50 protein-coding genes and 1 pseudogene (1 of these 51 cut by a window edge) are annotated in these 56,635 nt (G+C 64.4%); 27 read left to right on the top strand and 24 right to left on the bottom strand.

Going from position 1 to position 56,635, the window contains the following annotated elements; genetic code table 11:
- Positions 1-213, bottom strand: the 5' portion of a protein-coding gene (locus tag F2P45_RS22700; RefSeq protein ID WP_166880178.1) for a VOC family protein. The gene continues 207 nt to the left of window position 1, outside the view; only the first 213 of its 420 coding nucleotides appear in the window; its start codon is at positions 211-213; its stop codon lies off the left edge, out of view.
- Between the two features lie 210 nt (positions 214-423).
- Here F2P45_RS22700 and F2P45_RS22695 point away from each other — a divergent pair, with 210 nt between their 5' ends.
- Both F2P45_RS22695 and F2P45_RS22690 read left to right on the top strand, forming a co-directional pair.
- On the top strand, positions 424-1,074 hold the full coding sequence (locus F2P45_RS22695) for a potassium channel family protein (protein WP_166880176.1): 651 nt from the start codon (positions 424-426) through the stop codon (positions 1,072-1,074).
- Positions 1,071-2,429: a TrkH family potassium uptake protein gene (locus F2P45_RS22690; RefSeq protein ID WP_188130206.1), complete on the top strand. Its 1,359-nt coding sequence runs from the start codon at positions 1,071-1,073 to the stop codon at positions 2,427-2,429. Before F2P45_RS22695 ends, F2P45_RS22690 begins: the two co-directional genes overlap by 4 nt.
- Before the next feature lie 19 nt (positions 2,430-2,448).
- On the opposite strand, the gene F2P45_RS36805 is transcribed toward F2P45_RS22690, so the two are convergent.
- The 5 genes from F2P45_RS36805 to F2P45_RS22670 form a co-directional block, all read right to left on the bottom strand.
- A complete protein-coding gene (locus tag F2P45_RS36805; protein WP_267877369.1) occupies positions 2,449-2,580 on the bottom strand; it encodes a hypothetical protein in 132 nt (43 codons plus the stop codon).
- Positions 2,581-5,145, bottom strand: a complete 2,565-nt coding sequence (locus F2P45_RS22685; protein ID WP_229505237.1) for a TonB-dependent receptor plug domain-containing protein — start codon at positions 5,143-5,145, stop codon at positions 2,581-2,583.
- Between the two features lie 182 nt (positions 5,146-5,327).
- Positions 5,328-5,756, bottom strand: coding sequence for an OsmC family protein (locus F2P45_RS22680; RefSeq protein ID WP_187364189.1), 429 nt, complete (start codon positions 5,754-5,756; stop codon positions 5,328-5,330).
- A gap of 108 nt (positions 5,757-5,864) precedes the next feature.
- Positions 5,865-7,178: a PQQ-dependent sugar dehydrogenase gene (locus F2P45_RS22675; protein ID WP_166880174.1), complete on the bottom strand. Its 1,314-nt coding sequence runs from the start codon at positions 7,176-7,178 to the stop codon at positions 5,865-5,867.
- Positions 7,175-7,495 carry a hypothetical protein gene (locus tag F2P45_RS22670; RefSeq protein ID WP_187367211.1) on the bottom strand — a complete coding sequence of 107 codons (321 nt, stop codon included), beginning with the start codon at positions 7,493-7,495 and terminating at the stop codon, positions 7,175-7,177. Before F2P45_RS22670 ends, F2P45_RS22675 begins: the two co-directional genes overlap by 4 nt.
- A 321-nt stretch (positions 7,496-7,816) precedes the next feature.
- Between F2P45_RS22670 and F2P45_RS22665 the strand changes: the two genes are divergently transcribed.
- From F2P45_RS22665 to hemH, 3 genes are all read left to right on the top strand, one after another.
- Positions 7,817-8,719 carry an NAD kinase gene (locus F2P45_RS22665; protein WP_166880173.1) on the top strand — a complete coding sequence of 301 codons (903 nt, stop codon included), beginning with the start codon at positions 7,817-7,819 and terminating at the stop codon, positions 8,717-8,719.
- Between the two features lie 52 nt (positions 8,720-8,771).
- The gene (gene recN, locus F2P45_RS22660) at positions 8,772-10,436 is read left to right on the top strand and encodes a DNA repair protein RecN (protein WP_166880171.1); all 1,665 of its coding nucleotides are present in this window, start codon (positions 8,772-8,774) and stop codon (positions 10,434-10,436) included.
- A 135-nt stretch (positions 10,437-10,571) separates the two neighbouring features.
- On the top strand, positions 10,572-11,678 hold the full coding sequence (hemH, locus tag F2P45_RS22655) for a ferrochelatase (RefSeq protein ID WP_166880169.1): 1,107 nt from the start codon (positions 10,572-10,574) through the stop codon (positions 11,676-11,678).
- A gap of 88 nt (positions 11,679-11,766) precedes the next feature.
- Here hemH and F2P45_RS22650 read toward each other — a convergent pair whose 3' ends face one another.
- A complete protein-coding gene (locus F2P45_RS22650) occupies positions 11,767-11,931 on the bottom strand; it encodes a hypothetical protein (protein ID WP_166880118.1) in 165 nt (54 codons plus the stop codon).
- A 179-nt stretch (positions 11,932-12,110) separates the two neighbouring features.
- Between F2P45_RS22650 and grpE the strand changes: the two genes are divergently transcribed.
- The 4 genes from grpE to can all read left to right on the top strand — a co-directional run bounded on the left by grpE (position 12,111) and on the right by can (position 16,717).
- Positions 12,111-12,647, top strand: coding sequence for a nucleotide exchange factor GrpE (gene grpE, locus F2P45_RS22645; RefSeq protein ID WP_166880168.1), 537 nt, complete (start codon positions 12,111-12,113; stop codon positions 12,645-12,647).
- 92 nt (positions 12,648-12,739) lie between these two features.
- Positions 12,740-14,680 carry a molecular chaperone DnaK gene (dnaK, locus tag F2P45_RS22640; protein WP_166880167.1) on the top strand — a complete coding sequence of 647 codons (1,941 nt, stop codon included), beginning with the start codon at positions 12,740-12,742 and terminating at the stop codon, positions 14,678-14,680.
- Positions 14,681-14,834: 154 nt separating this feature from the next.
- Positions 14,835-15,971, top strand: a complete 1,137-nt coding sequence (dnaJ, locus tag F2P45_RS22635; RefSeq protein ID WP_166880166.1) for a molecular chaperone DnaJ — start codon at positions 14,835-14,837, stop codon at positions 15,969-15,971.
- Positions 15,972-16,057: 86 nt separating this feature from the next.
- Positions 16,058-16,717 carry a carbonate dehydratase gene (gene can, locus F2P45_RS22630; RefSeq protein ID WP_166880165.1) on the top strand — a complete coding sequence of 220 codons (660 nt, stop codon included), beginning with the start codon at positions 16,058-16,060 and terminating at the stop codon, positions 16,715-16,717.
- Positions 16,718-16,806: 89 nt separating this feature from the next.
- On the opposite strand, the gene F2P45_RS22625 is transcribed toward can, so the two are convergent.
- Positions 16,807-17,649: a carbonic anhydrase gene (locus tag F2P45_RS22625; protein ID WP_229505236.1), complete on the bottom strand. Its 843-nt coding sequence runs from the start codon at positions 17,647-17,649 to the stop codon at positions 16,807-16,809.
- A gap of 225 nt (positions 17,650-17,874) precedes the next feature.
- Here F2P45_RS22625 and F2P45_RS22620 point away from each other — a divergent pair, with 225 nt between their 5' ends.
- Positions 17,875-18,243, top strand: coding sequence for a nucleotide pyrophosphohydrolase (locus tag F2P45_RS22620; protein WP_229505235.1), 369 nt, complete (start codon positions 17,875-17,877; stop codon positions 18,241-18,243).
- Between the two features lie 24 nt (positions 18,244-18,267).
- Here F2P45_RS22620 and gabD read toward each other — a convergent pair whose 3' ends face one another.
- A complete protein-coding gene (gabD, locus tag F2P45_RS22615; protein ID WP_166880163.1) occupies positions 18,268-19,722 on the bottom strand; it encodes an NADP-dependent succinate-semialdehyde dehydrogenase in 1,455 nt (484 codons plus the stop codon).
- A 213-nt stretch (positions 19,723-19,935) separates the two neighbouring features.
- On the opposite strand from gabD, the gene F2P45_RS22610 reads away from it, so the two are divergent.
- The 11 genes and pseudogenes from F2P45_RS22610 to F2P45_RS36360 form a co-directional block, all read left to right on the top strand.
- Positions 19,936-20,784: a hypothetical protein gene (locus F2P45_RS22610; RefSeq protein WP_370663297.1), complete on the top strand. Its 849-nt coding sequence runs from the start codon at positions 19,936-19,938 to the stop codon at positions 20,782-20,784.
- Positions 20,785-21,003: 219 nt separating this feature from the next.
- A complete protein-coding gene (locus F2P45_RS22605) occupies positions 21,004-21,759 on the top strand; it encodes a gamma-glutamyl-gamma-aminobutyrate hydrolase family protein (protein WP_166880161.1) in 756 nt (251 codons plus the stop codon).
- Positions 21,760-21,904: 145 nt separating this feature from the next.
- A complete protein-coding gene (locus F2P45_RS22600) occupies positions 21,905-23,275 on the top strand; it encodes a glutamine synthetase family protein (RefSeq protein ID WP_166880160.1) in 1,371 nt (456 codons plus the stop codon).
- Between the two features lie 72 nt (positions 23,276-23,347).
- Positions 23,348-24,781: an aspartate aminotransferase family protein gene (locus F2P45_RS22595; protein ID WP_370663296.1), complete on the top strand. Its 1,434-nt coding sequence runs from the start codon at positions 23,348-23,350 to the stop codon at positions 24,779-24,781.
- Positions 24,782-24,804: 23 nt separating this feature from the next.
- The gene (locus F2P45_RS22590; protein ID WP_166880157.1) at positions 24,805-25,914 is read left to right on the top strand and encodes a polyamine ABC transporter substrate-binding protein; all 1,110 of its coding nucleotides are present in this window, start codon (positions 24,805-24,807) and stop codon (positions 25,912-25,914) included.
- Between the two features lie 79 nt (positions 25,915-25,993).
- A complete protein-coding gene (locus F2P45_RS22585; RefSeq protein WP_166880156.1) occupies positions 25,994-27,127 on the top strand; it encodes an ABC transporter ATP-binding protein in 1,134 nt (377 codons plus the stop codon).
- A gap of 7 nt (positions 27,128-27,134) precedes the next feature.
- Positions 27,135-28,040 (top strand): ABC transporter permease, encoded by a 906-nt coding sequence (locus F2P45_RS22580; RefSeq protein WP_166880154.1) that lies wholly within the window; start codon positions 27,135-27,137, stop codon positions 28,038-28,040.
- Positions 28,037-28,900, top strand: coding sequence for an ABC transporter permease subunit (locus F2P45_RS22575; protein ID WP_229505234.1), 864 nt, complete (start codon positions 28,037-28,039; stop codon positions 28,898-28,900). The genes F2P45_RS22580 and F2P45_RS22575 overlap by 4 nt, the downstream gene beginning before the upstream one ends.
- Positions 28,901-28,976: 76 nt before the next feature.
- Entirely contained in the window at positions 28,977-30,365 is a 1,389-nt protein-coding gene (locus F2P45_RS22570; RefSeq protein WP_166880152.1) for a DUF3138 family protein, read from the top strand.
- 10 nt (positions 30,366-30,375) lie between these two features.
- Positions 30,376-31,863 carry an aldehyde dehydrogenase gene (locus tag F2P45_RS22565; protein WP_166880151.1) on the top strand — a complete coding sequence of 496 codons (1,488 nt, stop codon included), beginning with the start codon at positions 30,376-30,378 and terminating at the stop codon, positions 31,861-31,863.
- Positions 31,856-32,404, top strand: a pseudogene (locus tag F2P45_RS36360) (HAD hydrolase-like protein); the annotation flags it as partial. The gene F2P45_RS22565 and the pseudogene F2P45_RS36360, both read left to right, overlap by 8 nt.
- 118 nt (positions 32,405-32,522) lie before the next feature.
- On the opposite strand, the gene F2P45_RS36355 reads toward F2P45_RS36360, so the two are convergent.
- Together F2P45_RS36355 and F2P45_RS22555 are read right to left on the bottom strand one after the other, a co-directional pair.
- The gene (locus F2P45_RS36355) at positions 32,523-33,377 is read right to left on the bottom strand and encodes a fatty acid desaturase (RefSeq protein ID WP_229505233.1); all 855 of its coding nucleotides are present in this window, start codon (positions 33,375-33,377) and stop codon (positions 32,523-32,525) included.
- Between the two features lie 8 nt (positions 33,378-33,385).
- Entirely contained in the window at positions 33,386-33,964 is a 579-nt protein-coding gene (locus F2P45_RS22555) for a hypothetical protein (RefSeq protein ID WP_166880149.1), read from the bottom strand.
- 194 nt (positions 33,965-34,158) lie between these two features.
- Here F2P45_RS22555 and F2P45_RS22550 point away from each other — a divergent pair, with 194 nt between their 5' ends.
- Entirely contained in the window at positions 34,159-36,018 is a 1,860-nt protein-coding gene (locus tag F2P45_RS22550; RefSeq protein WP_166880147.1) for a sensor histidine kinase, read from the top strand.
- Positions 36,015-37,358 carry a sigma-54-dependent transcriptional regulator gene (locus F2P45_RS22545; RefSeq protein WP_166880145.1) on the top strand — a complete coding sequence of 448 codons (1,344 nt, stop codon included), beginning with the start codon at positions 36,015-36,017 and terminating at the stop codon, positions 37,356-37,358. Before F2P45_RS22550 ends, F2P45_RS22545 begins: the two co-directional genes overlap by 4 nt.
- Positions 37,359-37,368: 10 nt before the next feature.
- On the opposite strand, the gene panB is transcribed toward F2P45_RS22545, so the two are convergent.
- Entirely contained in the window at positions 37,369-38,229 is an 861-nt protein-coding gene (panB, locus tag F2P45_RS22540; protein WP_166880144.1) for a 3-methyl-2-oxobutanoate hydroxymethyltransferase, read from the bottom strand.
- Positions 38,230-38,377: 148 nt separating this feature from the next.
- Here panB and F2P45_RS22535 point away from each other — a divergent pair, with 148 nt between their 5' ends.
- Positions 38,378-38,968 carry a hypothetical protein gene (locus F2P45_RS22535; RefSeq protein ID WP_166880142.1) on the top strand — a complete coding sequence of 197 codons (591 nt, stop codon included), beginning with the start codon at positions 38,378-38,380 and terminating at the stop codon, positions 38,966-38,968.
- Positions 38,969-39,144: 176 nt separating this feature from the next.
- Positions 39,145-39,363, top strand: a complete 219-nt coding sequence (locus tag F2P45_RS22530) for a phosphate ABC transporter substrate-binding protein (RefSeq protein WP_166880141.1) — start codon at positions 39,145-39,147, stop codon at positions 39,361-39,363.
- A 98-nt stretch (positions 39,364-39,461) separates the two neighbouring features.
- Here the strand turns inward: F2P45_RS22530 and F2P45_RS22525 are convergent, their stop codons facing one another.
- The 5 genes from F2P45_RS22525 to hda are packed head-to-tail and all read right to left on the bottom strand — an operon-like array spanning position 39,462 to position 43,037.
- Positions 39,462-39,809, bottom strand: coding sequence for a DMT family protein (locus tag F2P45_RS22525; protein WP_126077647.1), 348 nt, complete (start codon positions 39,807-39,809; stop codon positions 39,462-39,464).
- A gap of 1 nt (position 39,810) precedes the next feature.
- Positions 39,811-40,284: a 2-amino-4-hydroxy-6-hydroxymethyldihydropteridine diphosphokinase gene (gene folK, locus F2P45_RS22520; protein ID WP_166880139.1), complete on the bottom strand. Its 474-nt coding sequence runs from the start codon at positions 40,282-40,284 to the stop codon at positions 39,811-39,813.
- On the bottom strand, positions 40,281-41,690 hold the full coding sequence (pcnB, locus tag F2P45_RS22515) for a polynucleotide adenylyltransferase PcnB (RefSeq protein ID WP_166880137.1): 1,410 nt from the start codon (positions 41,688-41,690) through the stop codon (positions 40,281-40,283). Before pcnB ends, folK begins: the two co-directional genes overlap by 4 nt.
- Positions 41,683-42,357: a histidinol-phosphatase gene (locus F2P45_RS22510; RefSeq protein WP_166880135.1), complete on the bottom strand. Its 675-nt coding sequence runs from the start codon at positions 42,355-42,357 to the stop codon at positions 41,683-41,685. The genes pcnB and F2P45_RS22510 overlap by 8 nt, the downstream gene beginning before the upstream one ends.
- A complete protein-coding gene (gene hda, locus F2P45_RS22505) occupies positions 42,354-43,037 on the bottom strand; it encodes a DnaA regulatory inactivator Hda (protein WP_166880134.1) in 684 nt (227 codons plus the stop codon). The genes F2P45_RS22510 and hda overlap by 4 nt, the downstream gene beginning before the upstream one ends.
- Positions 43,038-43,300: 263 nt before the next feature.
- Here hda and purM point away from each other — a divergent pair, with 263 nt between their 5' ends.
- The gene (gene purM, locus F2P45_RS22500; protein WP_166880132.1) at positions 43,301-44,344 is read left to right on the top strand and encodes a phosphoribosylformylglycinamidine cyclo-ligase; all 1,044 of its coding nucleotides are present in this window, start codon (positions 43,301-43,303) and stop codon (positions 44,342-44,344) included.
- Between the two features lie 123 nt (positions 44,345-44,467).
- Here purM and F2P45_RS22495 read toward each other — a convergent pair whose 3' ends face one another.
- A complete protein-coding gene (locus F2P45_RS22495; RefSeq protein WP_166880131.1) occupies positions 44,468-44,725 on the bottom strand; it encodes a hypothetical protein in 258 nt (85 codons plus the stop codon).
- A gap of 107 nt (positions 44,726-44,832) precedes the next feature.
- Entirely contained in the window at positions 44,833-47,262 is a 2,430-nt protein-coding gene (locus F2P45_RS22490) for an acylase (protein WP_166880129.1), read from the bottom strand.
- A gap of 380 nt (positions 47,263-47,642) precedes the next feature.
- On the opposite strand from F2P45_RS22490, the gene F2P45_RS22485 reads away from it, so the two are divergent.
- Positions 47,643-48,071, top strand: a complete 429-nt coding sequence (locus F2P45_RS22485; protein ID WP_166880127.1) for a type VI secretion system amidase immunity protein Tai4 — start codon at positions 47,643-47,645, stop codon at positions 48,069-48,071.
- A gap of 75 nt (positions 48,072-48,146) precedes the next feature.
- On the opposite strand, the gene F2P45_RS22480 is transcribed toward F2P45_RS22485, so the two are convergent.
- The 5 genes from F2P45_RS22480 to F2P45_RS22460 form a co-directional block, all read right to left on the bottom strand.
- Complete coding sequence (locus F2P45_RS22480; protein ID WP_166880125.1) at positions 48,147-49,364, bottom strand: 6-phosphofructokinase; 1,218 nt, start codon at positions 49,362-49,364, stop codon at positions 48,147-48,149.
- A 92-nt stretch (positions 49,365-49,456) separates the two neighbouring features.
- Complete coding sequence (locus tag F2P45_RS22475) at positions 49,457-51,889, bottom strand: acylase (RefSeq protein ID WP_166880124.1); 2,433 nt, start codon at positions 51,887-51,889, stop codon at positions 49,457-49,459.
- Between the two features lie 166 nt (positions 51,890-52,055).
- Positions 52,056-52,421: an MmcQ/YjbR family DNA-binding protein gene (locus F2P45_RS22470; protein ID WP_166880122.1), complete on the bottom strand. Its 366-nt coding sequence runs from the start codon at positions 52,419-52,421 to the stop codon at positions 52,056-52,058.
- A 15-nt stretch (positions 52,422-52,436) separates the two neighbouring features.
- Positions 52,437-54,506 carry an alpha/beta hydrolase family protein gene (locus tag F2P45_RS22465; RefSeq protein WP_166880120.1) on the bottom strand — a complete coding sequence of 690 codons (2,070 nt, stop codon included), beginning with the start codon at positions 54,504-54,506 and terminating at the stop codon, positions 52,437-52,439.
- 83 nt (positions 54,507-54,589) lie between these two features.
- On the bottom strand, positions 54,590-56,461 hold the full coding sequence (locus F2P45_RS22460; RefSeq protein ID WP_370663295.1) for an alpha/beta hydrolase family protein: 1,872 nt from the start codon (positions 56,459-56,461) through the stop codon (positions 54,590-54,592).
- Positions 56,462-56,635: the final 174 nt, after the last annotated feature.

The raw sequence follows: 56,635 nt of genomic DNA, 5'->3' as shown, positions 1-56,635 counted from the left end.
GAAATTGCGTCCGCCGGTATACGTTTCCGCATCCCAGTTGTAGGTCAGTTCCAGCTGTGCGTCCGGGTCGCCGGGCGCGCTCAGGTAGACCAGGGTGAAGCGGCCCTTCTCGTATTCGCTGGTGCGCACCACCTCGAGCCCCAGGGCATCGCGGTAGAACGCCAGCGAGGCGTCGAGATCGGTGACCCGGACCATGGTATGTAAGTATTTCATCAGGTATTCCTTCAAGCAGGTGGTTGGTGCTGGCGCGGGATGCAAGGCGCCGGCGCCGGCGGTGCCCGATTTTACTGTAACCGGGCCATGCGGATCGAATGGGCCAGGATTCACGGGAAAGCATGATAGATTGTCGGACTTTTCCGCCTCGGCAGAGCGGCGTCCGTCACGCCCGGCGTCTGTTGTCGCATCCACCTTGTGCCATATATCATGAAAACTAATGCAACCGTCATCGGGCTGGGCGCTTTCGGCTCCACCATCGCCCTCGAACTGAGCCGTCTCGGGCACGACGTGCTCGGCATCGACGCCAACGCCGAGCGCACCAATGCCATTGCCGACCAGCTGGCGCGCGCCGTGACCGCCGACGCGCGCGACGAACGCGTGCTGCGCGAACTGAGCGTGCATGAATCGGATATCGTCGTCGTCGCCATCGGCGAAGATATCGAGGCGAATATCCTCACCACCTTGCTGGTCAAGTCCATGCCCAAGCCCAAGGTCTGGGCCAAGGCGCTGAACCACAATCACCACCGCATCCTCGAAAAGCTGGGCGCCGACCATATCGTCCATCCGGAACACGAAATGGGCTTGCGCGTGGCGCGCACCCTGATTTATCCCGAAGTGCTCGATTACATCAGCCTGGGCGACGATACCTTCCTGGTCGAAGTGCGCGCATCCGAGCGCCTCAGCGGCAAGACGATCGAGGCGCTGCACCTGGCCGAGAACCGGATCGAGTGCATGCTCGTCAAGCACCGGGCCCTGACCCTCAACCCGGCCCCGCCCGCCTACCGCTTCGAGCTGGGCGACCAGATCGTGCTATTGGGACTGCTCACCAACCTGCGCAAGATTTCCAGGTACTTATGAGGCAGGCGCCCACCCACAGGATCGTCCAGCAGCTCGAAAAAAGACTGTTCAGCCTGCGCCCGCCGCAGGCGCTGCTGCTGTCGTTCATCGGCTTGTCGCTGGCCGGTGCGCTGCTGCTCAAGTCGCCGTGGGCCAGCCACACGGGCACCAGCTGGAGCCAGGCCTTGTTTACCGCCGTGTCGGCGGCCACCGTCACCGGCCTGGCCGTGGTCGATACCGGCACCCATTTCACGCTGTTCGGTCAATGGGTGCTGCTGTTCCTGATGCAATTCGGCGGCCTCGGCCTGATGACCTTCGGCGTCTTTATCATCTACCTGGCGCAGGACCGCCTGTCGATGCAGCACCGCGCCACCCTGAGCGAGGCGCTCAACGAACCGGGCCATGGCAACCTGCACAGCGTGCTGCGCGCCATGTTCGGCTTTACCATCGTCATGGAGGCGGCCGGCACCGTGCTGCTGTCGTTCCAGTGGGTGCCCGAACTGGGCTGGAGCAAGGGAATCTATTACAGCTTTTTCCATGCCGTCTCGGCATTCAACAATGCCGGTTTCAGCCTGCGTGCCGACAGCCTGGTCGCGTATGCCGGCAGCCCGCTGGTCAACAGCGTGATATCGCTGTTGTTCATCAGCGGCGGGATTGGTTTTGGCGTCATTGCCGACGTGACCGGCAAGCGCCGTTTTCGCGATTACGCCCTGCACACCAAGGCCATGCTGGTCGGCACGCTGTGCCTGAATCTGGTGGCCATGCTGGTCGTGCTGGCGCTCGAATACGGCAACCCCGCCACCTTGGGCGCGCTGCCGGAACCCGGCGCGCGCCTGTGGGCGGCCTGGTTCCAGGGCGTGGCGCCGCGCACCGCCGGCTTTAACTCGGTCGACATGGCGGCCATGCTGCCGGCCACCGCCTTTTTTATCATGGGCCTCATGTTCATCGGCGGCGGCAGCGGCTCGACCGCCAGCGGGATCAAGCTGAGCACCTTCATCGTCATGCTGGTGGCCACGCGCGCCTTCTTGCGCTCGGAGGAACGCCCGGTGCTGTTCGGGCGCAGCGTCGACCCGGGGCTGATCCTCAAAGCCATGTCGATCGGGATGATTTCGCTGTTTTGCGTCGTCACCGGCACCTTTTTGCTGACGATTACGGAAAAGGCGCCCTTCATCGATATCGCCTTCGAAGCCGTGTCCGCCTTCGGCACCGTCGGGCTCTCGCGCGGCCTCACGGCCTCGCTGACCTTGCCGGGCCAGGCGGTCATCATGGTGTTGATGCTGATCGGCAGGGTCGGCCCGCTGACCCTGGCGTTCACCTTGGCCAACCGCGACCGCGCGCGCATCCAGTATCCGGTCGGGAAGCTGACCATCGGCTAGCCCGGCGCGCGGCCCGCTGTCAGGAACCGAAGTGGTAGTTGAGCTCCAGCCAGATCTGGCGTCCCACCGGGCTGTAGTTGCCGGTCGGGTAGTTCGGCCAGCCGCCGGTGGTGTCGCGCTTGATGCGGTTGTTGACGTTGTTGATCGCCACCTAGACCGTCGCGCGCGGCGTCACCTTGACCACGCTCGACAGGTTCACCAGGGTGGTCGGCGACAGGAACGCGGTCTGTCCGGCATTCGGCCCCTTGCCGTAGCGCTGCGCGAACACGGTGGTCGACCAGTTGCCCACGTTCCAGTTCAAGCTGGCGTTGAGCTTGTCGCGCCAGTCCTGGTTGGTATATTCCGCCAGCTCATCGACCAGCACGTCGCCGCCGAACTGGCGCGAATTCTTGCTCAAGGACTTGGAGTAATTGCCCTTGAGAGTGAATTTGCCCCAGCTTTGCGTGCGCAAGGCGTAGCGTGCGCTCAGGTCGATTCCGTCGGCATCCTGGTAGGCGGCGTTGATGGGATTGACCCGGATTTCGCGGATTTCATTGGGCTTGTTGAGCGCCGTTTTCGGATTGCGCGTGATGCGGCTGATGGCGTCGAAGCAGGTCGGCGAGCTCAGGTCGCCCGCGATGCGGCATTCGGCTTCCTTGCGCAGCAAGTTGTCGGCGCTCAGGTTGGTGACCAGGTCGTCGATCTTGATATTCCAGTAGTCGACCGTCAGGTCGACGTCCGCGCTGGGCGACCAGACTGCGCCCAGGCCGTACGATTTACCCTTTTCGGAGCGCAAGTCCTTGCTGCCGTTCTGGACGTAATCGCTGCCCGGCGACACGTCGGCGAACTCGCAGTTGTCGATGCTTTTCCCGGCCAGGGCGCAGCGGTAGTGATCGGTGGTCTGCGCGTAATAGCCGGTGCCGCGCGCCTTGAAGATGTAGTTCATGTCGGGGGCGCGGAAGCTGGTGGCATAGTTGCCGCGCACCAGCAGCGGCTTGGCCGCACGCCATTCCGCTCCGGCGTTGTAGGTCAGCTTGCCTTCGTTGCGGCCGGCGTAGTTGTAGCGGTCGTAGCGGCCGGCCAGGGTCGAATTGAGGTCCTTGAGCAGCGGCACGCTCGCTTCCACGCCCAGCGCGTAGCGACGGCGCGAGCCTTCGGTGAGATCGCTCTTGGGCAGGTTGAACAGGCCCTGGTTGATGCGCGGGTCGGGCTTGTTGGCGAAGCGCTGGTGGCCCGCCTCGGCAATGGTGGCCAGCTTGACCGGGCCGGCCGGCAATTCGAACAGCTCGCCGTTGGCGGCCAGGCTCAGGGTCTGGCTGCGTGAGCTGTCGTTGCTGTCGGTCTGGCCGGTGATGCTGTTGAATTCCTCGGGCGTGAGGCGGCGGGTCAGGCGCGCCTGGTCGGGCGCATAGATGGCGATGCCCTCGGCGTCGATCCCGAGTTTCGGTCCCAGGAAGAAACTGTCGATGTTCGCCAGCGGGCGCTGCACATGGTTTTCGCTCTTGTAGAACGAGGCGCTGTAGCCGGCTTCGTAGCGCCAATTGGTACCGGGAATGTCGCCCTTGGCGCCCAGGCTGACCGAGCTGGCCTGGTCGTCCCAGGTGCGGTTGTAGCGCTTCACGCCGCCCATTTCCTCGGGCGAGATGTACTTGGTCCAGGCTTCGTACACGCCGCTGTTCTTGCTGAAGATGTAGCTGTTGTCGAGCGAGGACGCGGTCCAGGTCGGGCCGCGCGTGTTGTTGGCGGTCTTGTTCTGGCCGAGCAGGAATTCGGCGAACAGTTCGGTCGTCGGCGAGAGCGCATAGTTGGCGCCGCCGAACAGATTGGTGCTGAGGTTCTTGGTCTGGGTGGTCCAGAAGGTCGGGCTGACCTTGTTGCTGGCGCAGTAAGTCCCTTTCTTGACGCTGTGCTTGAACTGGCTGCCGCCGAACAGGTCGCCGAGCGCGCTGCAGGCATCGCCCAGATCGTAAAAATTGCCGGTGTTGACGTTCTTGCGCGACAGGGTATTGGTCGGCGTGCCCTGGCGCACGGCCATGAAGTCGCGCTGGTTGCTCCACAGCGGATCGCGGTCGAGCACTTCCAGGCTGAACACGGTGTTGAGCTGGTCGAAGCTGCGCCCGCCGGTCACTTGCAGGCGCCGGTCGCCGCCGCCGCCGCGCGAGGTGGTGCCGGCTTTGAGGTTGACGTCGATGCCGTCGGCCTGCTTCTTGAGGATGATGTTGACCACGCCGGCAATCGCGTCCGAGCCGTACACGGCGGACGCGCCGCCGCTCAGGATTTCCACCCGTTCCACAATGCTCGACGGAATATTCGCCAGGTTGGTGAAGTTGACCGCGCCTTCATACGCGGTCGGGAAGTCGGCCAGGCGGCGGCCGTTGAGCAGGATCAAGGTGTGGTTCGGACCGAGCCCGCGCAGGCTGATGGTGTTGGCGGACGGCGTGTGGGTGTTGCCGAAATCGGCGCCGGTGGTAAAGCCGCTGTTCTGCGCCTGGTTGTTGAGGGCGTCGAACAGGTTCTTGTAACCCTGCTTGGTGATTTCTTCGCCGGTGATGACGACCACGGCCGACGGGCCTTCGAGGCTGGCGCGCGGAATGCGCGAGCCGGTGACGACCACCGACGGTGGCGTGCCTTGTGCGCCGGCGCCGGCGGTTTGCGCCTGCGCCTGCTGTACCGGACCGCAGAGCAAGGTGATCGCCGCTGCCGCCAAGGATGTCAATGTCAAATTCGTGATTTTCATTGAGGTGCTTTATGGTAGTCAAAAATCAATGATACCAAGGGGAAATCACGCTGCGAACGATTGTTTTTGCGTTTGTATATACGAAATGCACAACGATGGTGCATGAGGTGAAGCGGGCTGCCCGATGCAGCACCGCCATTCCCGCCGGGATTCGCCCTGGCGCGGGAATGACGGGGAACAACTTACTCTTCCAGACGCGCGTCCAGTGTAATCGTCGCATTCAGCAGCTTCGATACCGGGCAATTGTTTTTCGCGCGCAGCACAGCCGCCTCGAACGCTTCCTGGTTGGCGCCCGCAATGGTTGCCACCAGATTCAGGTGCACGGCCGAAATGGTGAAGCCGTCGTCGGTCTTGTCGAGTGTGACGGTCGCGGTGGTCGCCAGCTTCTGCGCCGTCATGCCTGCTTCGCCCAGCTGGCCCGACAAGGCCATCGTGAAGCAGCCCGCATGCGCGGCGCCGATCAGCTCTTCCGGATTGGTGCCGGGACCATTCTCGAAACGGGTATTGAAGCCGTACTGAGTATTGTCGAGCGCGCCGCTCTGGGTCGAGATGTTGCCTTTGCCATCTTTGATGCCGCCACTCCAGACAGCGCTTCCTGAACGTTTGATCATGGTGTTTCTCCTTGGAACTTCTGTGATTCAATAAAACCATCATGCGCCGCGAACCCCGGACCATCTGTTCGCCAGCGCACCATGGAGTGCTGAAATGCTGCGCCGCAGCTATTTGCCGGTCGGGGTGATGCGCCAGACAGTGTTGCCGACATCGTCGGCGACCAGGATGCCGCCGCCCTGGTCCACCGCCACGCCCACCGGGCGCCCGAAAGCGCGGCCGTCGGCACTCAAGAAGCCGGTCAGCACATCCTGTGGCGGGCCGTTCGGCTTGCCGTCGGTGAACGGCACGTAAATCAGCTTGTAGCCCGAAAACGGCTTGCGGTTCCACGAGCCGTGCTGGCCGATCAGCGCACCGTTCTTGAATGCCGGCATCAGGTCGGCGTTGTAGAAGGCCAGCCCGAGCGAGGCCGTGTGCGCGCCCAGCGCGTAGTCGGGCGTGAGCGCCCTGGCCACCATGTCGGGACGCGCCGGTTCGACCCGCGCATCCACATGCTGGCCAAAGTAACTGTATGGCCAGCCGTAGAAGGCGCCATCTTTCACCGAGGTCATGTAGTCCGGCACGAGGTCGTTGCCGAGTTCGTCGCGTTCGTTGACGCTGGTCCACAGCGCCCCGCTTTGCGGCTGGAAACCCATGCCGACCGGATTGCGCAGGCCGCTCGCGAACACGCGCGACTTGCCGTCGGCCGGGTTGAATTCCCAGATCGCGGCGCGGCCTTCTTCCTTGTCGAGCCCGTTTTCGCCGACATTGCTGTTCGAACCGACCGCGATATACAGGCGCGTGCCGTCGGGACTGGCCACGACATTCTTGGTCCAGTGATGATTGATCCCTGCCGGCAAGTCCATCACCTTCACGCCCTTGACGCCGATTTTTGTTTGCCCTTCCTGGTACGGAAAGCGCAGCAGCGCGTCGGCGTTGGCCACGTACAGCTCGTTGCCCACCAGCGCCATGCCGAACGGCGAGAACAGGCCGTCGAGGAACACCGAGCGGCTGGCCGCCTCGCCGTTGGGGCCGGCGCCGCGCAGCAGGGTGATGCGGTTGGCGGACGGCACCGCCGCACCGGCTTTTTTCATCTCGTGCTTCATCACCATGCCGCGCAGGCTGAAGCCTTCGTCGGGCTTGGGTGGTTGATTGGTTTCGGCCACCAGCACGTCGCCGTTGGGCAGCACGTACAGCCAGCGCGGATGTTCGAGGCCGCTGGCGTAGGCCGCCACCGCCAGTCCCTGCGCCACGGCTGGTTTGGCGCCCTTGGGCAAGGGGTCGGCCGGGGCGATGTTCATGGTCGGCAGCATCGAGCGCGAGGGCGCCGGCAGGGCCGGATTCGGGCCGAAGCCGGCCGGCATGGCCTGGGCCTGGGCGCCTGCTGCGGCGCCCGCCGCGGCAGCGGCCAGGCTCACGGCCAGGATCAGGCGCGCACGCCTCATGCCGGTTCCTTACCCTCGTCCTTGCCCTTGGTCTGGTCGGACGGCTCGTGATGGCGCATGCCGCTGCCGGCATCGGCCTTGGGCCGGGCCTGGCCGGAGCCGCTGGTGGGGACCGCTTCCTCGATGCCGCGCATGCCGTGCATGTCGGTATCGACCAGGCCCTGCGCCAGGTCGTCGGCGGCCTGCTTCATGACGCCGCGCGGTTCCTTGTCGTGGCCGTCGGGCGATTCGTCGCGCTCGTGCGGCAGGCGCTTGACGCCGTCATCGTGGATCTTGGCGTCGGTGTTGATTTTGCGGTCGTGTGTTTCGGCTACCATGGTGCGGCTCCCTGTGGGTGAACTCATTGTGCAAATGGTATCGCTTCGCAGGGGAAGCGGCCGTTCAATTGACATTGTTGGAACCGCAAGCTTCCCCGTCTCTCCGGCGCAGGCGGGAGCCCATGGCACCTGTGCTCATAGGTGCCATAGGCCCCCGCTTGCGCGGGGGAGACGTCGGAATGCGCTTGCCCGCGCGCCCAGTCGCACTTATACTGCGCCACTGTGAATGCATACAGTAGTGCCGCCGACGGCCGCCGTATAGCGGAAGCAGGCATTATGGGGTAATCTCCTGCGTGTCGCCCCTCAACCGCCGAGAAGTCTATGCCCGCTACGCCTCAATCGCAAAAAACCATCGCGCTCGTCGTGCGGCCGAACACGGTCGGCATCGGCGAGCCGGTCAGCCGCCTGCTGGCCTTCCTGCAGGGCGCCGGCTACCGCGTGGTACTGGAAAGCGAAACCGCGGCCCATCTCGGCCTGCCCGGGATCGAGGCGATGAGCGTGGGCGGCATCGGCGCGGCCGCCTGCGCCGTCATCGTCATGGGCGGCGACGGCACCATGCTCGGCATCGCGCGCCAGCTCGCGCCCTTCGATGTGCCGCTGATCGGGATTAATCAAGGACGGCTGGGCTTCATGACCGATATTCCCATCGAGCGCATGATCCCGGTCGTGGGCGATATCCTCGGCGGCAAGGCGCGCGCCGAAAAACGCACCCTGCTGGAGGGGCGCGTGATGCGCGGCGGCGCCATGATCGCCTGCGGGCTGGCGGTCAACGATGTGGTGGTGGCGCGCGGCGCCGGCGCCGGCATGGTCGAGCTGAAAGTGACGGTCGATGGCAATTTCATGTACAACCAGCGCTCCGACGGCCTGATCATCTCCACCCCGACCGGATCGAGCGCGTACGCCTTGTCGGCCGGCGGGCCGCTGCTGCACCCGAGCCTGGGCGGCATCGTGCTGGTGCCGATTGCGCCGCACGCGCTGTCGAACCGGCCGATCGTGGTGCCCGACAGCAGCGAAATCGTGGTCGAGATCGTCGGCGGACGCGATACCAGCGTCAACTTCGACATGCAGACCTTCGCCAGCCTCGCGCATGGCGACCGGATCGTCATCTCGCGCTCGCCGAACCACATTACCTTCCTGCATCCGGAAGGCTGGAGCTATTACGACACCCTGCGCGAAAAATTGCACTGGAACGAATATCCGTCGGGCGAGGGCAAGCTGCGCTAAGGCGCTGTCCCGCACGCCATTCCCCATTCGAATACTGGACTGACACACCTTCATGCTGCGTACCCTTACCATCCGTGATTTCGTCATTGTCGATACCATCGAACTTGAATTTTCCAGCGGTTTTTCCGTCTTCACCGGCGAAACCGGGGCCGGCAAGTCGATCCTGATCGATGCGCTGCAATTGGCGCTGGGCGGGCGCGGCGACGCCAGCGTGGTGCGCGAGGGCGCGGCCAAGGCCGATATCACGGCCGATTTTTCGGTCGGCACCGCCGCCAGGGCGTGGCTGGAGCAGAACGAATTCGCCGTCGACGAGGGCGGGGCGCTGCTGCGCCGCGTGATCGACAACGCCGGCCGCTCCAAGGCGTTTATCAACGGCATCGCCGCCACCGCCGCCCAGTTGCGCGACCTGGGCGACATGCTGGTCGATATCCACGGCCAGCACGCGCACCAGTCGCTGCTCAAGAGCGAGGCCCAGCGCGCGCTGCTCGATAACCAGGCCGCCTTCAAGGATGCCGGGGCCGGCGCCGACGCCCACACCGTGGCCGCCACCCACAAGGCCTGGCGCGCCCTGGCGCGCCAGCGCGAGGAATTCGAAACCAACGCCAGGAACGTGCTGATCGAGCGCGAACGGCTCGAATGGCAAGTGGCCGAGCTGCAAAAGCTGGCTGTGAAACCGGGCGAGTGGAGCGAGATCACCAACGAGCACAGCCGCCTGTCGCACGCCGCCAGCCTGCTCGAAGGGGCGCAGGAAGCGCTGGCCGCGATTTCCGAGTCGGACCATCCGATCCTGTCGCAACTGTCGTCGCTCAACCAGAAGCTGGGCAAGCTGGTGGCGGTCGACGTGCAAATGCAGACCGTGCTCGACTGCATGGAACCGGCCCGCATCCAGTTGCAGGAAGCGGTGTACGCACTGAATAACTATCTCGACAAGGTCGACCTCGATCCCGAGCGCCTGCGCACGGTGGACGCGCGCATGGAAGCGATTCATACGACGGCGCGCAAGTTCCGCGTCACGCCCGATGAATTGCCGGAAGAATTTGCCAGCCTGTCGGAGCGCCTCAAGCAACTGGCCGACGCGACCGACCTGGACGGCCTGCGCCAGCAGGAAGAGAGAATCAGGGAAAGCTATATGGCGGCGGCGACGCGCCTGTCGGCCACGCGCGCCAGGGCGGCCAGTCTGCTCGGTACGCAGGTGACGGCGGCGATGCAGGAGCTGAACATGACCGGCGGCAGTTTCGTGGTGGGGTTGAATCCGTGCGAGCCGACCAGCAACGGGGTCGAGCAGGTGGAGTTTTTGGTGGCCGGTCACGCCGGCGTGGCGCCGCGGCCGCTGGCCAAGGTGGCCTCGGGCGGCGAGCTGGCGCGCATTGCGCTGGCCATTTCGGTGATCACCTCGAATGCCACGACCACGCCGACCTTGATTTTCGACGAGGTCGACAGCGGGATCGGCGGCGCCGTGGCCGAAGTGGTGGGGCGTTTGCTCAAGCGTCTGGGACAGGAGCGCCAGGTGCTGTGCGTGACCCACTTGCCGCAGGTGGCCAGCCAGGCCAATCAGCATTTCCAGGTGGCCAAGGGCACCACGGGGGAGGGCAAGACCGTCTCGCATATCGACGTGCTGGACAACAAGGCGCGGGTGGAAGAAGTGGCGCGCATGCTCGGTGGGGTGGAGATTACGGCGACCACGCGCAAGCATGCGCGCGAGTTGCTGGCGTTGTAATACCGCCGTCATTCCCGGCCTCGGCGGCCCTAGCGGGTCATACCCTCCTAAAACCGGTTCAACCCGCGTAAATAGTGCTCGTTTTTAACCCGGAACCCTATAATATCGGCTCTCCCGCTCACGATCGCCGAATCCATGTCCTTCCGCAAAGAACCGCCTTTCGCCCACGGCACCCCGACCCGCAACGCGGTGGTGCTGGTCAACCTGGGCACCCCGGACGCCCCGACCACCCCAGCCGTGCGGCGTTATCTGAAGGAATTCCTGTCCGATCCGAGGGTGGTGGAAATTCCGCGTGCCATCTGGTGGATGATCTTGCACCTGATCATACTGCCGTTCCGCTCCAGCAAATCGGCCGCCAAGTACGCGTCGATCTGGACCAAGGAAGGTTCGCCCCTCAAAGTCCACACCCAGAAACAGGCGATCCTGCTGCGCGGCCTGCTGGGCGAGCGCGGCCATGATTCGGTGAAGGTGGTGATGGCGATGCGCTACGGCTCGCCGTCGCTGCCGGAAGTGCTGGACCAGCTCAAGGCCGAGAACTGCGAGCGCATCGCCATCCTGCCGGCCTATCCGCAGTACTCGGGCACCACCACCGGGTCGATCAGCGACGCCGTGTTCGCCCACTACGCGGGCGTGCGCAATGTGCCGGAACTGCGCATGATCAAGCATTACCACGACCAGGATGGCTACATCGACGCCCTGCGCGATACCGTGCTGGCGCACTGGAAAGTGAACGGGCGCGGCGACAAGCTGGTGATGAGTTTCCACGGCGTGCCGAAACGCACCCTGATGCTGGGCGACCCCTACCACTGCGAGTGCTACAAGACGGCGCGCCTGCTGGCGACCAAACTGGGTCTGTCATCCGAGCAATACCTGGTCACCTTCCAGTCGCGCTTCGGCAAGGCCGAGTGGCTGCAGCCGTACACGGCGCCGACCCTGGTGCAGATGGCGAAAGACGGCCTCAAGCGCGTCGACCTGATCTGCCCCGGTTTCACCAGCGACTGCCTCGAAACGCTGGAAGAGATCGCCATGGAAGCGAAACACGACTTCGAGACCGCCGGCGGCCGCGAATTCCACTACATCCCGTGCCTGAACGAGGCGCCCAGCTGGATCGCCGGCCTGGCCGACATCACCGAGCAGCACCTGCTGGGCTGGGATACGAAAGCGACGGCGGCCGAGCGCGAAGCCGACAAGCAGGACAAGGAAACGGGCCGCCGCCACGCGCTCAAACTGGGCGCAAGCTGACCGCCCGCCGGCCAACTGCCGTGCCTACCGCCGTGCCTACCGCCGTGCCTACCGCCGTGCGGGATTGACAGGCGCTATTTGGCGCCTGTTAAAATAGCGTTCCGTGCACACTCAGACCGGCGTAGCAGATCCATGCCAATGCGAGCACGGTGTAGGCAACAACGCTGACGGCAATCAACGGCAACTTCATGTCGAACTCCCTGAAACAGCTGCGCGCGGGCGATGCACGCGCATGCGAGCTGGATGACTTCATGGTAGTCCGGGCCGTCCCGAAAAGAATCCCCTCATTGGTAATATTTGTAACATTGCACTAAAAAGCAACGCTACAGGATTCCCCTTGAAAATGTAGGTTATAGCCCCATCTGGGTCCCTATGTGGCTAGCAAGACACGTCAAACAATTAGTTAAGTCATTGATTCCAGGAGCTTTTCCGATGCAAGAGCAAGAAAATCCAGAAGTGTCGCAACCGTCCGACGAATCCGTCCAGGCGTCCGCGCCGGCCAATGGCGAGCCGAGCCTCGAAGAGCAGCTCAGCGCCACCGAAGCCAAGCTGGCCGAGATGCACGATGCCTTCATGCGCGCCAAGGCCGAAGGCGAGAACATCCGCCGCCGCGCCCAGGAAGATGTCAACAAGGCGCACAAATTCGCCATCGAAAGCTTCGCCGAGGCCATGGTGCCGGTGCGCGACAGCCTCGAAATGGCGCTCAAGGTCGAGTCGCCGACCCTCGAATCGCTGAAAGAAGGCGTCGAAATGACCCTCAAGCAGCTCACCTCGGCGTTCGAGAAGAACAAGCTGGTCGAAGTGCTGCCGGCCCAGGGCGACAAGCTCGATCCGATGAAGCACCAGGCCGTCGCCGTGGTCCCGGCCGAGCAGGAAGCCAACACCGTGGTCAACGTGCTGCAAAAAGGCTATATGATCGCCGACCGCTTGTTGCGTCCGGCCATCGTTACCGCAGCGCAAGCAAAATAAATACAGTGTGCTCTCTTGCAAGGTCTTGAAAGCACGCAGTTTTTCCACATATTCAAGTCATCTGAAACTAAGTAATTAAAAGGAAAAAAATCATGGGCAGAATTATCGGTATTGACCTTGGCACGACGAACTCTTGCGTGGCCATCATGGAAAACGGTCAGCCAAAGGTAATCGAGAACGCAGAAGGCGCGCGTACGACGCCTTCCATTATTGCTTACCAAGAAGATGGCGAAATCCTCGTCGGCGCACCGGCCAAGCGCCAGGCCGTGACCAACCCGAAGAACACGCTGTTCGCGGTCAAGCGCCTGATCGGCCGCAAGTTCGACGAAAAAGAAGTGCAGAAAGATATCGGCCTGATGCCGTATTCGATCATCAAAGCCGACAACGGCGATGCATGGATCGGCGTGCGCGATAAAAAACTGGCGGCTCAGCAAATCTCGGCTGAAGTTCTGCGCAAAATGAAAAAAACCGCTGAAGACTATCTCGGCGAAGAAGTGACCGAAGCGGTCATCACCGTGCCTGCGTACTTCAACGATTCGCAGCGCCAGGCCACCAAGGACGCCGGCCGTATCGCCGGCCTCGATGTCAAGCGCATCATCAACGAGCCAACCGCGGCAGCGCTGGCGTTCGGCCTCGACAAGACCGACAAGGGCGACCGCAAGATCGCCGTGTATGACCTGGGCGGCGGCACGTTCGACGTCTCGATCATCGAAATCGCCGACGTCGATGGCGAAAAGCAGTTCGAAGTACTGTCCACCAACGGCGACACCTTCCTCGGCGGCGAAGACTTCGACCAGCGCATCATCGATTACATCATCGACGAATTCAAGAAGATCAACGGCCTGGACCTGAAAAAAGATCCGATCGCCCTGCAGCGCATCAAGGCCTCGGCCGAGCGCGCGAAGATCGAACTGTCGTCGTCGCAGCAAACCGAAATCAACGAGCCGTACATCGCCATGGCGAACGGCGCGCCGGTCCACCTGAACCTGAAAATGACCCGCGCCAAGCTCGAGTCGCTGGTTGAGGAACTGATCGCGGCGACCATGGAGCCATGCAAAATGGCGATCAAGGATGCCGGCGTTAAAGTCTCCGACATCGACGACATCATCCTGGTCGGCGGCATGACCCGTATGCCGAAGGTGCAGGAAAAGGTCAAGGAATTCTTCGGCAAGGAGCCGCGCAAGGACGTCAATCCGGATGAAGCCGTCGCTGTCGGCGCCGCCATCCAGGGCGCCGTGCTGTCGGGCGAGCGCAAGGACTTGCTGCTGCTGGACGTGACCCCGCTGTCGCTGGGTATCGAAACCATGGGCGGCGTGATGACCAAGATGATCCACAAGAACACCACCATCCCGACCAAGTTCAGCCAGGTGTTTTCGACCGCCGAAGACAACCAGCCTGCGGTGACGATCAAGGTGTTCCAGGGCGAGCGTGAAATCGCGGCCGGCAACAAGGGCCTGGGCGAATTCAACCTCGAAGGCATCCCGCCGTCATCGCGCGGCACGCCGCAGATCGAAGTGACCTTCGACATCGACGCCAACGGCATCCTGCACGTCGGCGCGAAAGACAAGGCCACCGGCAAAGAGAACAAGATCACGATCAAGGCCAACTCGGGCCTGACCGAAGCCGAAATCCAGAAAATGGTGAAAGACGCCGAAGTCAACGCCGAAGAAGACAAGAAGGTCAAGGAACTGGCCGAATCGCGCAACCAGGCCGATAACCTGGTGCACTCGACCCGCAAGTCGCTGACCGAATACGGCGACAAGCTCGACGCTGGCGAGAAAGAAGCCATCGACGCGGCGATCGCCGATGTCGAAGGCGCGATCAAGTCCGGCGACAAGGCCGAAATCGATGCCAAGATCGAAAAACTGTCGGCGGCGTCGCAGAAGCTGGGCGAGAAGATGTATGCCGACCAGCAGGCGCAGCAAGCTGCCGGCGGCGCTGACGCCGGCCAGCAGGCAGGCGCGGCCGAAGGCAAACCTGCCCAGGACGACGTCATCGACGCCGACTTCAAGGAAGTCAAAGACGCCAAGTAATTGATGCCGGAGCACGGTGCGGACCGCCCACAAGCGGCCTGCATCGAATCGAGCCGCTCCGGACAGCGCAAAGGCGACGACAAGCCGAGCCCTCCAGCGGCTCGGTTTTTTGCATAAACAGTAGCGTAGTAGCTAGACAGCAAGGTGCCGACAAATGGCAAAGCGTGATTTTTACCAGATCCTCGGGGTCGCCAAGAATGCTTCTGAAGAAGAAATCAAGAAGTCGTATCGCAAGCTTGCGATGAAATACCATCCGGACCGCAATCCGGACAGTAAGGAATCGGAAGAGAAGTTCAAGGAAGTCAAAGAAGCGTACGAAATGCTGACCAATCCGGAGAAGCGCGAAGCGTACGACCGTTATGGTCACGCCGGTGTCGATCCGAACATGGGTGGCGGCGGCGGTGGCGGTGGTTTCGGCGGCGCCGGCGGTTTCCCGGACAGCTTCGGCGATATTTTCGGCGACATTTTCGGCGGTGGCGGCCGCGGGCGCAGCTCCGGCCCGCAGGTGTACCGCGGCGCCGACATGCGCATGGGCTTCGAGATCACGCTCGAGCAGGCGGCGCACGGCCACACCCAGGAATTGCGCATCCCTAGCTGGGACAAGTGCGAAACCTGCCACGGCAGCGGCGCCAAGCCGGGCACCTCGCCGGTCACCTGCACCCAGTGCGGCGGTCACGGCCAGACGCGCGTGCAGCAAGGCTTCTTCAGCATCCAGCAAACCTGCTCGCGCTGCCAGGGCAGCGGCAAGATCATTGCCGAGCCGTGCGCGCCGTGCGGCGGCGAAGGCATGATCAAGCGCCAGAAGATCCAGGAAGTGAGTATTCCGGCCGGTATCGAAAGCGGCGTCAGCATCCGTTACAAGGGGCTCGGCCAACCGGGCACCAACGGCGGGCCGCCGGGCGACCTGTTGATCGAAGTGCGGGTCAAGCCGCACTCCGTGTTCAATCGCGAAGGCGACGACCTGCATTGCGAAATGCCGATCTCGTTCGTCAAGGCAACCCTGGGCGGCGACATCGAAGTGCCGACCCTGTCCGGCAAGGTCTCGTTCACGATTCCTGAAGGCACGCAATCGGGCCGCACGTTCCGCCTGAAAGCGAAGGGCATCAAGGGCATGCGTTCCGGCTATCCGGGCGACCTGTTCTGCCACGTGGCGGTCGAAACGCCGGTCAAGCTGACCGACAAGCAAAAAGACCTGCTGCGCGAATTCGAACGCCTGACGGTCGAAGGCGGCGGCAAGCACAGCCCGCAGAGCAAGGGCTGGATGGACAAGGTGAAAGATTTTTTCGAATAAGGCGGGCCTAGGCACGCATATTCATCCAACCGCTGAGTTGGCCCTCGGGCCTGTCAGCGGTTTTTTTTCGAACACACAGGACTGATATGACTCAAGCACAATACGATATCGATGCGCTCTTCAAACGCAACCGCGACTGGGCCGCGGCGATGGTGGCCAGGGATGAGAATTTCTTCAAGGCCCTGACCGCCCAGCAGTCGCCGGAGTATCTGTGGATCGGCTGTTCCGACAGCCGCGTGCCGGCCAATGAGCTGCTGGGACTGGCGCCGGGCGAGTTGTTCGTCCATCGCAATATCGCCAACGTGGTCGTGCATTCGGACTTGAACTGCCTGACGGTGTTGCAGTTCGCCATCGACGTGCTCAAGGTCAAGCACGTCATCATTTGCGGGCACTACGGCTGCTCGGGCGTGCACGCGGCCATGATCAACAAGCGCGTGGGACTGGCCGACAACTGGCTGCGCCATGTGCAGGATGTGCAGCAAAAGCACGAAAAATACCTGGGCGATGTGTTGCCGTCGCGCGCCCGTGCGGACCGCTTGTGCGAGCTGAACGTGACCGAGCAGGTGGTCAACACGGCGCAGACCACGGTGGTGCAGGATGCCTGGGAACGCGGCCAGCCGCTGACGGTGCATGGCTGGGTCTACGGCCTGCACGACGGCTTGCTGCGCGACTTGGGAATGAGCGTCAGCGGCGCCGATGAACTGGCGCCGAAACTGGCGGCGCGCTTGCTGGAATATCAGGAGTAAACATGCTGGCGCCGGGGCGGCATGCGCCGCGTCCGGCGCCATGCGGACGGAAGATTTTTCCTTGCATTGCTGCGGTGTTCAGGCCTGACTTAGTTGCTTTCCTTGATCACACGCCCGTTCAGGTGCTGCACCGGACGCGCATTGTGCTTGTACAGCTTGTGGAGCTGGGCCAGCTGCGCCTTCGATATGTCGACCGGCGTTTTCAGCACGAACCAGTTCGCTTCTTCGCTGCACGGCGGCGTGGTCAGCGAGCCCGGGAAGTTGTAGTAACCCTGGGTCGGCGGCAAAATCCCCATCATGTCGATGCTCACGCCATCGACCGCTTGCTCGACTTCGGCTTCCTTCGGCAGATTGTTGAAGATATTCGTCAGCGCCGGGTTTTCCTTGCCCAGCTTGAACAACAGCGCGACCACGGCCAGCTTGTTGTCCGCATTCTTGTGCACCAGGTGCAGTCCGAGCGGATACTGCTTGCCGTTGATGCGCTCTTCGCTCGGCGTATGGAAATGGAATTGCAGCAATTCATGGCGCACGCCGCCGATCGACATCCCGCTGCCCGGCGCATAATTGACCTGTACCGTGTGCCCGTTATCGATGATTTTCAGCGGCGATGGCTGGTATTCGAACACGATCGGATCGAGCGTGGACTTGCTGGTCGCGTTGGTGCGGATATCGATTGGCGACTGCGCGTGACCGGTCTTGCAGACAACATAATCGGACTTGATGCCGCCCCAGCGCTTCGGCCCGGTCTTGCCGGAATATGTCCACTCATGCTTGGCGTGGGCGCCGTGCGCGGCGGGTGCGGCAGGCGCCGCTGGCGCCGCTGGCGCCGCTGCCGGGGCAGGGGCTTGCGCCTCGGCCGGCGCCTGGGCTTGCGCCGACAGTGGCAGGATGGCGGCCAGCGCCAGCGAAACGACGGTCATACGTAAAAACATGTGAGTTCCTTTGATCGAATGGGGTACCGTATGGAGTGGCGTCGCGGCGGGGGCATGGCCGCACAACTGCACAGGGACGCGTCGTGGCGCTCGCTCTGTCCGGCAATAATATCTTGTCCTATCACAAGTAAATACAAGGAAGCGCGTACTTGCTGCAAAGACGCAACACACATGCTGGCGCGGCCCCGTTGGCCCAAGTGTGGAAAATACGAATGGAGTAAAAATTTGAATCAGGAAATTAATCAGCTGGACACCATTCGCACCCTGGCGCGCGCGTTCGTCGAGGAGCGCGACTGGGGCCAGTTCCACACGCCCAAGAATTTATCGTCGGCGCTGTCGGTGGAAGCGGCCGAGCTGCTGGAACATTTCCAGTGGCTCAAGACGGGCACGCAGGAAGAACTGGGCGCGGAGAAGCTTGCCCAGGTGCGACACGAAATGGCCGACGTGCTGGTCTACCTGGTGCTGCTGGCGGACCAGCTCGACGTCGACCTGGGTGCGGCGGTGCAGGAAAAGATGGTGCTCAACCGGGCCAAATACCCGGCCGACAAGGTGCGCGGCGATGCCCGCAAATACCACGAATACCCGCCGGACTGAGCCGGCGGGAGCCTTGCGCAAGCCTTACAGCCCGCCCATGCAGATGTACTTGATCACCAGATAGTCGTCGATGCCGTAGCGCGAGCCTTCGCGGCCCAGTCCCGACTGCTTGACGCCGCCGAACGGCGCCACTTCGGTCGAGATCAGGCCGGTGTTGACGCCCACCATGCCGGTTTCCAGGGCATCGGCCACGCGCCACACGCGCCCGATATCGCGCGAGTAAAAGTACGCCGCCAGCCCGAATTCGGTATCGTTGGCCATGGCGATGACATCGTCCTCGGTATCGAAGCGGAACAGCGGCGCGAGCGGGCCGAAGGTTTCTTCGGTGGCCACCTGCATCCCGGACGTCACGTCGGCCAGCACGGTCGGCTCGAAAAAGCTGTGGCCGAGCGCGTGGCGCTTGCCGCCGGTGAGCAGGCGCGCGCCTTTCGCGAGCGCGTCGGCGATGTGCTCCTCGACCTTGAGCACGGCCTTTTCTTCGATCAGCGGGCCTTGCGTTACGCCCACGTCCTGGCCGTTGCCGACCTTCAGCTTGGCCACCGCCGCCACCAGTTTTTCGGCGAAGCGCTCGTACACGCCATCCTGCACGTACAGGCGGTTGGCGCACACGCAGGTCTGGCCGGCGTTGCGGTACTTGGACGCGATCGCGCCTTCGACCGCCGCATCAAGGTCGGCGTCGTCGAACACGATGAAGGGCGCGTTGCCGCCCAGTTCCAGCGAGAGCTTTTTGATGGTCGGCGCGCATTGCTCCATCAGCACGCGGCCGACCTGGGTCGAGCCGGTGAAGGTCAGTTTGCGCACCAGCGGATTGCCGGTCATTTCGGCGCCGATCGCCTTCGAGTCGCCCGTGATGACGCTGAACACGCCCTTCGGCACGCCGGCGCGCTCGGCCAGTTCGGCCAGCGCCAGCGCCGAGAACGGGGTCAGCTCGGCCGGCTTGACCACCATCGGGCAGCCGGCCGCCAGCGCCGGGCCGACCTTGCGCGTGATCATCGCCGCTGGAAAATTCCACGGCGTAATCGCCGCGCACACGCCGATCGGCTCCTTGGTCACCACCAGGCGCCGGTCGGGCCAGGGCGATTGCAGGGTGTCGCCCTCGATCCGCTTGCCTTCCTCGGCGAACCACTCGATGAAGGCGGCGGCGTAGGCGATCTCGCCTTTCGATTCGGTCAGCGGCTTGCCTTGTTCGGCGGTCATGATCAGGGCCAGGTCGTCGGCGTTCTCGATCATCAGGTCGTTCCATGTGCGCAGAATCACGCTGCGTTCGCGCGCGCTCTTCTTGCGCCAGGCCGGCCAGGCAGCGTTGGCGGCGGTAATCGCGCGCGCGGCCTCATCCTTGCCCATGCGCGGCACGGTGCCGAGCGTCTCGCCGGTGGCCGGATTGGTCACCGTGATGGTGGCCGCATCGCTCGCATCGCACCATTCGCCGTCGATAAAACATTGCTGCCGCAGCAGCGCAGGGTCTTTCAGATTCAACATGGCAGGGCTTTCTTGATCAGGCTTGGCGCGTGGCCGGGAAATCATCTTAGCGTTTTTCGCAACTGGTTGCCGGCCAGCCGCGCGCGCGGGGCGTGATGCTTGCTACCAAGCAACATTTGCCTGCTGCCGTCTTGAGCGCGCGCAGGCGATCCGCATTTTGCGGGGAACTTCTGTGACGGCACAAGCCCGGCCGCCCCTGCGCCGCGCTACAGCATCACCACCATCCTGGCCGGCCAGTTCGACTATGTCGAAGCGACCGGCATCAACAACCGCGGCGACGTGGTGGGCGGCACCTATGTGACCGGCCAGGAGTGGCGCGGCTATCTGTTCGCCGACGGCCGCGCGATGCAGCTGGGCAGCCTGGGCGGCCAGTACACGCGCGTGCAGGCGATCAACGAGGCGCGCCAGATCGTGGGCGAATCGCGCACGCTCGACGGCATCAGCCACGCCGTCCTGTTCAGCGGCGCCACGGTGGCCGACCTGACGCCGTGGGCGCTCAGGGACAGCGCCGCCTCCGCCATCAACAACGCCGGCACGGCGGTCGGCGCGATTCCGTGCGACTGCCTGGAATTCCACGCCGCCCGCTTCACGCGCGGCGGCGGCGTGTCCGACCTGGGCACGCTGGGCGGCAAGTCGAGCAACGCCGACGGCATCAACAGCGCCGGGCACGTCGCCGGCAGCTCTGCGCTGGGCGGGCAAGCGGGCGACCGCGCCTTTTTGTACGTGAACGGCGTGATGAGCGACCTAGGCGCCTTGTCCGGCATGGACAGCGCGGCGCGCGGCATGAACAATGCGGGCCAGGTGGTGGGGCTGTCCTACCAGGGCTGGGACATCAACGAGGCGGTGCTGTGGGAGGGCGGAGCGGTGTTCAATCTGAACAGCCTGATCGACCCGGCGTCCGGCTGGCATTTGACCGATGCCGGCGCGATCAACGACCTGGGACAGATTGCCGCCAGCGGCTGCCATCAGGGGCTGGGCGTGTGCGGCATGCTGCTGGCCGGGCTGGCGCTGGTGGGCGTACGGGGCCGGCGGCGCCGCCAACGCCGCTCCACCGGGCTCTGACCTCAATTGAGAAGCTAGTTTTCGTAGGGCAACTTATGGCTGGTGGCGGTTCGTGTTGGCATGTTTGACAACTTGCCGGTAAGCTCTAACTGTGGTCAGGCGCATTGATCTGCGCCAAACCTATGTTGTCCATTTGAGATGGATCAAGCAGCACTCGCCATCAGGCCGATAAGCCATTATGATGAACCGAGTGCGTCATTCGTTCCTATACCGACAATCATGCGCCGTCCTATCGTCCTCGTTCCCGCCTGCACGCGCCAGATCGGACCTCATCCGTATCACGCCGCGCAGCTCAAATATGTCGACGCCGTCGTCCTCGGCGCCGACTGCGCTCCCATGGTCCTGCCCGCGCTCGGCGCCGCGCTCGACCTGGAGGCGTCCCTGTCCGTGTGCGACGGCATCATGCTGACCGGCTCGGCCTCGAACGTGCATCCCAGCTACTACGACCAGGACGTGCGCGACCCGAGCCTGCCGCAGGACCGTGCGCGCGACGCCACCACCTTGCCGCTGATCCGCGCCGCCCTGGAGCGCGGCATCCCCATCATCGCGGTGTGCCGCGGTTTCCAGGAGATGAACGTGGCCCTCGGCGGCAGCCTGTACCAGGCGCTGCAGGAAGTCGAAGGCAAGATGGACCACCGCGAAGACCCCGGCGCCTCCATCGAAGACCAGTACGGCCCGGCCCACGATGTGAGCGTCACCCCCGGCGGCGCCTTCCAGCGCATGCTCGGCGGGCTTGAACGCATCGCCGTCAATTCGCTGCACGGGCAGGGCATCGACCGGCTCGCGCCCGGCATCGCCATCGAAGCGCTCTCGCAGGACGGCCTGGTGGAAGCGTTTTCGGTGCCGTCCGCGCCCGGCTTTACCCTGGCCGTGCAGTGGCATCCCGAGTGGCAAATTCTCGACAATCCGGCCTCGATGGCCATGTTCGGCGCCTTCGGCCAGGCTTGCCGCGCTTTCCAGGCGGGGCGCGCATGAACACGCGCAGCGCCAGCCGCTACGAAAAGTGGGCCCTCTGCTGCGTGCCGTAGCGCCGCTTGCCATCCTCGGTTCCACACACCGCGCGCGGCATGTGCTTGCGCGCGCATGAGCAAATTAGAGCGCAAACTACAGAGAGAACATCATGGCAATTCGCGAAAACTTCACCTACACCGACATGGACCTGTGGCTCAACGAGAAACGGGTCACCGAAATCGAATGCCTGATTCCCGACTTGACCGGCGTCGCGCGCGGCAAGATCCTCCCGCGCGGCAAATTCACGCAGGAGCGCGGCATGCGCATCCCCGAGGCGGTGCTGGGCATGACCGTGACCGGCAACTATCCGATCGACGACGAAGCCTACGACCGCGCCATCTCGGCCACCGACCGCGACATGATCCTGAAGGCCGATCCGACCACCATCACCATGGTGCCGTGGGCGGTCGACCCGACCGCGCAGGTGATCCACGACTGCTATTTCGCCGACGGTAAACTGGTCGACTTCGCACCGCGCACGGTGCTGCGCCGCGTCCTGAAGCTGTATGCCGACAAGGGCTGGAAGCCGGTGGTCGCGCCCGAACTCGAGTTCTACCTGACCGCCAAGAACATCGACCCGGACCTGCCGCTGAAACCGCCGATCGGCCGCAGCGGCCGCGCCGAAACCAGCCGCCAGGTCTACAGCATCGACGCCGTCAACGAATTCGATCCGCTGTTCGAGGACATCTACGATTACTGCGAACTGATGAATCTCGACGTCGACACCCTGATCCACGAGATCGGCGCCGGCCAGATGGAAATCAACTTCCTGCACGGCGATCCGCTGGGTCTGGCCGACAAGGTGTTCTTCTTCAAGCGCACCCTGCGCGAAGCGGCGCTCAAGCACGACATGTACGCCACCTTCATGGCCAAGCCGATGGCGGGCGAACCCGGTTCGGCCATGCACGTGCACCAGAGCGTGGTCGATACCAGGACCGGCCTGAATATCTTCAGCAGCGAAGACGGCTCGGCCTCGCCCCTGTTCAAGCAGTACATCGGCGGCCTGCAGCGCTACATGCCGTCGGCCATGGCGATCGTCGCGCCGTACGTCAATTCGTACCGCCGCATCGTGCGCCACACCGCCGCCCCGATCAATATCCAGTGGGGCCTGGACAACCGCACGGTGGGCTTCCGCGTGCCCGAATCGGGCGTGCAGGACCGGCGCGTGGAAAACCGCATCATCGGCGCCGACGCCAATCCCTACCTTGCGCTGGCGGTCACCCTGGCCTGCGGCTACCTCGGCATGACCGAGCAGTTGGAGCCGACTCCGATGATGAACGGCAGCGCCTACGAAATGCCGTTCGAGCTGCCGCAAGGCCTGCCCGAAGCGCTGCACCTGCTGCGCGCCGAGGACAAGCTGCGCACGGTGCTGGGCGAGCGCTTCATCGACGTGTACGCGGCCATCAAGGACCTGGAACACCAGGAATTCATGACCGTCATCAGTCCGTGGGAACGCGAGCACCTGCTGCTGCACGTGTAAGCGTCGCGCAGCACCAGCAACAATAACGATAACAATAACGATAAGCGAGGTTCAATCATGACAGCCAATCCCATGGTCCCGAGCGCCGCGCTGGTCGCGTCGGTCAAGGCCGCCACGCACGACGTCTACGACACCGCCGACATCCAGCGCCAGGACTCGGCGCACTACATGCATCCCTTCACCGACCACAAGGCGCTGGGCGAACGCGGTGCGCGCGTGATGGTGCGCGGCGACGGCATCTACCTGTGGGATTCCGAGGGCAACAAGATCCTCGACGGCATGTCGGGCCTGTGGTGCGTGAATGTCGGCTACGGCCGCACCAGCATCTCGGACGCGGTCTACCGCCAGATGCAGACGCTGCCCTTCTATAACAGCTTCTTCAACACCACCAACGTGCCGGCCACGCGCCTGGCCGCGCTGCTGGTGGAGATTTCGCCGCCCCAGTTCAACCATGTGTTCTTCACCGGTTCCGGCTCGGAAGCGAACGACACCAACCTGCGCATGGTGCGCCGCTACTGGGACCTGAAAGGCCAGCCGCAGCGCCACACCATCATCAGCCGCTACAACGCCTACCACGGCAGTACCGTGGCCGGCGCGGCGCTGGGTGGCATGGCGGGCATGCACGAGCAGGGCGGCATGATCCCGGGGATCGAGCATATCGGCCAGCCGAACTACCTGGAAAACGGCTGCGGCATGAGCCCCGACGAATTCGGCATCGTGGCCGCCGGCTGGCTCGAGACCAAGATCCTCGAGGTTGGCGCCGACAAGGTGGCCGCCTTTATCGGCGAACCGGTGCAGGGCGCCGGCGGCGTGATCATCCCCCCGGCCACCTACTGGCCCGAGATCGGCCGCATCTGCGACAAGTACGGCGTGCTGCTGATCGCCGACGAAGTCATTTGCGGTTTTGGCCGTCTTGGTACATGGTTTGGCTCCGAGTTGATGCAGATCAAACCTGATCTGATTACATTCGCGAAGGGTGTGACCTCGGGCTATGTTCCTCTTGGTGGCGTGCTGGTCGGTGACAGGGTGGCGGACGTGCTGATTCACGAAGGCGGCGACTTCAATCACGGTTTCACGTATTCGGGCCATCCGGTGGCCTGTGCGGCGGCGCTGGAGAACATCCGCATCCTGATCGACGAACGCCTGGTGCAGCAGGTGGCGCACGACACCGGCCCGTACCTGAAAGAGAAGTTCGAAGCGCTGATGGACCATCCGCTGGTGGGCTACGCCGACACCTGCGGTTTCGTGGCGGGGCTGAACCTGGTGCGCAAGAAGGCCGGCACGGTGCACGACTGCGAGTACTTCGATCCCGGGCAGGGCGTGGGCATGATCTGCCGCGGCTACATGTTCGCCAACGGGATCATCATGCGCGCCGTGGGCGAACGGATGATCATCGCACCGCCGCTGGTGATGACGCGTGCCCAGATCGACGAAATGATCTTCAAGATCAGGTACTGCCTCGAGGCCACCCTGATCGACTTGCAGAAGCGGGGCTGGGTAACTTGAACCAAGGTTGAGCCGGAGGCAGGATGAAGACGATACGCCGCATCGCATACAGCTTCATCCTCGGCCTCGCGGCCGCCGCCGGCGTGGCGCTCGCCGCCCCGCCGGAAGAGAAAGTCCTCAACATCTACAACTGGTCCGACTACATCGCCGAAGACACGGTCCGCAACTTCGAAAAAGAAACCGGCATCAAGGTTCGCTACGATGTCTTCGACAGCAACGAGGTCCTGCACGCCAAGCTCAGCGCCGGCAAAACCGGCTACGACATCGTGGTCCCCACCGCCCACTGGGCGCGCCTGCAGATCGACGGCGGCCTGCTGCGCCCCCTCGACAAGGCCAGCCTGCCTTACCTGTCCAACCTCGATCCGACCTTGCAGGATCTGCTCAAACGGGTCGACCCGGACAACAAGCACCTGGTGGTCTGGCTGTGGGGCTACACCACGCTCGGCATCAACGTCGACAAGGTCAAGGCGGCGCTCGGGTCCTTGCCCATGCCCGCCAATGTGTGGGACCTGGTGTTCGACCCGCGCTACGCCAGCAAGCTGACCTCGTGCGGCATCTCCTTTCTGGACTCGCCGTCCGAAGTGCTGCCCGCCGCGCTGCTCTACATCGGCAAACCGGCCTACTCGAAGAACAGCGCCGACTACCAGGACGCCGGCCGCATGCTGCAAGCGATCCGGCCGGCGGTGACCCTGTTCAGCTCCTCCGGCTACATCAACGACCTGGCCAACGGCGCGCTGTGCGTCTCGCTCGGCTGGTCGGGCGACATCAACATCGCGCGCCAGCGCGCCATCGACAACAAGAACGGCCACAATATCGTGGCGCTGGTGCCGAAGACGGCCACATTGATGTTCGACACCATGGCGATTCCGGCCGACGCCCCGCATCCGGGCAATGCCCACCTGTGGATCAACTATATCTTGCGCCCCGAGGTGCACGCGACCCTGACCAACAAGGTCTTCTACGCCAATCCGAACAAGGCCGCCACGCCCATGGTGCGGCCCGAGATCGCCGGCAACCGCACGGTCTACCTGCTTGATGCCGACAAGCAGCGCATGGTGGTGCCCGAGCCCCTGAGCGCCGATGCGCGCCGCACCATGACGCGTGTCTTTACCCGCTTTAAGACTGGAATGTAAGCCGGCATCTCATCATTTTGCATGCACACCCGCGTATGTCCGATAAAATTGCGGCTTTGCCTTATCTTTCATCATCCCTATGACGATTGCACAACCCGCAAGCTCGCAGCCCTTTCTCCTGATCCGCAACCTCGTCAAGGCATTCGACGGCGTGCGCGCCGTGAACGACATTTCGCTCGCCATCGACAAGGGCGAGATCTTCGCGCTGCTGGGCAGCTCCGGCTGCGGCAAGTCGACCCTGCTGCGCATGCTGGCCGGCTTCGAGACCCCGACCGCCGGCGCCATCGAACTGGCCGGCCAGGACCTGGTCGGCGTGCCGCCCTACGAGCGCCCGGTCAACATGATGTTCCAGTCGTACGCGCTGTTCCCGCACCTGACGGTGTGGGACAACGTGGCTTTCGGCCTGCGCCGCGACGGCCTGCCCAAGGCCGCCATCGCCGAACGGGTCGACCAGATGCTGGCGCTGGTGCAGCTGGGCGCCTACGCCAAACGCAAGCCGCACCAGCTCTCGGGCGGGCAGCAGCAGCGCGTGGCGCTGGCGCGCAGCCTGGCCAAGCGGCCGCAGTTGCTGCTGCTCGACGAGCCGCTCGGCGCGCTCGACAAAAAACTGCGCGAACAGACCCAGATGGAACTGGTGAACATCATCGAGCAGGTTGGCGTGACCTGCGTGATGGTCACCCACGACCAGGATGAAGCCATGAGCATGGCCACCCGCATCGCCGTCATGAGCGAAGGGCGCATTTTGCAGGTGGGCGCGCCCGGCGACATCTACGAAACCCCCAACTGCCGCTTCGTGGCCGACTTCATCGGCACCGCCAACATGTTCAACGGCCATGTGCGGGTCGACCAGCCCGACCACGTCATCGTCGAGACATCCGAATGCCGCCACTACGTCAGCCACGGCATCAGCGGCACCAACAACATGCCGGTGACGGTGGCGGTGCGGCCCGAAAAAATCGCCCTCCAGCGCGAGCTGCCCGGCGTGGCGCAGCGCGCTTCGGCCGCCGAAGACGGCTACAACTGCGTGTCCGGCGAGATCGTCAACGTCTCCTACTTCGGCAACGAGACCCATTACCAGGTGCGCATGGCGCAAGGCGGCATCCTCAAGGTGGCGCGCACCAACGCCGCGCGCCATGAAGAGGCGCGCATGGAACGCGGCCAGCATGTGGTCGCGTGGTGGGACGGCAGCGACATCGTGGTCCTGACCAATTGAGGCGGCCATGATCAAGCCTTTTCGTCAATCGTCCGCCGGCCGCCGCTTCGTCATCGGCGTGCCGCTGGTCTGGCTGGGCATCGCCTTCCTGATTCCCTTCCTGATCGTGCTGCGCATGAGTTTTGCGGAACTCGACGACACCGGCAGCCCGTTCGGCCCCCTGGTCACCTTCAGCGACGGGGTGTTGAACATCAAGGCCAAGGTGGTCAACTACGTCGCCCTGACCGAGGACTCCACCTACCTGTGGACGTTCATGCGCTCGCTCGGCTACGCCGCCCTGACCATGGTCCTGTGCCTGGTCACCGGCTACCCGTTCGCCTACTTCATGGCGCGCGCCAATCCGGCCTGGCGCACGGTGCTCCTGATGATGGTGATGCTGCCGTTCTGGACCTCCTTCCTGCTGCGCATCTACGCCTGGAAAGGCATCCTGGCCAACCAGGGCCTGCTCAACAACCTGCTGCTGTGGCTCGGCGCGATCGATGAACCGCTGAAAATGATGAACACCTCGTTCGCCCTGGTGCTGGGGATGTTCTACGCCTACCTGCCCTTCATGATCCTGCCGCTGTACGCCAACCTGGTCAAGATGGACGTGCGCTACCTGGAAGCGGCGGCCGACCTGGGCGCCACGCCCTGGCAGGCGTTCTGGCGCGTCACCGTGCCGCTCTCGAAGTCCGGCATCATCGCCGGCGCCATGCTGGTGTTCATTCCGGCGGTGGGCGAATTCGTCATTCCCGAGCTGCTCGGCGGCCCCGAGACCTTGATGATCGGGCGCCTGCTGTGGGACGAATTTTTTGTGAACACCGACTGGCCGCGCGCCTCCGCGCTGGCGGTGGTGGCGATCGCGCTGATCCTGGTGCCGATGGCCATCTTCAACAAGTACAAGGACGAACAGGAAGCGGAGGGCCGCGCATGAATACGCGAACGAACACGCGAATCAACAAGATGACCCTGGCCCGCTGGTTCGGGCGCGGCTGGCTCTCGATGGGCTACCTGTTCCTGTACCTGCCGCTGCTGGTGCTGGTCGTGTTTTCGTTTAACAGCTCGCGCCAGGACATGGTGTGGAGCGGCTTTTCGACCCAGTGGTACCCGGAACTGTTCAAGGACGCGGAACTGGTCAGCGGCTTCGTGCTGTCGCTCAAAATCGCCTTGTGCAGCGCCACGGCCGCCGTGCTGTTGGGGACCATGGCCGCCTTCGCCCTGAACCGCTACAAGCGCTTTCCGGGCCGCCTGGTGTTCTCCGGGATGGTCAGCGCGCCGCTGGTCATGCCCGAGGTGATCATCGGCCTGTCGCTGCTGCTGATGCTCGTGTCGGTGCAGAAGATGTTCGGCTTCCCCGAGCGCGGGGCGTTCACCATCTGGATCGGCCACACCCTGCTTGGCATGGCGTATGCGGCCGTGGTGGTGCAGTCGCGCCTGCGCGAGATGAACCGCTCGCTCGAAGAGGCGGCCATGGACCTGGGCTGCCGTCCGTACCAGGTGTTCTTCCTGGTGACGCTGCCGAACATCACGCAGTCGCTGGCCTCGGCCTGGCTGCTCACGTTTACGCTCTCGCTCGACGATGTGGTGCTGTCGAACTTCCTGTCCGGTCCCGGCTCGACGACCATGCCGCTGGTGATCATGTCGCGCGCGCGCCTGGGGCTGGACCCGCGCGTGAACGCGGTGGCGGCGTTGACAATTCTGGTGGTGTCGATCGGGGTGATCGGCGCCGCCATCATGATGGCGCGCGCCGAGCGGCAGCGCCAGAAGCAGGTGGCGGCCGCAGTCAAGTCCTGACGCTCTTCGGCCGCTGCATACGGTGGCGGGCACGGCGTGCCCGCCACCCCCACCGTTGGCCCGAGAGGAGTGATTCATGCACAACTACCGCAACGCCGTCATTGCATTCGCCGCAGCTTGTCCCGTCATCGCGCAAGCCCAGAGCACCGAACAACTCAAGGCCGAACTCGGCGCCCTCAAGGCGCATGTGCAGAAGCTCGAAGCCATGATCGACCAGGCCGACCGGGCCGACCAGGCCAGGGCGCCCGAGCCGGACACCTCGGCCGAAGTGGCGCGCCTGCGCGTGAAAAGCGACGCCGCCGACGACGCCATGGAGACCAGTGGACTGAAAGGCTTGAAGATCTCGGGCTACATCGACCCGAGCTACATCCGCAACCGCAACGCCGGGACCTCCAGCTTTGTCTTCCTGAACAATAACAGCTCGATCAACGGCTCCGGCGAGAGCTTCGGCTACGACAATACCTCCTTCGGCAGCGCCATGCTCAATCTCGACAAGGAGCTCGAAGGCGGCAGCAAGCTGAGAATCTCGCTCATGCCCAGCAAAAGCACGGCCTCCGGCTACAATTTCGGCAACCTGGTGCACGAAGCCTCGGCCTCGATTCCGCTGGGCGATCAGTCGACCCGCCTGTTGCTCGGCCAGATTCCCGACTGGAGCGGCTACGAATACATTCCCTCGACCCAGAACAAGCTGCTGACCCACAACCTGCTGTTCGATTTTTCGTCGGCCAACTTCTACACGGGCACCGGCCTGCAGCTGTTGCGCGGCAAATGGGACAGCAAGATCATGTTCGGCAATATGAACAGCGCCCGCGTGAACGATGGGGGCGAGCGCACGCCCGGCGTGTTCTACCGCGTCGATTACGCCAGGAGCGAATTTTCGGGCTTCGGCATGTCCGGCACCCATGCCGGCTTCGACGACGACGATACTGTCGGGCGCCTGGACCTGATGGAGGTGGACGGCTTTTACACGCGTGGCGCCTTGAATATCCAGGGTCAGTTAAGCTATGGGCGCCAGCAGGCCACCGCCGCCAACCGGTATGGCGCGGATCAGCAGCGCTGGTATGGCTTCTCGTCGCTGGTGTCGTACAAGGTCATGCCGCGCCTCGAAGCCATCGCCCGCCTCGATTACATCTTCAACGGCACGGGCGGCGGCGGGGTGTTGGGAGCGACCCTGGCGCCCGGTTGCAGGGACCTGGCCGGTTTTGCGGCCAACTGCCCGGATGGGCGCAACGGCTTCGGCCCCGGCATGGTCTTGCGCGGTGGACAATGGTTCGTGCTCGACCCCACCCGCGGCGCCAATCGCGGCACGCTGTCGGTGGGCACGCAGTACCTGCTCGTTCCGGGCGTGAGCGTGAAAGGCGAGTACCGCTACGACTACGCCACGGCCAGGACATTCAGGACATTGGACGGACAGTACCGCCGCGACAATCAGGTTATCGGCGTATCGACAGTAGTGAGCTTTTAGGGAGCACGGCATGGGAAACACGCAATGGCACGCACGGGCGGCAGCCCTGGACATCGACGGACGCGCATGCATCGGCGGCGAACGCGTTTGGGCGCGCGCGCAGCGGCAGTTCGATAATCGTTCGCCGGTCGACGGGCGCCAGCTTGGCCTGGTGGCGCGCTGCGACGGGCTCGATGTCGACGCGGCCGTGGCGGCGGCGCGCGCCGCCTTCGACGACCGGCGCTGGGCCGGCCAGGCCCCGGCCGCGAGGAAGCGCATCATGATCCGATTCGCCGACCTGATCCTGGCCCATGCCGACGAACTGGCGCTGCTCGAGACGCTCGACATGGGCAAGCCGATCAAGTACAGCCAGAGCGTGGACGTGCCGGCCGCCGCCAACTGCGTCCGCTGGTACGGCGAAGCGATCGACAAGGTCTACGATGAAATCGCACCCACCGGCGAGAACAGCCTGGCCCTGATCACGCGCGAGCCGGTCGGCGTGGTGGCCGCCATCGTGCCGTGGAACTACCCGCTGATCATGGCCGCCTGGAAGATCGCCCCGGCGCTCGCCGCCGGCAACAGCGTGATCCTCAAACCGTCCGAAAAGTCGCCCCTCACCGCCCTGCGGCTGGCCGACATCGCACTCGAAGCCGGACTGCCGGCGGGCGTGTTCAACGTCGTTCCCGGCTATGGCATCGAGGCCGGGGCGGCGCTGGCGCTGCACATGGATGTGGACTGCATCGGCTTTACCGGGTCCACCAAAGTGGGCAAGCAGATCCTGCAGATGGCCGGGCAATCTAACCTCAAGCGCGCCTGGACCGAATTGGGCGGCAAGTCGGCCAACATCGTCTGCGCCGACTGTCCCGACCTCGATGCGGCGGTGAGCGCGGCGATCGGTTCGATCTACTTCAACCAGGGCGAAAGCTGCAACGCGCCGTCGCGCCTGTTCGTGGAAGCGTCGATCAAGGACGCCTTCCTCGAAAAAGCGCTGGCGCTGGTGCCCGGTTTTGCGCCGGGCGACCCGCTCGACGAGGCCACCATCATGGGCGCCATCGTCGACGCGGCCCAGATGAACACCGTAATGGGCTACATCGAACAGGGCAAAGAAGCGGGCGCCAGGCTGCTGGCCGGCGGCGAGGCAGCGCGCCTTGATACCGGCGGCTTTTACGTGGCGCCGACCCTGTTCGACCAGGTCGACGGTTCCATGAGCATCGCGCGCGAAGAGATTTTCGGGCCGGTGCTGTCGGTGCTCAGTTTTACCGACATCGACGACGCCGTGCGCCAGGCCAATTCGACCCAGTACGGCTTGCAGGCGGCGGTGTGGACGGGTAATCTGAACAAGGCGATCAAGACCGCGCGCGCCCTGCGCGCCGGCACCGTGCACGTGAACCAGTACGACGGCGACGACATCACGGTGCCGTTCGGCGGGGTCAAGCAATCGGGCAACGGGCGCGATAAATCGCTGCACGCCTTCGACAAGTACACCGAACTGAAAACCACATGGATCCAGATTGGATGAGCGCAGCGCAAGCGCGCGCCTGAAGTACCGGCTGGCGATTTTCGACTTCGACGGCACCCTGGCCGACTCGTTTCCGTTCTTCCAGAGCGTGTACAACGCTCTGGCGGACCAGCATGGCCTGCGCCGCATCGAAGGCGACCAGGTGGCGCACCTGCGCGGCATGAGCACGCGCGAGATCATGCGCCATATCGGCATGCCGGCCTGGAAAATGCCGATGGTGTCGAAAAGCTTCATCGCGAAGATGAGCGAGAACGCGGCCAGCATCGCCCTGTTCGACGGCGTGGCCGGGGCCTTGCGCGCGCTGGCCGGCGCCGGCGTGATGCTGGCGGTGGTGTCGTCCAATTCGGAACACAACGTCCGCCGCGTGCTGGGGCCGGAGTTGAGCGCGCTGTTTGCCCACTTCGAATGCGGCATGTCGGTGTTCGGCAAGGCCTCGCGCATCCGCAAGGTGGTCAGGCAAAGCCGGGTCGGCGCGGCCGACGCGCTGTACGTTGGCGACCAGGGCACCGATGCCGAGGCATCGGCCAAGGCCGGCGTGGCGTTTGGGGCGGTGGCGTGGGGCTATGCGCCGGCCGAGGCATTGCGCGCGCATGGGCCGGCCGAAGAATTTGACTCGGTGGCGGCCATGCTGGCAATCTTGTCGGGCGCCGGGTACATCCTCAGTACACCTGGGTCGGATGCAGTCCGCGCGCAGCAAAATGCGGGTCGAGCCGGTGCGACAGGCGCCGCAGGTTCAGGGTCGGCACTTGCGGATACAAGTGATGCTCAAGGTGGTAGGTCAGATTCATGAACAGCGCCGGCACGATCGCGCCGCGCATGGTACGCGCTTGTTCGAGCGGCTTGCTGCCCGGTTTGTAGTGCGGCAGGTACGCTGTCGCCAGCGGATAGAACCAGCCGCCGATCCAGGCCATGGCGCAGTACACCAGCGGCCCGTTAGTCCAGCGCGTCAGCCACAGGGCCAATAGCACCAGCGCCAGCGAGGTGGCCAGTTCGGCGGCCATCCAGCGGCGCTCGCGCGCCGGGCGGATCTTGCGCAACGATTCGCGCCACAGGCGCGGCAGGTACAGCGGGCCGGCCAGCAGCGCCCCGAGCAGGCTTGCGCGCGCCGGTGCGCCTTCCAGGTCGTCTTCTTCCAGGCAGTGCGCGTGGTGGTGCAGGTGGGTGTAGCGGAACGCATGCCCGCTTTGCAGCACCAGCACGCTGACGATGAACAGCACCACGTGGGTGATGCGCGCGTCCAGGCCCGCCGAGCCGTGCGCCACGTCGTGCAGGTAGGCCACCGTCACCACAAAGTGCATCAGCATCACGACCGGCAGCGCCAGGTACACGCCGTGCGCGTAGAGCGCGCCGAAGGCGGCCAGCGTCAGCAAGGGCAGGGCGGCGAGCACGATGCGCTGCCACGCGGCGACCGTCAGCAGGTCGTCGTCGAAGGTGCCCAGTTGCGGCATGCCGGCGTTGCGCCGTGTCAGTGATGGAAAAACGAAGGGGCTGCTTACTGCGGTAAAGGCAAACATGATGGCGACTACCTGATCAGGTTAATGGAAGACAGCAAGAAGAACAATCCGACGATCACGGCGGCGATGTCGTCCGCGTGCCCGCGCATGCCCCAGCGCCGCAGCGCCTGCACGATGGAGGGATAGAGGTGCTCGAACAGCGTGAGCGGCATGCGTACCAGCGGCCAGCAAGCGACCATCAGCAGCAGGACATTTGGTCCCACGTAAACGAGAAGGCCGGGAAGGTCGAGCAGATGCTGCGCCGCCAGGATCAGCAGTACGAACAGCAAGGTCAGTCCGACCCGGTGTCCGCTCAACAGATACTGGTTGCGCGGGCTCAGGTCCTCCGGCTGCTGACCGAAGACATGCAGCGCCACGCTGAAGCGGCGCGCTGCGTTTTTGGGCATGCCGAACAAGGCCAGCGACAGCGCCGCATGCGCCAGCAGGATCACCAAGTCGAGCGCCAGGCCTCGCTTGAACGGGGTGCCGAGTGCTATCTGGGCCAGCGGCGAGACGATCAAGGCCCATGCCAGCACGCGGTTGACCCGCATCCAGATGATTTTCGGTGGCACCAGCGCGCCGATGTGGAGTAATTGCAGTGTTGTCATGATGGGTCGATGGCTTTGCCGGGTCGTTGCGGCTTGCGCCGTCATACTCTTCAATACGCAAGCCGCATGCCACCCGTCAAGCGATTCTAAGTTGCTGTTTTTAAACAGAAAATCAACGATGAGTACGCACGGGCTGTCAACTTGCTATATAGTTAGCCCGTTGCAACTATCAAGCTGCCTTACACCCGGCCCGCATGGACATCTACCGCGTTTACTATTTTTCCCTCGTGATCCAGGGCTGCATCAGCCTGGGACTGGCGGCGTGGCTGTGGGCCAAGGCGCCGCACCAGAGCGGCATCAAGCCGCTGGCGCTGTTTTGCGTTGGTATCGGCTTCTGGGCGCTCGGGCAGCTGGGCATGCACCTGGGCGGCGACAGCGTGGCCGCACTGGGCAAGCGCCTGGTCAACTGCGGTCCGATCAACGCGGTGTTCTTCCTGCACTTCGTATTCCGCTTCCTGCAGCGCGACCGCCCGCGCCAGATGCTGGGCATTTACGTGCTGGGCATCGCCACCCTGCTGCTGGTGCAGGTACTCGACATGGGCATGCTGGCGCCCTGGCTGGGCTTCGAGCGCTACTACTTTTTCCCGGTCTGGGGAGCGATACCCGGCGTCGTCGTCACCTCGATCAGCATCTGGGCCTACCTGCTGCTGCTGGCGGCGTGGCCGAAGGCCGCACCCAAACAGCGCGGCAAGATCCTGGCGATCTGGTTCGCCGGCGTGTGGGGCTCGGGCGCCTCGCTGATGTTCCTCAATGCCTCGCTCGGGATCGACATCTTCCCGTACAGCGTGATCCTGCTGCCCGGCTACGCGTTGCTGCTGGTGTTCGGCATCCTGCGCTACGACCTGATGGTGGTGAACCTGTGGGCCAACCGCCTGCTGGCCTGGCTGGTACTGACGGCGATTACGGTGGCTCTCGCGAGCCTGCTCCTGAGCGTGGCCGCGCGCACCGGGTTTGCCTCGCTCGCCGCGGTGCCCCTGTGGCAGCTCTGGCTGCTCGGCACCGCCATGCTGGGCGTGATGCTGGTGCTGGAAGGGCCGTCGCGGCGCGCCATCGAACGGCTGGTCTTCCCCGGCGCGCACCTGGAAGCGGGCGTGCTGGCCGACTGGCGCGTGCGCCTGGACGGCGCCAGCAGCTGGCACGATCTCGAACAAATCGCCGCGTCCACCCTCGGCGCGCACCTGCGGCAGCCGATGCGGGTGGTGCTGGGCGCCGCCAGGCCGGCCGGCGACGGCAAGCCCGGCCTGCACTGCCATCTCGGTCCGAGGAAAGATGGCGAAGCGGCGCACTGGCGCACCGACCTGATGGAGTGGGAAGGCGCGACGCCGAGCGTGACCCGTGTCGGCGAAGTGTTCGGCGCCCTGCTGGCGGCGGCTGCGGCGCGCCTGGACCAGCTGCTGCGCTACGCCGAGCACGAAAAGGAGCGTCTGAAGCAGGCGCACCTGCTGGAACTGGGCGGGCTGGCCGCGACCGTGGCGCACGAATTGCGCAACCCGCTCAACATCATCAGCATGGCGGCGGTCATGTCGCCGCCCGAGACGCGCGCCGAAATCCGTGCCCAGATCGAGCGCGCCGACCATCTGATCCAGGACTTGCTCAGTTATTCGGGCGAGGTGCGCCTGAACCCGCAGCGCGTGGCGGTGGCCGAACTGGTGCAGCGGGTCGCGGCCGGCCATCCGCTGCAAGCCATCGAACTCGATGTCGACGCGGCCCTGTGCCTGCACATCGACCCGATGCGCGGCGAACAAATTCTCGGCAACCTGATTGGCAACGCCATGGCCATGCTGCGCGGCCGCCCGGACCCGCGCATCCTGGTCGACGCCGAAGCGCAGGCCGACGGCCGCGTGCTGCTGCGCGTGTGCGACAACGGCCCGGGCGTGCCCGCCGACCTTGCGGCCGACTTGTTCCAGCCCTTCACCACGCGCCGTCCCGGCGGTACCGGCCTTGGGCTGGCCATCGTGCGGCGCCTGGTCGAGGCCCACGGCGGCACGGTCAGGCTGGGCCAGCGGGCCGGCTGGAACTGCTGCTTCGAACTTCTTTTACCAGGCATGCCGTGACCCAAGAACGCATTCTTCTCGTCGACGACGAACCCGCCTTCCAGCGCCTGTGCGGCAACTGGCTGGCCAGCCTTGGCTACGACGTCAAGGTCGCGGCGTCAAGCGAACAGGTGCTGGCGCTGTGCGCCGAGCACACCTTCGACCTGGTGCTGCTCGACCTGGCGCTGCCGCCATCGTTCCGTCCCGACGAAGGGCTGGCGCTGCTGCCCGGCCTTGCTTCGGCGCCGGTGGTGGTGATGACCGGCCACGCCGACCGCGAACTGGCCCTGCGCGCCATTGCCGCAGGCGCCTGGGACTTTTTACCCAAGCCGCTCGACCCGGACCTGTTGCGCGTGGTGGTCGAGCGCGCGCTGACCAAGCGCCGCCTGGAGCGCGAGCTGGCCGACTGGCGCGCCCGCGCCGAACCAAGCGACGCCACCATGGGCCTGATCGGCATCAGCGCCGACCTGCGCGACCTGCGCGCGCTGATCCGCCGCATCGGGCCGACCGAGGTGCCGGTGATGATCACGGGGCCGAGCGGCACCGGCAAGGAACTGGTGGCGCGCGCGCTGCATGCCAACGGCAAGCGCAGCGCCAAGCCGTTCGTGGCGGTGCATTGCGGGGCGATTCCGGCGGAGCTGTTCGAGAGCGAATTGTTCGGCCATTGCAAGGGCAGCTTCACGGGAGCGGACCGCGACCGCATCGGTTTGATCGCGGCGGCCAACGGCGGCACCTTGTTCCTCGACGAGATCGGCGACATGCCGTTGTCGATGCAGGTCAAGCTGCTGCGCTTTTTGCAGGCCGGGAGTTTTTTCGCGGTTGGGGCGCGCAGCGAAACGCGGGTCGACGTGCGCGTGGTGGCGGCCACCAACCGCGACCTGGCGGCGATGGTGGAAGAGAAATCGTTTCGCGACGATTTGTTTTATCGCCTGAAGGGCATCCAGGTCAGGACCACGGCGCTGGCCGAGCGGGCCGAGGATGTGGCGCTGATCGTGCAGGCGGTGGCGGCCAGGCTGGCGCCGCCCAAGCGGCTCGCGCCGGACGCGCTGGAGTGGGTAGTGTCGCGCAACTGGCCGGGCAATGTGCGCGAGCTGCAGCATTCGGTGTCGACGGCGGCGGCGCTGGCGGGGAGTGCCGACACGATCACGGTCGACGACCTGGCGCTGGCGTGCGGAGAGGCGGCCGCGCCGGTCGTGCTGGAGGGCGATGGCTTGCTCGATGCGCAGGTGGCGGCGCTGGAAAAGCGCCTGATCGTCGCCGCGCTCGACGAGACGTCGCACAATCATACCCACGCCGCGAAACAGCTGGGTATTTCGCGGGTGGGGCTGTTGAACAAGATGAAGCGCTACGGACTACGCTAGCGCGCAGGCTTCAGAAGCAGTGCTCGAGCGCCGGAAAACTGCCATCCTTGACCGCGTTCACATACGCGCTCACGGCGGCGTCGATACTGGTCTGCCCGTCCATGAAGTTCTTCACGAAGCGCGCTTTGCGCCCCGGGAAAACCCCCAGGATGTCGTGCATCACCAGCACCTGGCCCGAACAGTCCGGCCCCGCGCCGATGCCGATCGTCGGCACCTTCAGCGCCTCGGTCAGCTCCTTGCCCAGGGCGCTAGGAATCGCCTCGTACAGCACCAATGCCGCGCCCGCCGCTTCCAGCGCCAGCGAGTCGGCCTTGAGCTGCGCCGCGCTTTCGATGGACTTGCCCTGCACCTTGTAGCCGCCCAGCTGGTGCACCGACTGCGGCGTGAGGCCCAGGTGCGCGCACACTGGAATGGCGCGGTCGGTCAGGAAACGGACCGTCTCGGCCAGCCACGCGCCGCCCTCGATCTTGACCATGTGCGCGCCGGCCTGCATCAGCTGCACCGCGTTGTTGAACGCCGCTTCCGGCGTGCCGTAGCTGCCGAAAGGCATATCGGCGATCACCATCGCGCTCTTGTTGCCCCGCGCGACAGCGGCGGTGTGGTACACAATCTCGGCCACCGTGACCGGCAAGGTCGAGTGATGTCCATTGCAGACCATGCCCAGCGAATCGCCGATCAGCAGCACTTCCACGCCGCAGCGGTCCATCAAGGTCGCGAAGCTGGCGTCGTAGCAGGTCAGCATCGTGATCTTGGCGCCCGATGCGCGCATCGCGTTCAGCGAAGGAATCGTTACCGCCTTCGTCATGACCGGCTTGACCGGCGCCGGAGTCTCGCCGCCCGTCATGTCCTTACCCTGCAGATAACCGCTCATAATAGTCCTTTGATATCAAAATGGTCGCAACGGCGCATAGTGTAATGCCATCGGCCCGAATGTGCCCGGGATGGACTTAAAGTTGTCCCGCCGGAAGGTGCGATAATCGCCGGCCAGGCATCTTGTTTATAGATAAAACATGCAGCTTATGCAAAATGAGTTTTCACGGGCAGGCACGCGGCGCGGCCGCCCCGTGGTGTTGATGGCGATGGCATTCGGGCACGTGCTGGTCGCCTGGTATTTGATCGTCTCCACCAGGAGCGAACGCACTCGGTCCGGGCCGGCGGTATCGTATCTCCAGGTGCTGTTTCCGGTCGCGGAAAAAGCTGTACCCGCCGTGGCGGCCATTCCGCGGGTGCGGCCGCAAACGTCCGCCAAGGGCAAGCGGACCGGTACAGCCGCCGGACGCCGGGAACGCCCTGCGCCGGCAGTGGACGTGCAAGCGGATGCCGCCAGCCGGCCTGTGGAACCTGTCCCCATCTCGCCAGCGCCGGGTTTTGACTTGGGCAAGGCCTTATCCGACGCCAGGCGGATGGGGGCCGAACCGCTGACAGGAATCGACCGTGAGCGTGAGCAGTTGCGCATCAGGGGCGCGGACGATACCGCGCTGGCGAAGGCGGTCGCCAAGGCGCACCGTGCCGACTGCCGCACCGCGCACAGTGGCGATCCGAAAGGAAATCTGTTCGCCTTGATCCCGATTCTCAAGGGCACCCTGAGCGACAAGGGTTGCAAATGGTAAGCGCGTTGACCGTGCCGGATGAAATGGATATGCTCAAACAGCAAGCAGGAACAGGCGGCGCTATCGAACACGATCGGGCGCCAGGTTCGATCCGACAAACTTGAAAGGATGTTCAGCGTGCTCAAAGCAATCTCGAAAGGCGCTCTTCATTAGGTAATTAACTAATGGAGAATACAGTGAAACAGCATGCACGCTTGATCAAGGCGTTTGGCCATAACGAATACGGCCTGGTGGATTTTCCCCAAAAAATATCCGGTACCAGTGTCTCCCGGGTAAAGATCAGAAACGACAACGGTTGTTCTCGTTGTTTCCCGCACGGATACGAAACCGTGAACAGCCATATCGTCAACCGCCAACGCTGCTGGAAGCGTCAGCGCAAGACGCAGTGGAAATGATGCGGGCTTAGCGCCCAATTCACCGATTGATTCAAGCTTGTCAATCAACGGCGATGTTCAGCTGAACATCGCCGTTTCAGTGCGCCCCGAACGCTGGGTCAGCTGCGGAAGATGAAGTAGACCGCGCCAACCAGGCACAGCCCGGCCCACACGTAATCGAGCTTGAACGGTTCGCCCATGTAGAACATCGCGAACGGCACGAACACGGTGAGGGTGATGGCTTCTTGCAGGATCTTGAGCTGCGCCAGGCTGTATTGGGTGTGGCCGATGCGGTTGGCCGGCACCTGCAGCAGGTACTCGAACAGGGCGATGGCCCAGCTGACCAGCGCCGCATACCACCACGCCTTGCTCGACATGTTCTTCAGGTGGCCGTACCAGGCGATCGTCATGAATATGTTCGACAACACCAGCAGGCCGGCGGTCTGCACAAAAATCGGAATCTGCATGTCAGTTCAGCCGTTCGATGGCCTGGCCGGCGACAGCTGCCAGATAGTCGCGCGCCGGGCCATGCCCGGGCACGTCGATGATTGGTGCGATTTCCAGCAGCGGCGCCAGCACGAAGGCGCGCTCCAGCATGCGCGGATGCGGCACTTGCAAGGCGGCCGTGTCGATCCGTTCATCGTTGTAGAGCAGGATGTCGAGGTCCAGCGTGCGCGGGGCGTTGCGATAGGGCCGTTCGCGCCCGTGCGCCAGTTCGATCGCCTGCAGCGCGGCCAGCAGGTCTTGCGCACGCAGGTCCGTGTCGATGCAGGCCACCGCGTTGATGTAGTCGTCGCCCGAGGAATCGATGGGCGCGGTGCGCCAGGCCGACGACTGCGCCAGCAGGCGGCAGGCGTCCAGCGCAGCCAGACGCGCCAGGGCGTCGGCCACGTTGGCACGGGCGTCGCCCAGGTTGGCGCCGATGCCGACGTAGGCGATCATTCGTCGCCGCTGGTGCTGCCGGTGGTGCTGGTGCTGCCGGTGCTGGTGGCGTTGTCGCCGCCCTCGCCATTGGCGCGGTTGCGCGGTGCGCGCCGTGGTGCGCGCTTGCGCTTGGCGCCTCCCGGCGCGGCGACGGCGCTGGTGAGCAGGTCTTCGCGTTCGACCGCGTCGCCTTCATAGAAAGCGGTCCACCATTCGCCGATCTCCATCTCGATCTCGCCCGACTCGCAGCGCAGCAGCAGGAAGTCGTAGCCGGCGCGGAAGCGCGGGTGTTCCAGCAGCTTGTACGGGGCCTTGCCGTTGCGCCGCTCGAAGCGCGGCTGCATCGACCAGATGTCGCGCATGTCCGAGCCGATCTTGCGCTGCAGGGCCAGTTTTTCGGTCTGCGAATCGAGCACGTCGTCGGCCGCCAGGTGCAGCGCCGGAATCGGCGACTCGCCCGCCGCGCGGTAGGCGGTCCATTTTTCGACGACCTGGTGCCACAGCAGCGAGGCAAACAGGAAGCCCGGCGAGACGCCCTTGCCGGCCTTGATGCGGTTGTCGGTCGACTCCAGCGCCAGGGTCACGAACTTCATGCCGATCGGCTGCTCCAGCACCACGTCGAGCAGCGGCAGCAGGCCGTGATGCAGGCCTTCCTTGCGCAGCTGCTGCAGGCAGGCCAGCGCGTGGCCGCTCATGAGGAGCTTGAGCATTTCGTCGAACACGCGCGCGGCCGGCACGTTGTTGATCAATGGCGCCATGATCGGAATCGGTTCGCGCGTGTGCGGCTCGATGGTGAAACCCAGGCGCGCGGCGAAGCGCACCACGCGCAGCAGGCGCACCGGGTCTTCGCGGTAGCGCGCTTCGGGCTGGCCGATGATGCGCAGGGTCTTGTCGCGAATGTCGGCAATGCCGCCGTGGTAGTCGAGCACCACTTGCGTGGCCGGATCGTAGTACATGGCGTTGATGGTGAAGTCGCGCCGCATCGCGTCTTCGTGCTGGGGGCCGAAGTTATTGTCGCGCAGGACCCGTCCGTGTTCGTCCTTGGGCGCGCTCGCTTCGCCGGCGCCGCGGAAGGTGGTCACCTCCAGCAGGTCGGAGCCGAACATCACGTGCACGATCTGGAAGCGCTTGCCGATGATGAAGGCGCGCCGGAACAGGCGCTTGACCTGTTCGGGCGTGGCATCGGTGGCGATGTCGAAGTCCTTCGGTTTGACCGACAGCAGCAGGTCGCGCACAGCGCCGCCCACCACGAACGCCTTGAAGCCCGCCTCCTGCAATGTTTGAGTCACGCGGATCGCGTTCGACGACAGCAGCTTGGGGTCGATCCCGTGCTCCGCCGGTCCCAGGATCACGGGTTCGGTCAGGTCGCGCACTGGCTGCTTCTCTTTGACGCCGAGGATTTTGCGGATGAATTTTTTAATCATTGAATAGATGGAGTAAAGGCCAGCCAAGGCGTGTGGCGTGGGTCGCCAGCACGGCGTTCGGGTTGGTCGCGACGGGGTGGGTGACGACGGACAGAAGGGGGAGATCGTTGTGCGAATCGCTGTAGAAGTGGCTGCGCCCAAAAGCATCGAGCGGGGTGCCTATCTGCGCCAGCCAGGCGTGGGTGTGGGTGACCTTGCCCGCACCCTGGGTCGGCACGCCAAGCAGTTTGCCGGTCAGGTTGCCGTGTTCGTCCTCTTCGGGGATGGCGGCGATCAGGTGCTCCACCCCCAGCGCCCTGGCGATCGGCGCGGTCACGAAGCGGTTGGTGGCGGTGATGATGGCCACCAGGTCGCCGGCGTCCTGGTGCCGCCGCAGCAGTGCGCGCGCGCTCGGCAGGATGGCCGGTTCGATCACCTCGGCCATGAAGCGCGCGTGCATGGCGTCGAGTTCCTTGCGCGGAAAGCGCGCCAGGGTGCCGAGGGCGAATTCGAGGTACTCGACCGGGTCGATCGTGCCGGCCTTGTACTGTTCGAAAAATTCGTCGTTGCGGCGCTTGAATTCGAGCGGCTCGACGGCGCCGGTGCGGACTAAAAATTCGCCCCATTCGTGGTCCGAATCGATCGGCAGCAGGGTGTGGTCCAGGTCAAACAGCGCCAGGTTCTTCATTCTTTGGTGTCCGCTTGCGGGTTCGCTTGTAAGAGTAAATCGCGCAGCAACGGCAGGGTCACCGGTCGCTGGGTTTCGAGGGAATACTGATCGAGTGCGTCTAGCATCGTCGACAGGGAGCGCATGTCGCGCTTGAAATGGGACAGCAGATAGGGTAACACGCTGGCCGACAAGGTCAAACCGCGCGCTTCGGCGGCGTGCGTGAGCGCGGCGATCTTCTGTTCGTCGGCCAGGCCGTGGATCTGGTAGATCAGCCCCCAGCCCATGCGCGTGCGCAGGTCTTCGCGGACCGGCAGCACCACCGGCGGCACCGGCCCGGTGCTGACCATGTAGGCGCCGTGTTCGCGGATCTGGTTGAACAGCGCAAAGGCGTCGATCTGGGCCTGCGGCGAGAGCTGTTCGCAGTCGTCGAGCAGGTACAGGGTGGTGTCCGGGGTGTAGGTGAATTCGGATTCCGGCGCGTTGCAGGCGATGTAGCGCGAGCCGGGGGTGGCGGCCAGGGCCTGCAGCAGGTGGGTCTTGCCGGCGCCGGTCTCGCCCCACAGGTAGGCGAAATGTTCGCGCGAACGACGCTCCGCGAACTGGTGCATCAGATGCGCCAGTTCGGCATTTTGCCCTACCTCGAAGGTATCGAGGCTGTGCGCCTGCTCTGCGCCCAAATCGAGTACCAGCTGTTTCATGAGTTCATTCTTGCGCCGTCGTATACATCAGGCATCATTATAGAAGCTGCCACGCGGATCGTGGGGGTGGCGATGGGGGCGGCTGGCCGGCCCGGTGCTGCGGTGCTTTGGCGGAGAGAATGAGCATCTTATTGTTGTAATGTGGGTTAAATCGGCTATGGACGGGGCATTTTGATAAAATAGCGGATTGACCAGTTTTGGCCGTCCTCGGCTTGAATCGGTTCGCCGCCTTCTATTTTACCGCCTCCGCTGCCAAATACACCATGAGCCAACTTTCTAATGTTTCCCTCTCCTACCGCGACGCCGGTGTCGATATCGATGCGGGCGACGCCCTGGTCGAAGCGATCAAGCCGTTTGCCAAGAAAACCATGCGCGAAGGCGTCATGGGCGGCATCGGCGGTTTCGGCGCGCTGTTCGAGATCAGCAAGAAGTTCAAGGAGCCGGTCCTGGTGTCCGGCACCGACGGCGTGGGCACCAAGCTCAGGCTCGCGTTCGAACTGAACCGCCATGACACGGTCGGCATCGACCTGGTCGCCATGAGCGTGAACGATATCCTGGTGCAGGGCGCCGAGCCGCTGTTCTTCCTCGATTATTTCGCATGCGGCAAGCTGGACGTGCCGACCGCGACCGCCGTGGTCAAGGGCATCGCCCAGGGCTGCGAGCAGGCCGGTTGCGCCCTGATCGGCGGCGAAACCGCTGAAATGCCGAGCATGTACCCGGCCGGCGAGTACGACCTGGCCGGTTTCGCGGTCGGCGCGGTGGAAAAATCGAAGATCATCGACGGTACCAAGATCTGCCCGGGCGACGTGGTGCTGGGCCTGGCCTCGTCGGGCGTGCACTCGAACGGGTACTCGCTGGTGCGCAAGATCATCGAAGTGGCCAAGCCGGACCTGAACGCCGACTTCCACGGCCGTCCGCTGGCCGACGTACTGATGGAGCCGACCCGTATTTACGTCAAGCCATTGCTGGCGCTGATGGAATCGATGGAAGTCAAAGGCATGGTGCACATCACCGGCGGCGGGCTGGTCGAAAACGTGCCGCGCGTGCTGCAGCCGGGGCTGACGGCGGTGCTCGATTCGACGGCATGGACCATGCCGCCGCTGTTCCAGTGGCTGCAACAGCACGGCGGCGTGGCCGATGCCGAAATGCACCGCGTGTTCAACTGCGGCATCGGCATGATCGTCATCGTGTCGAAAGAAAACGCGGATGCGGCGTTTGCGCAGTTGCAGGCGGCCGGCGAGACGGTCTCGCGCATCGGCACGATCCGCGCGCGCGCGGGCGACGAGCACCAGACGATCGTCAGCTAAACGCTTTGCGGTCAAACAAAAAACGGACGGCGCCTTCGGGTCCCGTCCGTTTTTTTGATTTTTTTCATGTCGACCATGCCGGGCATTACTGGCTTGGCGGAACAGCGGCAGCGCCAGCGATATTTACTTCTGGTTGCTGGCAAGTTCCTTGCGCCGCGCCGCGATGGCTTGCTTGACTGTCATCTTGTAGTCGATGTCCTGGGCCATTGTGTGCTGCGCCACGTAGGACACCAGCAGTTCGCTCTCTTCCGGGGTCAGCGCCTTTTTCAGCGCTGCGCCCTTGACCGGATCGCCGCTGTCGGCCAAGGTGACATCGAGCGGCCCGTTGCAGGCGGCCAGCAGCAGGGGAAAGCACACACACGCCAGAATCAGATTTTTCATCATCGTTCCAGTCAAGGATAGTAACCATAACTTAACACAGTCCTATCATAAAATGCCTTTTTAAAAACGTTTTGTTTTTTATAAGTGGCGTGTGTGTTGCGCGCCCGTTACTGCGTGCCTTTCACCTTGTGACTGATGGCAATTCGGCTGACCTTGGGATCGGCCGCGATCTGCGCGTCGGTAAAGGGCAGGGTGTGCCAGGCTTTGCGCGAATACAGCTCGCTCTGGTCCGCGTAGTGGGGCGAGGCCGGGTCGACCGACTGCGAGTAGGCGAGCATGGCTTGCGCCTGCGGGCCGTTGCGGTCGAACATCACGGTCTGCACGTAGCTGCCGCCTTCGGTTACCTCGCGCCCGCCCCCTTTGGCCGGCTCGCTGGCGATGACGTTATAGATGCCGTACTGGTAGCGTCCGCCATGGATGGGAATCCGCTTGCCGTTGCGCTCGGTGTGCTGGATGTCGCCCCAGGTGCTGTTCAGGCCCCAGCCGTTCGCTTCCATCTCGAGCACGGCGTTGGCCAGGGCCGTGCGCAGGGCATGCACGCCGTCCGCATCGTCCACGCGCAGGCCGCGCGGCGTGCCCACCGGATCGGCCGCGTTGAAGGGCACGGCCCAGAACAGGGGCGAGCCGTACAGCTGGTCCCACACGCTGGCGAAATAGCCGAAGCCGATATTGGTCTCCAGGTTGGCCGTGCGGTCCCAGGCGCGCAGTCTGGCGCAGGCCGGCGCCAGGTCGACCATGGCGCCGTTGGCGGCGCGCGCCTGGCGTTCGCCGTCGCAGGCGCGCAGCACGTCGTCCATGATCTGGCCGGCGTAGTAGACGCGGTTGCTGAACAAGAGCCCTTGCAGCTGGGGCATCGACATGCGCCGGCCAGGCTGGCCATCGGTGCCGGCCAGGCGCGCCTGTAATTGGGCGATGCCGATGCGGGTGCGCCCGCTTTGCTCCTGCGCGTCGACACTGACAATCGACGGAAAGCCGGTCAGCGGCGCGGCCGGATTGGTCAGCCAGGCGCTGTCGTTCGAGTTCTGCACGAAATCGTCGCGTTCCAGGCGCGGCAGGCTGGCGCCGGCGAAGATGCCGCTTTGCGGCGCGCCCGGGTCGTTGCCGGGGCGGCAGGCGCTGGTCGACGCGTCCAGCACCAGCACGCCGCCGGCCGCGGCCTCGCGGAAGGCTTCCGGCACGCACGCTTTTTCCTTGGCCAGCGGCACATTCGGCACCACCGTCACGTCCAGATACATGGTCTTGCCCTCCTTGTCGGCGGCGATGGTGCCGACCCACGGCAGGCCGACGATGCGGTCGATGCCGTCGCGCAGCTCGTTCACGCTGCGCGCGCTGTTCATGGCGCGCCATTGTTCCAGCATGCGGTGATTGCCCATGTTGGCGTCAAGCAGGGTGTAGGCGACCTTGCGGTTCCACTCCAGCTGGTCCGGCAGGCGCATCACCACGCCCACCTCGGTCTGGTAAAAATCGTGGCTGCGCGTGGCCAGGCTGCCGTCCGGCTGGCGCACCTCGACCTCGATGCGCTTGCGCGTCATGGGCTGGGACTTGCCGTCGACCATGTAGCTGGTCGGATCGCGCGGGTCGAGCTGCAACTGGTGCACGGTGAAGTGGCTGGAGGTGTTGTTGGTGTGGGTCCACGCCACGTCCTTGTTGAAGCCGATGCTGACCATCGGCATGCCGCCCAGCGAGGCGCCCATCACGTCGAGCTTGCCGGGAATGGTCAGGTGCAGCTGGTAAAAGCGCAAATCGCCGTTCCACCAGTTATGGGGATTGGCCAGCAGCAGGCCCTGGCCATTCTCGGTAGCATCTTTGCCCAGGGCCACGCCGTTGCTGCCGGTGCGGGCGTGCCGCTGTTGCCAGTATTGCGGATCGATCAAGCCGGGACCGCCACGGCGTGCGCCGGCCGCGCGCGCCGCCGGTGCCGGCGCGCCCATGGCCGGCGGCGCTGCGGCCACCAGGGCTTCGATGAAACGGCTGCCCGCGCCCTCGGCGGCGTAGCGGCGCACGATTTTCATCATGTCGGCGCTGGTCATGCTGCGCACCCAGGGGGCGTTCTTGCAGGCGTCGGGCAAGCCGTCCTTGCCGCGCTCGTCCAGGTACTGGTTGTAGCCGGCCACATAGCCTTCGACCAGCGCGCGCATCGGCGCCGGCTGCTGCTGCCAGGCAGTGGCCACCGCGTCCGCTTCGTTGATGAGGCGATAGAAGAAGTCGGAAGCCAGGTTGGGCGCCGTGTCCTCGGTCGCGCCGCGCGCCTGCGCGCCGAAATACTTGGCGCGTTCGCCGTTGGCGGTGACGATGCGCTCGGCCAGCAGGCACACATTGTCTTGCGCGTAGGCATAGCCGATGCCGTAGCCGAGGCCGCCGTCGTCATCGGCCTTGATGTGCGGGATGCCGTAGGCGGTGCGGCGGATTTCGGCGGCGTATTTGGGCGCCGCTTCGGCCGGCGTGCCGTCCTTGTCGCCGCAGGCGGCGAGCGCCAGCAGGATGGCGGCGGTGCTGGCGCGCAGCAGCGGGGAGGATGAAGGGGAGTGCAGGGTCATGGCGGTCCGGGGTGGGTTGACGGGACCGCAGTGTTGCGTTGTTACTGTTGCCAAAACAATCAAAATACGAAAAGGGCAAGCAGATGCGCCGGGACGGTGCATCGGGCGGTACCTGGAGCAGCGTTTCTACAAGCTCTCCAGATACAAGCTGTTGCGAAGGTGCAGGCTGGCGGAGCGAAGGAAAACAAAGAAGCTTGGGCGCATGTGGTCTTTTTTGAACTATATTCGCTTCTTCATGAGCACTTTTCATCCATTGCCAGTTGGCGCGATGCAAGAGCTCATGCGACACTTTTTGACGGAACAAGCTGTTATGGCCACTGTTCCTTCACCCAGGCTGACGCACAATACCGACTAATCAAAGCGAACTTTTGGGCACACCAATGAAAATTGCACTCACCTTCGGCGCGCTCTTGTTGAGTTTTTGCTTGCCGTCTATTGCAGGAACATCGAACGTGATGGCCCCAAGCCGTACCAATGCCGAGAACTACAAGGACAGGGCGCTGGCTGCGTGCATCTCCAACGCCTACAAGGGGTCGCCGGCAGGCGATGATGCAAGCGTCACCACGAGCGTGTTTTTGGAGTGGACGTATTACGATTTCGATAAAGGCAACCCTGCCACGGAGCGCTTGGCAGAGCAATACCTACGCCGTGACTACACTAACCCGTTTGAAGCTTACGTCGGCGCCGAATTCAAGCTGCTCAAGTGCCTGGACATGTTCCACAGCAAGGAACTGAATGAACAAGTCCGTCAGTACGTCCCTCATCCCGATTGGGTGCGTGATAAGCCTCCTAAGCGCAAGAAGAAATAGAGCGGTCTTCGCCCCGGAATCCCGACGTCAGGAGAATCTACCCGGGGGCCTCACTTAGCGCGGGCGATGTCTGCCCTATTTCTTGCCCAGGATCTTCTCGACCGGCGCCGGACGCAGGCGGAAGGCGTCCGGCATGCCCGAACCGAGCAGCGGGCGCAGGTACAGGCGGAAGGCGTCGGTGACGTCGGTGCCGCTCTCGCTGATGAAGATGTCTTCCATCGTGCGCGTCTTGCCGGCCACGCTTTCCAGGGGCACCAGTTCATAGTCGACCGAGTAGTAGCCGGTGCGCTTGATCGCCACCGAGCCGTCGCGCTCGCCCCACATGGCGAACTGCACCGCTTTTTCGCCCACTTCGCGCGCCTCGCGCTGGTCGACGTCCGACACGCAGCCAATGAACGAGCGTTGCAGGTAGCCAAAGGTGTCGCCGCGCACGCGCTTGATGCCGAGCCTGGACTTGATTTCGTCGCACAGCAAGTCGGCCAGCGCGCCGGTGCCCGACAGCTGCACATTGCCGTGCGCATCGCGCTCGATGTCGCTCGAGAGCAAACTGGCGATCGCTTCGCCCGAGGCGTCGTGGATGCCTTCGGACACGGCGATCACGCAGCGCCCGTAGCGCTCGTAGGTGGCCTTGACGTCGGCCAGGAATTGTTCGAGCACGAAGGTGCGCTCGGGCAGGTAGATCAGGTGCGGGCCGTCGTCGGGAAATTTCTTGCCGAGCGCGGCGGCGGCGGTCAGGAAGCCGGCATGCCGTCCCATCACCACCCCCACGTACACGCCGGGCAAGGCCGCGTTGTCGAGATTGGCGCCGGCGAAGGCTTGCGCGACAAACCGCGCGGCCGAGGGAAAGCCGGGCGTGTGATCGTTGCCGACCAGATCGTTATCGATGGTTTTGGGAATGTGAATGCAGCGCAGCGGATAGCCGGCCTTTTGCGCCTCCAGGCTGACGATGCGCACCGTGTCCGATGAATCGTTGCCGCCGATGTAGAAAAAATGCTCGATTTCGTGTGCGCGCAGCACCTCGAAAATTTTCTGGCAATAGGCCATATCGGGCTTGTCGCGGGTCGAGCCGAGCGCCGAGGAAGGCGTCTTGCCGACCAGCTCCAGGTTGTGGCTGGTTTCCTGGGTCAGGTCGATGAAGTCTTCGTCGACGATGCCGCGTACCCCGTGCATGGCGCCGTACACGCGCGTGACGTTGCGAAAGCGGCGCGCTTCGAGCACCACGCCGACCATCGACTGGTTGATCACGGCGGTGGGTCCGCCTCCCTGTGCGACCAGAATTTTTCCTGACGACATGTGCATCTCCTTGAGGTGAGAACAGGCAGTCTACCGCCACGGCGGCCGGCTGCCTGTTTCTTTACAGCTTGGGACGAACAACGACGGACAACTCAGGGCTTGGCTGCCGCCTTGCCATCGGCCTTGCGCGTCACCGTCATGGTCGAGAACGCCGGATCGGCCTTGATCTGCGCTTCCGTGTACGGCTGGGTGATCCATTCCTTCTTCGAAAAGCGCTCGGTCTGGTCGGCGAAATGCTTCGAGGCCGGGTCGGTCGATTGCGAGTAGGCCAGCATGGCTTGCACTTGCGGACCATCCTTGTTGAAGGACACGGTCTGGATGTAGCTGGTGCCGTAGATCACTTCGAGCTTGCCGTCGCCGGCCGGCACGGTGCCGATCGCGTTGTACACGCCATCGGCGCCCTTGCCGCCGTGGACAGGAATGCGGCGGGTGCCGCGCGTGGCCAGCTGCACGTCGCCCCAGCGCGCATCTTGCGACACGCCCAGTTTCGCCACGTCCTGCGCCGCCGCCGCCAGCGCCTGGCGTACCGTGGTGGCGATGGCCGGGTTGTCGCGGTTCAGGCCGCGCGGGGTGTTGACCGGGTCGGCCGGGTTGAACGGCACCGCCCACATGCCCGGCACGCGCAGGATGCGCTCCCACAGGCCGGTGAAGTACAGGTAGCCGATGTTGCTGTCGAGGTTGACCGTGCGGTCCCACTGGTTCAGGCGCGCGCAGGCGGTCGTGATATCGCCGCTGTCGGCCTGCTCGCCGCGGCACAGCGCCAGCACGTCGTCCATGATCTGGTCGGCGTAGTAGACGCGGTTGCTCAGGGCCAAAGCCTGCAATTGCGCAACCGTCATCTTGCGGCCGGCCAGGCCGTCGGTGCCGGCCAGGCGTTTCTGCACCTGGGTGATGCCGAGGCGGGTGCGGCCGAACTGCTCGACATTGTCGACGCTGACGATGTCCGGGAAGCCGGTCAGCGGCGCTTGCGGGTTGGACAGCCAGGCGCTGTCGTTGGAGTTCTGCACGTAGTCGCTGCGCACCAGGCGCGGCAGGCTGGCGCCGGCGAAGATGCCCGGCTGCGGCGCGGCCTTGTCGATGGCGGGGGCGCAGGCGCTGGTGGCGCCGTTGAGCACGAACAGGCCGCGCGCCGCCAGCGGTTTGAACGGCGCCGGCACGCAGGCGTCCTGCATGGCTTTGGTGACATGCGGGACCACGGTGACGTCCATGAACAGCGCCGCGCCTTCCTTGTCGACGGCCAGGGTGTTGACCCATGGCAGGCCGACGGTGCGGTCGATCGCGCCCTTGAACTCGTCCAGGCTGCGCGCCGTGTTCATGCCGTACCACTGTTCCAGCAGGCGATGGTTGCCGAGGTTGGCGTCGTTGATCGAAAACGCCATGCCGGCGTTCCAGTCGAGCTGGCCGGGAATGACGACCACCGGGCCGTACTGGCTGCTGTAGAAGGTGCGCGTCTGGGTGCTCAGCAGGCCGTTCGCGTCCTTGACCTCGACGCTGACGCTCTTGCGCGTCATGGCCTGCGGCTTGCCGTCGACGATGTACTTGGTCGGATCGCTCGGGTCGAGCGGCGTCATGTGCACCGTGAAGTGGGCCGAGTTGTTGACCGTGTGGGTCCAGGCCAGGTTCTGGTTGAAGCCGATATTGACCATCGGCATGCCACCGAGGGCCGCGCCCATCGCGTCGAGCTTGCCGGGAATGGTCAGGTGCAGCTGGTAGAAGCGCAGCGCGCCGCGCCATGGGAAGTGCGGAGTGCCGAGCAGCATGCCCTGGCCGTTGTCGGTGGCATCCTTGCCAAGCGCCACGGCATTGCTGCCGGTGCGTTCGCGCATCGCGACCCAGTAGTCGGGGTCCATCGGATGCATGCCGGCCTTGGGCGGCACGGCCGGGATCAAGCCATTCTGGCCGGGCGGCGTGGCGCCCACCATGGCCGCGATGAACTGGCCGGAACTCGCTTCGGCGGCGTAGCGGCGCAGCAGGCGGATCATGTCCTGCTCGTTCACCTTGCGTACCCAGGAGCCGTTCTTGCAGGCGGTGGGCAGGTTGTTCATGCCGGTCTTGTCGAGGTAATCGTTGTAGCCGGCGACGTAGCCTTCGATCATCGCTTTCATCGGTGCCGAATGGGCGTTCCAGGCCGTTTTGACGGCCTCGTCATCGTTGATGATGCGGTAGAAGAAATCGGTCTGCAGGTTCGGGATGTCCGAGGTCTGGCGCGTCGCGCTTGGGCCGAAGTGTTTCGAGCGCTCGCCGCTGACGGTGGTGAATTCGTCGGCCATCAGGCAGACATTGTCTTGCGCGTAGGCGGTCGCCACGCCGTAGGCCAGGCTGCCTTCATCGTTGGCCTTGATGTGCGGCACGCCGAACGAAGTGCGGCTGATCTCGGCCTGGTATTTGGCGGCTGGTTCGCCCGGCTTGGCCGGCTTGGAATCGGAAGAGTCGTCGTTACTGCAACCGGCGGCAAAGGCCATGGCAACGGCGCCGGCGAGCGCCAGCAAGCGGGGCGCGCGGTGGTACTTGAAAGGGATGGTCATGTAGGTCTCGTGTTAAGGGCATTTGATGGCGCAGCAGAGCGATATTTTATATCGAAAATACATAAAAATTGTAGAAATATTAACTTTGAGAACGCGCTGCGGACGTGGTAGAAATGGGCGTCCGGCAGGCGTTCGGTGAGCCTGCGGCAGACCTGCGCGAGCGCCCTCAAGCCGCCTTGCCGTCCAGTGAAGCGAGCTCTGCCTTGCTAAGCCCGGAACGGGCTTTCTGGTACGACCAGGCCAGCAATTCGGCCAGCCACTCCGGCGGAAAACTGCACACATCGACGATCGTCACCCAATGAAAGCGGCCCATGTAGCGCGCCGGTTTCACGCCAGGCATGGCGGTCAGACCGAGAAACAGATCGGGCGCGACGCGCAGGCTGAACCGCCATTTTTCCGGTTCGCTGGTCTTGAAGTAGGCAAACTTCTTTCCGCCCACCGCATACTCCAGAATATTGCCCGGATGCGGATGCAAAGTCTCGCTTGCATGCGCAAAGGCGCGGCAGCGCTGTTGTAATTGTTGCGTGTTCATGACAGTGGCGGCCTGTTACGGCGTGCCGATGTGGCGCCCGAGAAATTTTTCGACCCGTCCCCAGAAGTCGATGCGGTTTTTTGGCAACGACCAGCCATGCCCTTCTTCCTGATACACGACCCAGTCGATGTCGGGATTGCGGGCTTTGACGGCGTCGTAGAATTTCTTGCCGTGATACAGCGGCACGCGCCGGTCGGCCCCGCCATAGGCCATCAGCAGCGGCTGGGTGATGCGCGCGGCCTGCAGCAGCGGCGAGGTGGCGCGCAGCTGGGCCGCATCCTTGTCGGGGTCGCCGATCAGGACCGGCGCGCCGTACTTCAGGTAGGCGCTGGTGGCATCCGAGGTAGCGCTCCAGTGGCCCGTGTAGAGCAGCTCGATGTCGGTCACGCCAGCCCAGTTGATGCCGCACTTGTACAGGGCCGGATCGTTTACCAGGCCCATCAGGGTGGCATAGCCGCCGTAGCTGCCGCCGGCGATGCAGATGCGTTTGGGGTCGGCGATGCCCTGGGCGATGGCCCATCGGGTGGCGTCGGCAATGTCGTCCTGCATCTTCAAGCCCCATTGCTTCCAGCCGGCCTTGTAGTGTTTGTTGCCGAAGCCGGTACTGCCGCGAAATTCGGGTTGCAGCACCGCGTAGCCGCGCGAGGCCAGGAACTGGCTCTCGGCCGACCAGCCCCATTCGCTGCCGCGCAGGTAGGGGCCGCCGTGCACCAGCACCACCATCGGCAGGTTCTTGCGCTGGTCCTGGCCCTTGCCCTGGTATGGGCCGGCCGGGTTCGGCAGCGTGAGCCAGGCCGGCAGCGCCAGGCCGTCGCTTGCCGTCAGGCGCACCAGTTCCTGGGTGGCCATGTGCGCCGGCACGATGCGCTCACGGGTGCCGCCGACGCCGTTGAATTTGCCGGTATCGGTGTTGTACAAGGCGTAGTACTCGGGTTGCTGGTCGGAATACGATTGCACCAGCACCCAGGGACTGTCGGGGCGCGCCGCCGGCGTGATCAGGTTGACGGTCGAGGGCAGGGCGGCGTCGATGCTCGCCTGCAGGGTTTTCATCTTGCTGTCGAACCACACCGTGGCTTGCGCGTCGCTCAGGTAGCGCACCCCCAGCAGCTTCTCGCCCGAGGTGACCAGCTGGCCCTTGAAGTCGTAGTCGGCCAGCGACACCAGCGGCTCGGCGCTGATGCGCTTGCTGGCCAGGTCGAAGGTATGCAGCGCCAGCTTGTCCTTGCCGGCGTCGCTGCTCACGTACAAGGTGCCGTCCGGGCCGAAGGCCAGCGGCGTGAAGGCATCCTTGCCGCCCGCGTAGCGGTCGAAGGAGGCCAGGGTGCGCCATGCATTGCTGGACGGATCGAGATACCAGATGGTTTCGATATTGTTTTCCAGCGCGACGCACAGGCGCGGCTGGCCCTTGTGGTCGAGCAGCCAGCTCACGGCCGGCCCCGGCCGCGCGACCGTCTCGGCGCGTCCGGTCACGGTGTTCAGGCGCATCAGGTTGACGTACTTGATGTCGCCGTTCTCGCGCACGCCGTCGCGCTTGGGATTGGTCAGGTACACCTCGTCGGAGGCTTGCGCGCCGGCCTGCCTCACCAGGTAGTGGTCGGGCGGCAAGGTGATCCTGGTCACGCTGCGTTGCTTGAAGGCCGCCCAGGTGAGGTGCACCAGCTGCCTGAAATGGCTGCCGTCCCGGTTCACCGCGAACAGGCCCGGGCCGTGCACCACGTCGCCCTGGCCGATGCGCTTGTCGGTCGAGTCCAGCACCAGGCGCTCGTTGTTGACCCATTGGAAGGTGTTGACATCGCGATCGTCGAACTGGGCCACGACCGTGGTGGCGTTGCTGGCCAGGTCGATCACGATCAGGCGGTCGCGCTTGTTATCGTTGGAAAAGCGCACGGCCAGGAACTTGCCGTTGGGGGAAAGTTCCGCTTCGCTGAAAACGGCGTTGTCGAAAAAGGCGGCCAGCGGCGGCGGCGCCGGCGCGGCCGGCTCGGCGGCAAAGGCGGCAAAGGCGGGCGCGGCCAGGGCGCAGACGAGCAGGGCGCAGACGTGCAGGGCGCGACGGTGCGGAAGGGACGGGCGTGCAGCGGGCATGGATGGGCTCGGTAAAGGGGGAGGAAAGACGATGTCCTGTCTATTCTGTCAATACTAGCGTTTTGCCAAGTCCGGCGCCAGTGCTATCGCTCGGCCCCCGCGCGCGCCATGCCGATATGGCGCTGCAAGAATTTTTCGACCCGGCTCCAGAAGTCGATGCGGTTCTTCGGCAGCGACCAGCCATGCGCCTCTTCCTGGTACACCACCCATTCGACGTCGGGATTGTGCTCCTTGAGCGCCTCGACGAACTTCTTGCCGTGGTATAGCGGCACGCGCCGGTCGACCGCGCCGTAGGCCAGCAGCACCGGCTGGCGGATGCGCGCGGCCTGCATCAGCGGCGAGGTGGCGCGCAACTGGGCCGCATCCTTGAGCGGGTCGCCGATCAGGGCCGGGGCGCCGTACTTCAGGTAGCCGCTGCTCATGTCGGAGGCAAAGCTCCAGTGCCCGGTGTAGAGCAAGTTGATGTCGGTCACGCCGACCCAGTTGATGCCGCATTGGTAGAGGGCCGCATCGTTCACCAGTCCCATCAGGGTGGCATAGCCGCCGTAGCTGGCGCCGGCGATGCAGATGCGCCCGGGGTCGGCGATGCCTTCGGTGATGGCCCAGCGGGCGCCGTCGGCCAGATCGTCCTGCATCTTCAAGCCCCATTGTTTCCAGCCGGCGTGGTAGTGCGCCTTGCCGAAGCCGGTGCTGCCGCGAAATTCGGGTTCCAGCACCGCGTAGCCGCGCGAGGCCAGGAACTGGCTGGCGGCCGACCAGCGCCATTCGCCGCCGCGCACCCAGGGGCCGCCGTGCACCAGCAGCACCAGCGGCAGCTTTTTGCGCCCACCGTTGGCCCCGCCATTCGGCACGGTCAGCCAGGCCGGAATGGTCAGGCCGTCGCGCGCCTTGTAGCGCACCGCTTCCTGCGCCGCCATCTGCGCCGGCACGATGCGCTCGTGGGTGCTGCCGACCGGGTTGAACTTGCCGGTGTCGACGTTGTACAGCAGGTAGCGCTCGGGCTGGCGGTCGGAGTACGAGCGCACCAGCACCCACGGCGCCTCGGCGCGGGCCGGCAGCTCGACCAGGTTGACGGTGGCCGGCATGGCGGCGTCGATGGCTTCCTGCAGGGTTTTCATTTTTGCGTCGAACCACACTGTCGAGCGGGCGTCGCTCAGGTAGCGCACCCCGAGCAGCTTGTCGCGCGTGGTGATCAGCTCGCCGCTGAAATCGTAGTCGGCCAGCATCACCAATGGCTCCGCGCTGATTTGCAGGGTGCCCAGGTTGAAGGTATGCAGGGCCTGCTTGTCCTTGCCCCTGGCGCTGGTCACGTACAAGCTGCCGTCGGGGGCGAAGGCGAGCGGGGTGAAGGCATCCTTGCCGCCCAGATAGGCATCGAAGGCGGCGATCTCGCGCCATTGATTGTTGGCCGGGTCCAGGTACCAGGTGGTCTGGATATTCTTGTCGAGCGTGATGCAGATGCGCGGCTCGCCCTTGTGGTCGAGCAGCCAGCCCATCGCCGGACCGGGCCGGCGCACGGTTTCGCTGCGCCCGGTGACGGTATTGAGGCGCAGCAGGTTGACATATTGAAGTTCGCCGTCGCCATGAATCCCGTCGCGCTTGGGATTGGTGACGTACACATCGTCCGAGGTTTGCGCGCCGGTCTGTTCGACCAGAAAATGGTTGGCCGGCAAAATGTTGCTGGCCACGACGCGGTTCTGCAAAAAGGCCCCGCTGGCCTGCACCAGCTGGCGGAACCTGGCGCCGTCGCGGTTGACCGCGTACAGGCCCGGCCAGTAGCGCTCGTCGCCCGGGCCGACGGTGTTGTCGGTGGTGTCGAGCACCAGGCGCTCGTTGTTGACCCACTGGAAGTTGCCGACATCGCGGTCGGCGAAGCTGGCCACCACCTTGACGGCCTGGCTGGCCAGTTCGATCACGATCAGGCGGTCGCGCTGGTTGTCCTTGTTGTAGCGCACCGCGAGAAACTTGCCGTTGGGCGAGAGCGTGGCGGCGCTGAAGGCCGGGTTGTCGAAGAAGTCGGCGAGCGGCGTGGGGGGGGGGGGGGGGGGGCCCGCCCCCCCGCGGGGCCGCCACCCCGGGGGGGGGCCGCCCCGGGCGGCGGGCGGATGGGGGGGGGGGGGGGCCACACG

This window comes from Massilia mucilaginosa (assembly GCF_011682145.1).
Lineage (GTDB): Bacteria > Pseudomonadota > Gammaproteobacteria > Burkholderiales > Burkholderiaceae_D > Telluria_A > Telluria_A mucilaginosa.
Note: the sequence above shows the minus strand (reverse complement) of the source record. Positions and strands in the feature narration are given on the sequence as shown.

Excerpts from the sequence above, each read along its gene's own strand:
- F2P45_RS22695 (WP_166880176.1), top strand. The coding sequence starts at position 424 with ATGAAAACTAATGCAACCGTCATCGGGCTGGGCGCTTTCGGCTCCACC.
- F2P45_RS22690 (WP_188130206.1), top strand. The coding sequence starts at position 1,071 with ATGAGGCAGGCGCCCACCCACAGGATCGTCCAGCAGCTCGAAAAAAGA.
- F2P45_RS22685 (WP_229505237.1), bottom strand. The coding sequence starts at position 5,145 with ATGAAAATCACGAATTTGACATTGACATCCTTGGCGGCAGCGGCGATC.
- F2P45_RS22680 (WP_187364189.1), bottom strand. The coding sequence starts at position 5,756 with ATGATCAAACGTTCAGGAAGCGCTGTCTGGAGTGGCGGCATCAAAGAT.
- F2P45_RS22675 (WP_166880174.1), bottom strand. The coding sequence starts at position 7,178 with ATGAGGCGTGCGCGCCTGATCCTGGCCGTGAGCCTGGCCGCTGCCGCG.
- F2P45_RS22670 (WP_187367211.1), bottom strand. The coding sequence starts at position 7,495 with ATGGTAGCCGAAACACACGACCGCAAAATCAACACCGACGCCAAGATC.
- F2P45_RS22665 (WP_166880173.1), top strand. The coding sequence starts at position 7,817 with ATGCCCGCTACGCCTCAATCGCAAAAAACCATCGCGCTCGTCGTGCGG.
- recN (WP_166880171.1), top strand. The coding sequence starts at position 8,772 with ATGCTGCGTACCCTTACCATCCGTGATTTCGTCATTGTCGATACCATC.
- hemH (WP_166880169.1), top strand. The coding sequence starts at position 10,572 with ATGTCCTTCCGCAAAGAACCGCCTTTCGCCCACGGCACCCCGACCCGC.
- F2P45_RS22650 (WP_166880118.1), bottom strand. The coding sequence starts at position 11,931 with ATGAAGTCATCCAGCTCGCATGCGCGTGCATCGCCCGCGCGCAGCTGT.
- grpE (WP_166880168.1), top strand. The coding sequence starts at position 12,111 with ATGCAAGAGCAAGAAAATCCAGAAGTGTCGCAACCGTCCGACGAATCC.
- dnaK (WP_166880167.1), top strand. The coding sequence starts at position 12,740 with ATGGGCAGAATTATCGGTATTGACCTTGGCACGACGAACTCTTGCGTG.
- dnaJ (WP_166880166.1), top strand. The coding sequence starts at position 14,835 with ATGGCAAAGCGTGATTTTTACCAGATCCTCGGGGTCGCCAAGAATGCT.
- can (WP_166880165.1), top strand. The coding sequence starts at position 16,058 with ATGACTCAAGCACAATACGATATCGATGCGCTCTTCAAACGCAACCGC.
- F2P45_RS22625 (WP_229505236.1), bottom strand. The coding sequence starts at position 17,649 with ATGTTTTTACGTATGACCGTCGTTTCGCTGGCGCTGGCCGCCATCCTG.
- gabD (WP_166880163.1), bottom strand. The coding sequence starts at position 19,722 with ATGTTGAATCTGAAAGACCCTGCGCTGCTGCGGCAGCAATGTTTTATC.
- F2P45_RS22605 (WP_166880161.1), top strand. The coding sequence starts at position 21,004 with ATGCGCCGTCCTATCGTCCTCGTTCCCGCCTGCACGCGCCAGATCGGA.
- F2P45_RS22600 (WP_166880160.1), top strand. The coding sequence starts at position 21,905 with ATGGCAATTCGCGAAAACTTCACCTACACCGACATGGACCTGTGGCTC.
- F2P45_RS22595 (WP_370663296.1), top strand. The coding sequence starts at position 23,348 with ATGGTCCCGAGCGCCGCGCTGGTCGCGTCGGTCAAGGCCGCCACGCAC.
- F2P45_RS22590 (WP_166880157.1), top strand. The coding sequence starts at position 24,805 with ATGAAGACGATACGCCGCATCGCATACAGCTTCATCCTCGGCCTCGCG.
- F2P45_RS22585 (WP_166880156.1), top strand. The coding sequence starts at position 25,994 with ATGACGATTGCACAACCCGCAAGCTCGCAGCCCTTTCTCCTGATCCGC.
- F2P45_RS22580 (WP_166880154.1), top strand. The coding sequence starts at position 27,135 with ATGATCAAGCCTTTTCGTCAATCGTCCGCCGGCCGCCGCTTCGTCATC.
- F2P45_RS22575 (WP_229505234.1), top strand. The coding sequence starts at position 28,037 with ATGAATACGCGAACGAACACGCGAATCAACAAGATGACCCTGGCCCGC.
- F2P45_RS22570 (WP_166880152.1), top strand. The coding sequence starts at position 28,977 with ATGCACAACTACCGCAACGCCGTCATTGCATTCGCCGCAGCTTGTCCC.
- F2P45_RS22565 (WP_166880151.1), top strand. The coding sequence starts at position 30,376 with ATGGGAAACACGCAATGGCACGCACGGGCGGCAGCCCTGGACATCGAC.
- F2P45_RS36355 (WP_229505233.1), bottom strand. The coding sequence starts at position 33,377 with ATGTTTGCCTTTACCGCAGTAAGCAGCCCCTTCGTTTTTCCATCACTG.
- F2P45_RS22555 (WP_166880149.1), bottom strand. The coding sequence starts at position 33,964 with ATGACAACACTGCAATTACTCCACATCGGCGCGCTGGTGCCACCGAAA.
- F2P45_RS22550 (WP_166880147.1), top strand. The coding sequence starts at position 34,159 with ATGGACATCTACCGCGTTTACTATTTTTCCCTCGTGATCCAGGGCTGC.
- panB (WP_166880144.1), bottom strand. The coding sequence starts at position 38,229 with ATGAGCGGTTATCTGCAGGGTAAGGACATGACGGGCGGCGAGACTCCG.
- F2P45_RS22535 (WP_166880142.1), top strand. The coding sequence starts at position 38,378 with ATGCAAAATGAGTTTTCACGGGCAGGCACGCGGCGCGGCCGCCCCGTG.
- F2P45_RS22525 (WP_126077647.1), bottom strand. The coding sequence starts at position 39,809 with ATGCAGATTCCGATTTTTGTGCAGACCGCCGGCCTGCTGGTGTTGTCG.
- folK (WP_166880139.1), bottom strand. The coding sequence starts at position 40,284 with ATGATCGCCTACGTCGGCATCGGCGCCAACCTGGGCGACGCCCGTGCC.
- pcnB (WP_166880137.1), bottom strand. The coding sequence starts at position 41,690 with ATGATTAAAAAATTCATCCGCAAAATCCTCGGCGTCAAAGAGAAGCAG.
- F2P45_RS22510 (WP_166880135.1), bottom strand. The coding sequence starts at position 42,357 with ATGAAGAACCTGGCGCTGTTTGACCTGGACCACACCCTGCTGCCGATC.
- hda (WP_166880134.1), bottom strand. The coding sequence starts at position 43,037 with ATGAAACAGCTGGTACTCGATTTGGGCGCAGAGCAGGCGCACAGCCTC.
- purM (WP_166880132.1), top strand. The coding sequence starts at position 43,301 with ATGAGCCAACTTTCTAATGTTTCCCTCTCCTACCGCGACGCCGGTGTC.
- F2P45_RS22495 (WP_166880131.1), bottom strand. The coding sequence starts at position 44,725 with ATGAAAAATCTGATTCTGGCGTGTGTGTGCTTTCCCCTGCTGCTGGCC.
- F2P45_RS22490 (WP_166880129.1), bottom strand. The coding sequence starts at position 47,262 with ATGACCCTGCACTCCCCTTCATCCTCCCCGCTGCTGCGCGCCAGCACC.
- F2P45_RS22485 (WP_166880127.1), top strand. The coding sequence starts at position 47,643 with ATGAAAATTGCACTCACCTTCGGCGCGCTCTTGTTGAGTTTTTGCTTG.
- F2P45_RS22480 (WP_166880125.1), bottom strand. The coding sequence starts at position 49,364 with ATGTCGTCAGGAAAAATTCTGGTCGCACAGGGAGGCGGACCCACCGCC.
- F2P45_RS22475 (WP_166880124.1), bottom strand. The coding sequence starts at position 51,889 with ATGACCATCCCTTTCAAGTACCACCGCGCGCCCCGCTTGCTGGCGCTC.
- F2P45_RS22470 (WP_166880122.1), bottom strand. The coding sequence starts at position 52,421 with ATGAACACGCAACAATTACAACAGCGCTGCCGCGCCTTTGCGCATGCA.
- F2P45_RS22465 (WP_166880120.1), bottom strand. The coding sequence starts at position 54,506 with ATGCCCGCTGCACGCCCGTCCCTTCCGCACCGTCGCGCCCTGCACGTC.